The organism is Alcanivorax sp. (assembly GCF_017794965.1).
In the GTDB taxonomy this organism is placed as follows: Bacteria; Pseudomonadota; Gammaproteobacteria; order Pseudomonadales; family Alcanivoracaceae; genus Alcanivorax.
On the sequence record NZ_CP051240.1, the window covers coordinates 2,985,169 to 3,042,839 of the forward strand.

Genomic DNA, 57,671 nt, shown 5'->3' on the forward strand with positions numbered 1-57,671 from the left:
AAGCGACTCTTCCCAGGCGATCGTGTCCGGCAGACAGGCCAACCGGGGCAGGTGAGCACGGTAATCATTTCCTACCGCCACCGCGAGGTCCTTGATCACATTGATGGCCGAAACCCCGGCAAGGCAGGCACTCATAAGGGCTCCCGTGGTTTCACCACTGGGCAAGAACACACCGTAACCGGCGACATGAACCGGCCGGGTCATGCCGCCACCGGCCAGGCTGAGCAAGCCTGCAACAGCAACCAGGCGGGCAAGCCACCGGTAACACTGGGACAAACAGCGGCGCGGGCAATCAGGGACAGGGTCTGTTGATCGGTGTCGATCTTCAGCGTGTCACAGCTCAACGCAATGCGTTCGGGGCGATGACCACGGCGCACCAGTAACACCTGAGGACACCAGGCCGGCAAGGTCATCCGGACCGGATGGTCTGCAGCGGCGAAGAAGCCCTGCAACTGCAGTTGCTCGCCACCGGTGAGCGAATCCGTCAGCCACTGATCTTCCGGAGCGCAATGATGCAGCGCCGGGTGGGCGCCCTTGCCCCAGGGGCAGCCGTGATTGTCGAGAGGCTGGCGGGACAATTCGCCATAGCGGCCCTGACGGGGCGCCCAGAATGAGGGCAAGGGCGCAAAGCCCGCCACAGCCGTATTCCGGGAGGGCGACAATTGTGCCTGGCCCAGATATTCGATCTGCGGCGCGCGGGCATCCTGCAGGCTCCAACCAGACGGATTAAAACCCCGCCCCACCGGATTGCGCTTTTCCCGTTGGCCCTTTTCAGGGTGAGCCCCGCCAAAGGCCATTTCATAACGCAGCGGCAAACGGGAAAAAAGTTGCGGGGCAGACCGGCGGTGCCCCATCAGCCCCTTCTGCCAGTAATGTTCGCCCAGTACCGCCAACTGTTTTGTGCGAGCCAGCCCATTCTGCTCCAGGCTGACCACCACCTGATGGCTGGTCTGCTCTCCGCCCGGTGCGCAGGCATGGCCCTGCAGATAATACTCGGCACCCTGCTTGAAAGAGGCGGCTTCCGACGCGTGCTTGAGACTGGTGGCCACCGGATCACCGTAGTGCTCGTCGGTCAGCACCACCTCTTCCTGTCCCGTCATCGACAGCCGCCCCTGCAGATCAAATTGCAGGGTCAGCTTGGCCACCACTACTTGCCGGGCCTTGCCATCCAGTGTCCAGCCGGGCACCAGCGCCGCCGCCGCATCAGTTTCGTTCACCAGCTCAAACATGAACGCAACCTCCATGCAGGGAGTGGTGCTGCCATCCCTGATCTGGCGCGATACCCCGGCCAGATTCAACACTCCGGTGAGCATCTATCAACGCACTCACCTGGCCGCACCATTGCTCCGAAAGCCGAGACAGCGAGGAAGCGGTTGTTGGCATACCAAAGAAGACGCTGTGCGCAGATTGGCCGGCTCGTGCCTTGATCGTCTGCCACTGCTGTCGCGCCGCGTCCGCATCCGGCATGGTCTCACTGGAAGAAGCGGCTTCACCCACTGCCTGCAGGCGCGGCTTGAGCGGCACAGGCTCGCCGGTCAGCCAGAACCAGGCCTGTGCGGCCAACCCTGCTGTTTCCACCTGCTCCATCATTGCCAGCAACGATTCCGCCGCCTCGACAGTGCCTGTCAGCGCCATTGCCAATGGTCCGTTGCCGGCCTCACCCTGCCGGGCCAGCAGCAACACCAGCACAGGATCCTCCGGGAAGTCCCTGGCCACCGGGAACGCAGCCGCATCGCCGCGAATCAGACCGCCAATCAGTGCCTGGCGCTGAGCCTTTGGCTTGTCCAGGTCATGATAAAAGGGACGAAACGCCTCTACGGAATCGCCGTCCGCATCCCGCCACTGCAGCACTGCCGCAACCCGCTCATCGGCACCGTCAGCCTCCTCCTGCCATTGGGCCACTGCCGCATGCCCGCCCATTGCCACCTGCAGGGCGGGTTGTGCCAAAGCGGTATTACAACCTTTTTTCGCAAGCCGGACCGCCGCCAGCACGGCCTGCTGCTGTGCGTCATCCAGTGCCGGGTACAGGGCGTCCAGTTGTGCAGTAACCTCTTCAATATTGCCTTCATGAAGCAGGCACCAGCACTCGACAAACAACGCGGCGGGTCGCATGCCATCATCCACAGTGCCAGCACAATGACTCATGGCCCCTTGCAGGTTTCCCATCAACCGCCAGTCCAGCTGCCTCAAGGATTCCCGCGGTGACGCAGGAGCATTGAGCAATTGCTGCCGGCGACGGAACAGGCTTTGGGCTTCCCGATAGTGGGTGGCAGCCAGCGGAAGAAAGGCCATCAGTTGATCTGCACCGTGGCACCGAGAATGCGCTGCAGGCCGCTGGCCAGGGTATGCACCTCCCTGCCATCCACCGTAATGCAACCGTCTACCGAGATATCGATACAGGCATCCCCCACCTGCAGACGAATCCCCTTCTCGCAATTCAGTAGCAGCCGCCCGTCGGCATCCTTTGTCATTGCTGGCGTGGAGCCGCCTCCGAGCAGGCTGGTCACCACCCAACCTTGCAGCGTGGATTGCACCAGTACGCGATCCTGAACCGAGAGCGGCGCCGGCAGCAGGGCAACCTCGGCGGCGACCACCTGCTCACCGGTCTCTTCGCAGCGAAGTCGCACCTGGGGAGCGACAGCCTGAACCTGCATAACCCGCGCCACTGACACGGGGGCCGCTGGCGATATGGTTGCCAGTTTTTCCATTGGCTCTGCCTTCCTGTCCATGAAGTATTGAAAGTGCGAAATGGTGGCGACTGGGGTCAGGACTGTCTGTGAGGGGAAGCGGAAATGGTTGTGCGAGAAAGCTTACATTGCCGTTTTTGTGAAGCGGGGACACCGATCTGGCGACCTATTGTAGGCATCTGCTTGCAGACGAATGTTGGTGCGGAAAGGCCTATTCGCTTGCAAGCAAGCTCCCACACGAGAAAGCGCTTCCTCTTCAGGACCTTCATGAAACTGTGGGACAGCAGCGGGAGCGTCGCAGACATTGGCTTCCAGGCAAGCCCCCATAGGAGCGGTGGTTCCACCGCGATGGGGTCTTCCCGGCATCGCCGGGAATGGTGGTCGCACCCGGAGAGCACAGCAAAAACCCACATCTACAGAAGGCTTCTGGATGCTGCGGGAACGGAGCGTAGCGAAGTTACGCACGGCGTGCCGCCAGAAGGGTGAGCGAAGCGAATAACCTGCCTGCAGACGAAGAGGAATCAGTAAACGCATTCGCTTGCAAGCAAGCTCCCACAATGCCCCCTTCCACAGGAACGGCGCCAACCCTGAATCACAAAGGATCGCCAGCAGGCTGGCTCCTACGGGGGGACGGGAAACGGTTTTTGTGGGAGATTCAGCTTGCTGAACGAATAGCGCCCGGGCGCCTGCTGCAAGCTGCCTTCGGCCAACGATTAGAGACACCGACGGGCGAGAACGGTTGGGAAGCAATGAAACGCACTGGCATTCGTTCAGCAAGCTGAATCTCCCACAGCCATCGCTCTTGCTGCGGGGGGCGCGCATAAAAAAACGGAGCAGGAATACCTGCTCCGTTTTTTGTTCCCGTCAGAGTCCGGCTTACTTGGTATCAAAGAAGCGTTTAACGCCTTCGAACCAGCTGGTCTTTTTCGGGTTGTGGCGGTCGCCGCCGTTTTCCAGTGAATCCTGGAATTTGCGCAGCAAATCTTTCTGCTCGCTGGACAGCTTCACCGGGGTTTCCACCACCACCTTGCAAAGTAGGTCGCCAGTGGCGCCGCCGCGCACGGACTTCACGCCCTTGCCACGCAGACGGAACAGCTTGCCAGTCTGGGTTTCCGCCGGCACCTTCAATTTCACCTTGCCGCTGAGGGTGGGCACATCCAGTTCGCCGCCCAGGGTGGCATCCACAAAACTGATCGGCACTTCGCAGTACAGGTTGGTACCGTCGCGCTGGAAGATGTCGTGCTCTCGCACCGCCACCTGCACGTACAGGTCACCGGACGGCGCCCCGTGCATGCCGGCTTCACCTTCGCCCGCCAGACGAATGCGATCACCGGTATCGACACCCGCCGGGATCTTCACCGACAGGGTCTTGGTGTTCTGCACCCGGCCCTGGCCGCCACAGCTGCCACAGGGGTCTTCGATGATCTGGCCTTCGCCCTTACAGGTAGGACAGGCCTGCTGCACGGTGAAGAAACCCTGCTGCATGCGTACCTGACCGGCACCACCACAGGTGGAACAGGTCACCGGCTGGGAGCCTTCTTTGGCGCCTGAACCATGACAGGTCTCGCAACTTTCCCAGGTGGGAACACGGATCTTTTCTTCGCAACCGCGCACCGCCTGTTCCAGGGTCAGCTCCAGGGTGTAACGCAGGTCCGCGCCGCGGGCCGGGCCACGACGGCCACCGCCACCACCACCGAAGATGTCGCCGAAAATATCGCCGAAGATGTCACCAAAACCGCCTGCGCCAGCACCGCCGCCGAAGCCGCCCTGCCCCTGACCATTCACACCGGCATGACCGAACTGATCATAAGCCGCGCGCTTCTGCTCATCGGAAAGCACTTCGTAGGCTTCCTTGGCTTCCTTGAATTTGGCCAGTGCCTCTTCGTCATCCGGATTACGGTCCGGATGGTATTTCATCGCCAGACGGCGATAGGCCTTTTTCAGGTCTTGCTGGCTGGCGTCTTTTGCCGCCCCCAGCACGTCATAATAATCACGTTTGGACATAATCAAGCCTTTGGCTTAACCAGACGCTGAACGCCGGAGGCCAGCCGCAAAACCCGCAGGGGTTTCACGTCCAGCATCCGGCGTCAGGCGTCAGGCTTACTTACTTCTTCTTGTCGTCGTCGACTTCTTCGAACTCGGCATCAACAACGTCGTCACCTGCGGCCTGCTCGCCACCTTCGGCACCGGCAGCACCTTCAGCCTGCTGGGCCTGTTCGGCGTAGAGCTTCTGGGCCAGCGGCGCAGACACTTCAGACAGCGCCTTGATCTTGGCTTCGATGTCGTCCTTGTCGCTACCCTTGGCCGCTTCTTCCAGCTCTTCTACGGCCTTGGTGATCGCCTCTTTCTCTTCGTCGGTGGCCTTGTCGCCAGCTTCGTCGAGGGTCTTGCGAGTCGCGTGCACCAGGTGATCGGCCTGGTTGCGGGTCTGCACCAGCTCTTCGAACTTCTTGTCTTCGTCCGCGTGCGCTTCGGCATCCGCTACCATTTGATCGATCTCTTCATCGGACAGACCGGAAGAGGCCTTGATCTGGATGGACTGCTCTTTGCCAGTGGCCTTGTCCTTCGCGCTTACGTGCAGGATACCGTTGGCATCGATGTCGAAGGTCACTTCGATCTGCGGCATGCCACGGGGTGCCGGCGGAATGTCTTCCAGGTTGAACTGACCCAGAGACTTGTTCTGACCGGCCTGCTTACGCTCACCCTGCAGTACGTGCACGGTAACGGCAGTCTGGTTGTCATCCGCGGTGGAGAACACCTGGGACGCATTGGTCGGGATGGTGGTGTTCTTCTCGATCAGCGGCGTCATCACGCCACCCATGGTTTCGATACCCAGGGTCAGCGGAGTCACGTCCAGCAGCAGTACGTCTTTCACGTCACCGCTCAGTACCGCACCCTGAATGGCCGCACCCATGGCAACCGCTTCGTCCGGGTTCACGTCCTTGCGCGGCTCTTTGCCGAAGAACTCGGATACCTTGGTCTGCACCATCGGCATACGGGTCTGACCACCCACCAGGATCACGTCGGTGATGTCAGAAGCACTCACGCCGGCATCTTTCAGTGCCGTCTTGCAGGGCTCCAGGGAACGAGTGACCAGATCACCCACCAGGGACTCGAGCTTGGCACGGGTCACTTTCACCACCAGGTGCTTGGGACCGGAGGCATCGGCGGTGATGTACGGCAGGTTCACTTCGGTCTGCTCGGCAGAGGACAGCTCGATCTTGGCTTTCTCGGCCGCTTCTTTCAGACGCTGCATGGCCAGCGGGTCGCCGCCCAGGTCGATACCGGAATCGGCCTTGAACTGATCCGCCAGGAAGTTGATCAGGGCCAGGTCGAAATCCTCACCACCCAGGAAGGTGTCACCGTTGGTGGCCAGCACTTCAAACTGGTGCTCGCCGTCCACTTCGGCAATCTCGATGATAGAGATATCGAAGGTACCACCACCCAGGTCGTAAACCGCGATGGTGCGGTCGCCGCCCTTCTTGTCCATGCCATAGGCCAGGGCCGCAGCAGTGGGCTCGTTGATGATACGCTTCACGTCCAGACCGGCGATGCGACCGGCATCCTTGGTGGCCTGACGCTGGGAATCGTTGAAGTAAGCCGGCACGGTGATAACGGCCTCGGTGACGGTTTCACCCAGGTAATCTTCCGCGGTCTTCTTCATCTTCTTCAGCACCTGCGCAGAGATCTGCGGCGGCGCCATCTTTTCGCCCTTCACTTCTACCCAGGCATCACCGTTGTCGGCCTTGGTAATCTTGTAGGGCACCATCTTGATGTCTTTCTGAACCACATCGTCTTCAAAACGACGACCGATCAGACGCTTCACCGCGTACAGGGTGTTCTCCGGGTTGGTCACGGCCTGACGCTTGGCAGCCTGACCCACCAGGGTTTCCTTGTCGTCGGTGTATGCAATGATGGAAGGCGTAGTACGGGCGCCTTCGCTGTTCTCAATAACCTTGGCTTTGTCACCTTCCAGTACAGCCACACAGCTGTTGGTTGTACCCAGGTCGATACCGATGATCTTACCCATATCTCTCTTTCTCCTTCACACCAGCCGGCACCCAATCGGCATACCGGACAGTTGAACTTGTTAACTCGTCTGGCTCCTATATGGCGGTGCTTTCTGCCAATTCAAGGGAGCGTGAAGATTTTGTTTGTTGCCAGTTTCAGCGGGTTAGACGCCTAAAGTCAGAGGTCAGACGTCAAAACCCGAAAACCGGCCGAGGGGCGTCTGACCTCAGACGCCAGACGTCCGACAGCGCTTACGGCGCCTTGCTGACCACCACCCGAGCCGGGCGGATCAGACGGCCATTGAGCTGGTAACCCTTCTCGAGCACCTCAATCACGGTGTTCGGATCCACGTTGGGCACCGGCACCATGGTCATGGCTTCATGCAGCTCAGGGTTGAAGGGTTCATCACTGGGACTGATCTGCTCCAGGTTGTACTTGCCGAACACATCCAGCAGGGACTTGAGCGTCAGCTCGATCCCTTCGCGGGCCCCTTTCAGTGCCTCGTCGTCGGCATCCAGCGCGCCCAGACCACGCTCCAGATTGTCCGCCACGCTCAGCAAATCGCCGGCGAACTTCTCCAGGGCAAACTTGTGGGCGTGCTGCACATCGCGCTCGGCACGGCGGCGCACATTCTGGATTTCGGCCTGGGCACGGATATCCGCTTCGCCCAGTGCCTTCTTCACGGTCGCCAATTCGGCTTCCAGCTCCGCCAGCTTCTCTTCGGCGGTAGGTTCCGCCTGCTCGCCTTCCGCCTCTGCGGCAGCCGCAGCCGCTTCTTGCTCTTCCACAGTCTCTACCTGCGGCTCGGCGTTGTTCTGGTCTTTTTCCTGCTCACTCATTCTTTGACTCCACATCCCAATCCGGGCTTTTTCAGGAAAGCGGGCAAAGATATGGGAACTGATAGTGAGGATTCAAGGGGGGGCTTGGAGGCAGTTAACAGTTAATAGTGAATAGTTAACAGCGGCGCGGGTGGGGTTTGTGGGGGCTGTGACGGCGCTGGCCGCGTTCAGACGGCTGTCTGCGCATCCTGTGGGAGCTTGCCTGCAAGCGATTACCCTCCGGAACCCCGCTTCCGCCAGATCGAGCAGTAGGAGCGGTGGTTCCACCGCGATCTCTGTCTTTCGGGGGGATCGCGGTCGAACGACCGCTTGTATGTTTGAATGCCTCTCCTGCAATGATGCAGGACTTGCCGGGGTGGAGGGACCAACGACGCATCTGACCTCAGGGTACAGACGGTAGGAGACTTGGCCCCACCCCGCACCTATTCATACGCCGATAAAGAATCCATCGGCTGAGTTGCACCTCAGACCGACGATACCAGCAAGCCAGCGTTTAGGTGCGCCCCGACAAGCATGTGTAACCTAGCTCAAGGGGCAGTTCAGTGGCAATGCAAGTAGCAAGATCTATCGTCGGCATCGACGTCGCCAAGGCCGAGTTGGTCATTCATTTCCAGGGCCAGACGTTCACCATCGAGAACACCCCCAAAGCCATTAAACACTGGCTCAAGAGCCTGCCATGCTCCTGTGAGATCGCCATTGAGGCCACAGGGACTTACCACATGGCAGTCATCGAGTTGGCCCATGCCAAAGGGCACCACATTTACGTCATTGATGCTTCACGTCTCAGCAGCTACCGCAAGGGAACAGGCGGCCGAGCTAAAACAGACGCCTCTGACGCCCAGCTGCTTGCCCGCCATCTGCAGAGAGAGAAGGAGGATCTGCGCCGTTGGAGCCCGCCGCCCAAGGCGTATCGAACACTGCAGACACTGCTACGCCGCCGCGCGGCGCTGATCAAGGCGCGAACCATGATCCAACAGAGCCTGGGTGGCGAAAAGATTCTCAAGGCGAGCCTGACAAGGCTGATCTCACAGATCAACAGTCTGGATACACTAATCCAGAAGCATCTTCGCAACACCGTAAGAGAGGCAGGGCTCTGCGATCAGGTACAACGCTGCAAATCTCTGGAAGGTGTGGGCGATCTGACGGCTTACGCCTTGGTCATGGCCTTCCTGCGAGGAGACTTCCGCAACAGCGACGCCTTCGTCGCCTTCCTGGGGATGGATGTCCATGTAAAGGACTCCGGCACCAGAACGGGAAAACGCAAGCTGACCAAAAAAGGCGACTCAGAGACCCGCAGACTGCTTTACTGTGCGGCCATGGCCGCTCGTAAAAGCGCCCGCTGGGCGGGTGTCTACCAAGGTTATCTCGACCGTGGCCTGGCGAAAACGCAGGCCCTGGTCATCCTCGCACGTAAGCTGGTCCGTATCGCCTTCGCGCTGATGAAGAGCCGTACTGACTACGTATCTATGCCTGCCTCATAAAAGGGGTGGACAACATAGAATCTCCTACAACGCCCCTGCCGTAGGAGCCAGCCTGCTGGCGATTGCCCTCCAGAAACCTGCCTGCGCCAGATCATGCTGTAGGAGCGCCACTGGAGGCGCGAACAAACCCTGAAAACGAATAACTCGTTAAAGTCACGCAAACCAACGCGATGATCCAACAGAGGGTTTTGCCTTTCGAAACTCGCTTCTCGCAACTCGAAACGGCATTTTCGCGCCTCCAGTGGCGCTCCTACAGCGAGGTATAGCTGGGTCAGTCATGCCTCCCCTGTGGGAGCTTGCCTGCAAGCGATTGCCCGCCTTCGCGGTGGATTCGGCTCCCACAATTGCCGCAGGAGCCAGCCTGCTGGCGAAAATCGCTTGCAGGCAAGCTCCCACAGAGCCTTCGGCTGCAGGTAGCTAGGCTGTCCACTATCAACTGTCAACTGAATTACAGCTGGGTGAGGGCCGCTGAGAGGATCTTGGCGGTGATATCCACGGTAGGGATCACCTTTTCATAGTCCATCCGCGTCGGGCCGACCACGGCGAGCACCCCCACAGGGCCGTTATCCGCCCGGTAGGGCGCCGAGATCAGGGAATAATCCTCGAACGGGCGGAAGCCGGATTCGCGACCGATGAAGATCTGTACGCCATCCGCCTTCATGGAGCGTTCCAGCAGGTGCAGGATATCGCGCTTGTGATTAAAGGCATCGAACAGGTCGCGCAGCTGGTTCAGGTTATCTGCTTCTGCGGTCTGGATCAGGTTGGATTCGCCTGACACCACGTAGTCGGAATCGGATTCCTCCGTGCGCAGGGCCTTGTCTGCCACCGCCACCGCCGTCTGCATCAAGGCATCCATGTGCTGCCGGTCGGCGTTCATGGTGTTGAGCAGGCCATCACAGATGCTGTTCAGGTCGCAGCCGGCATAGGTGTGATTAATGTAGTTGGCCGCCTGGCGCAGCTCGGCTTCTTCATAATCCCGGTCGGTGTGGATGATGCGGTTCTGCACCTCGGAGCGGTTCACCACCAGCACCACCAGCACCCGCTTGCCGGACAGGGGCAAGAATTCCACCTGCCGTAACGTGGTCACTTCCCGGCGCGGCACCGCCACCAGCCCCGCCATGCGCGTCAGCTCGGCCAGGGTCCTGGAGGCCTGGGAAATCAATTCCTGGGGAGACTGCTCCGGCGCCAGCAGTTGATTGAGCTCGCGCTTGAGATCCCTGTGATCCGGGCGCTCCATCACACTGGAGGCAAGCAGGGAATCCACATACATGCGATAACCCAGCTCGGTGGGGATGCGCCCCGCCGAGGTATGCGGGCTGGCCAGAATCCCCAGATCCTCCAGCTCCGCCATGATATTGCGAATGGTGGCCGGGCTTACCTGCAGGCCACTGCCGGTGGCCAGGGTCTTGGACCCCACCGGCTGACCATCGCGGATATGCCGCTCCACCAGCGTCATCAACAGGCGTTGTTTTCGTTCGTTGAGATCCAGCTTGCTCATAGGAGATATATGTACCAGAAAATCAGCCTCAGCATTATATAAAATTCCCGGGGGCTTACACTGACGCCCCGAATCCCCTACCATTGCCTTAACTGACCATACGAACAGTAAACAAGGATGTTTCAATGAAAGACTACACCAACCCGTATCAAACGCCCGACGCCCAGCCCTCCACCGGGGCCGACAGCACCGCCCCTCTGGCCGGTCGTGGCCAGCGACTGGCGGGCGCCCTCATCGATGGCCTGATCGGCATGGCACTGATCGGCCCGCTGTTTTATTTCAGCGGCACCTGGGAGGCCCTCATGCAGGGGCAGGTCATGGATCTGAGCACCACGCTCACTTGGTTCATCGTGGGCGAAGTGGCGTTCCTGGCCGTGCAGGGCTATCTGCTGTTCAACCGCCAGCAGACCATCGGCAAGTGGTTGCTGAACATGAAAATTGTGGGCATGGAACAGGATGCCGTTCCCGCAGGAAAACTCTACGGGGTTCGCTATCTGCTGATGCACGTCATTGCGCAGATTCCCGTGCTTAACCTGGTGATGATCATCGACCCGCTGCTGATCTTCCGCAAGGACAAGCGCTGCCTGCACGACCTGCTGGCTGGCACCCAGGTTATTGAGGCGCCCAAAGGCTAACACCAGATCGCCCGTTCCGGAGACAACACTATGCTGACACATCTGAGCGTTCGTCATTTTGCCACCGTGGACCAGCTGGAGCTGGAACCGGAGAACGGACTCACCTGCATCAGCGGGGAAACCGGGGCGGGCAAATCCGTGATCATCGATGCCCTAGGCCTGACCCTGGGCGACAGAGCGGATTCCAGTGTGGTCCGTCACGGCCATGACCGTGCCGAAGTGCTGGCCACCTTCGATGTGAGCGATAACCCCGCCGCCCAGCAATGGCTGGCCGAGCGGGAGCTGGACGATGACAATCAATGCCTGCTTCGCCGCACCGTGCGAGCCGATGGCCGCTCGCGGGCCTACATCAACGGCACCCCCACGCCGCTGGCTGAAGTCCGCGATCTGGGTGAGCGGCTGATCAGCATCCACAGCCAGCACGAGCATCAGGCCCTGCTCAAGAAAGAGGCCCACCGCCAGCTGCTGGACAACTATGCCGACGCCCGCGAACTGGCTGCCACCGTGCGCGAGCACTGGCGCGCCTGGCAAAAGGCGCGTCGGGCCCATGACGACGCACTGAATCAGGCCCGCGAACAGAATGAACGGGAAGAGCTGCTGCGCTTTCAGCTGGAAGAACTGGACGCTCTCTCCCTGCAGGAAGGGGAACTGGCCGAACTGGAACAGGAACAACAGCGGCTGGCCAACGCCGACAGCCTGATCCGCATTTGCCAGCAGTCACTGACCGCCCTTTACGAAGGCGACGACGGCACCTGCAACGATCACCTCAGCCAAGTAAGCCACTGGCTGGACGACGCCCGCCGTCAGGATGATGCTCTTGGCACCGTGGCCGATGCGGTGGAATCCGCCCGCCTGCAAGTCGAGGCCGCCGCCGACGACCTGCGCCACTATCTGGAGCGACTGGATCTGGATCCTGAGCGTCTCAGCCATGTGGAAGAGCGCCTCAGCCAGTGCTACACCCTGGCGCGCAAATACCGTATTCGCCCGGAGGAACTGGTGGAGCACCACCGGAACCTGCTCAATGAATCCGAAGCCCTGGGCAATGTGGATGCCCACCTCCACGCCCTCGCCGAGGCGGAAAGCGCCGCCGAAAAGCAATATATGGACAGCGCCCTGAAACTCGGCAAGGCCCGCCGCAAAGCCGGCAAGACACTCACCCAGCAGGTACAGAAGCAGCTCACCGCACTGGGCATGAAGGCCGCCGTCATGGAAGCCCAGCTCTCTGACTGCTCCCCCGGCGCCGATGGTCTGGAAGAGGTGGAATTCCTGTTCACCGCCAACCCCGGCCAGCCGCTCAAGGCGCTGGGCAAGGTCGCCTCCGGGGGCGAACTGTCCCGGGTCAGCCTGGCCATTCAGGTGATCTGCGCCCGCAATCTCACCGTACCCAGCCTGGTGTTCGATGAGGTGGACGTGGGTGTGGGCGGCGGCGTGGCCGAAATCGTTGGCCGACTACTACGGGAACTAGGCAGCCATGCCCAGGTGCTCTGCATCACCCACCAGCCCCAAGTCGCCAGCCAGGGCCACCAGCACTGGCAGGTCCACAAGATCCAGGGTGACGATACCACCCACACCCGCATCCACGGCCTGGACGAAGCCGCCCGTATCGAGGAACTGGCACGCATGCTCGGTGGCGTGGAAATCACCGAGTCCACCCGCAACCATGCGCGGGAAATGCTCAGCAAGGCGCAAGCAGCGTAAAGAGCAGTTAATAGTTAACAGTGAATAGTTAATAGCTGCGCGGGTGAGGTTGGAGCGAGCATAGATGCCGTGCCCGCGCCCGGATTGCCAGAGGGAGCCCCTCCCGTAGGAGCGGTGGTTCCACCGCGATGCTTGCCCGGCAACGCCGGGATCGTGGTCGCACCCGGAGGGCATAGCAAACGACCACTCCTGCAATGCAGCGGGGGAGGTTTTGTAGGAGATTCAGCTTGCTGAACGAATCCACGCCCGCAACATGCCACCCCCATCGGCCATCACACTGGCTCTCCTACAGAGGAAGAACTGCCTGGCCGGGGCGGACGTCAGCCTGCAGACGCAAGGCGTGATTTGGAAGGTATCGCTTGCAGGCATAGCCTGGGGGAGCAGTAAGCCACCACTGAAGGACGACCTCACCGCCACACGACACCCGGGAGGCCCCGCGTGTTGCGTGCAGCATGCTGCGTGAAGCGTAATTACTTCTTCGGCTTCACGTACAGGACCAGGGAGTGGTCCACGATTTCGTAGCCGTGTTCTTCGGCAATGGCGTGCTGGCGTTTTTCGATCACGTCGTCCATGAACTCGACCACCTGGCCAGTTTCCATGCATACCATGTGGTCGTGATGATCTTCATCCGCCAGTTCAAAGACCGCAGATCCACCCTCGAAGTTGTGGCGCAGCACCATGCCGGCCTGCTCGAACTGGGTCAGCACGCGATAAACTGTGGCCAGCCCCACGTCCTCACCGGCTTCCATCAGGGATTTGTAGATGTCCTCGGCACTCAGATGGCGCTCTTCAGACTTCTCCAGCTGTTGCAGGATTTTCACCCGCGGCAGGGTCACTTTGAGGCCCGCTTTTCTGAGATCCTGGTTATCCAATGCGTATGCTCCGTAAGCCTTGTCTATGGCAAATAAACAGTCCCTGGGCCCGAATTCCCCCTCAAGGAAACGCGAACTCTCCACCCAATGGACTGTCCATGAAAATGGTTACTCTGTCAGTCGGGAATTTGTCATCCGTTCCCAAGCCTGTATTATCGCCCGAACATTCATCGAAGTCGAAAATCATGCCTAGAATTACCACACTGCTGCTTCTCTCTACCCTGTTGGTGCTGGGCGGTTGCAGCAGCCTGCGCTTTCCCGGGGTCTATCGCATCGATATTCCCCAGGGCAACTTTGTCACCGAGGACATGCTGTCCCAGCTCCAGCCGGGCATGACACCGGAGCAGGTGCGGTTCGCGCTGGGCGCACCCACCCTGATTGACCCGTTCACGGCCAATGTCTGGTTCTACCCCATGACCTACCGCCCCGGTAAGGGCGAAAAGGTCAGCCAGAAGATCGCCGTGTACTTCGAAGGCGGCACCTACAGCCGCTACGAAGGCAAGGTCATCGACGACTTCAAGGCCAAGACCTCAGGCCGCAACGACCGCGAACTGCAGCAAAAAGCCGAACAGCGCCAGGAAGAAGGCAGCTAACCCTCATCCCCGCCGCCAGCCTGCTCAGGACTTGGCGGCCTTCTCCTGAGCCCGCTTCTTGCGGTTCAGCTTGGGATCGGCCTTGAGCGGGCGATAAATCTCTACCCGCTCACCAGCCTTGAGCACCTGCCCCGCCGGGTTGGCCACTACCTTGCCGAACAACCCCATGGGCGAAGACTCCAGCGCCAGCCCCTCGAACTGCTCTGCAATGCCGGACAGCCGTGCGGCTTCCAGCATGGTGGTTCCTTCCGGGACATCCAGGCCAATCAAACGCTGCTTTTCCGGCAGCGCGAAGGCCACTTCCACATGAATCATTGCGTCTGCTGCCATTATTGCCCCTCCGGCACCACAGGCACATCACTGTCGGTCACTGCCGGCACCTCTGAGCCATTGGCTTGTTCTGCCGGCTCACGGGCTTCCTCCTCGGCAGGCATGGGCTCCGCTGGGGCCGCCGTCTGCTCCTGAGCCACGGGTTCGGGGGCCGGCGCGGGCTCTTCCGGTGACAACACGCCCCACAGGGTATAGGCAAACAGGGCAATCACCGCGGCCGGAGAGAAAATCCGTACCAACGCACGCCAGCCCAGGTAGAGCGGGAAGCTCTTCATGGCCAGTTCTTTGCGGGCATGGGTTTCCTTCATGATCCAGCCGGCAAAGATAGCGATCAGCACACCGCCCAGCGGCAGCATCACGGTGGTGGAGAGGAATTCCACATTGTCGAAGAAGGTACCGGCCAGGAACGTCTTGTCCTGCCAGACATTGAACGACAGCACCGAACCGATACCCAGCAACCAGGCACCCAGCCCCACCGCCACGGCCGCCATGGCACGGGTCATGCCTCGCTCTACCAGCCAGGCCACCACCGGCTCACCCAGACTGATAGAGGAGCTCCATGCGGCGGACACCACCAGCACAAAGAACAATGAACCGAAAATCACCCCACCCGGCATCTGACCGAACGCCAGCGGCAGAGTGACAAACATCATGCCCGGCCCCTGCCCCACTTCCAGGCCACTGGAGAAAATCAGCGGGAACATGGCCACACCGGAGCCCAGCGCCACCAGGGTATCCAGTAGAGCAATGATGATCACGGTAGACACGATGGACACCGGCTTGGGTTTAGCCCCCTGCTTGCCCGCCGTTTCACGGGGCATGTAAGCGCCGTAGGCCATGATCGCGCCCATCCCCAGGCTCAGGGTAAAGAAGGCCTGGCCGACCGCCGTAATCACCGAGGCGCCATTGAGCTTGGAGAAATCGAAGGCAAACAGGAACGCAATGCCCTCCTTGAACCCGGGCGTGGTCGCCGCGTAGCCCACCAGCACCAGCAACAATACAAACAGCAGCGGCATGAGAATCTCCACCGCCTTCTCAAGCCCGCCTTTCACCCCGCGACCCACCACAAACATGGTGAGCACCATGAACAGGGTGTGGCAGCCCATCATCAGCCAGGGGTTGGCCAGCAGATTGGTAAAACGGGCCTCCGACTGGGCCGCCGTGATGCCCTGGAAACCGCCTATGACGGCTTCCCAGACGTAGTAAAGCGCCCAACTGGCGACCACAGAATAAAAAGAGAGAATCAGAAACGCCGACAGCACCCCCATATGACCAATACCGGCCCAGCGCTGGGACACCTTGCTGTCCGCCGCCAGCTTGCGCATGGAATTGATCGGGCTCATTCCGCCCTTGCGGCCCATCATGACCTCAGCGACCATGATTGGAATCCCCACCACCGCGATACACAGCAAGTACAACAGCACGAAGGCCCCGCCGCCGTTCTCACCGGTGATGTAGGGGAATCGCCAGATGTTGCCCAACCCCACTGCCGACCCGGTCGCCGCCAGAATGAACACCCAACGGTTGGCCCACATACCATGAACCGGCTTGTTTTCTTGCTTCATAGAACCCATACCTTCTTTAGCGTGGCGGTATTGTCTTATTATTTGCCGTCCCGGCTCAAGGGCGCCCGCGTAACCCGCCAGCCTCAACCAAAGGCCCCTGACCGAAGCAACCACTTACTTACCGGATAAAACCAGACGCAAAGCGCTATCCGGTCAACTGACCTTGCTCTATAATCGCCGCCCTATGGGAAAAGCCAAGAAAAAAGCCAAAGCACCGTCCGCCACCATTGCGCAGAATCGCAAGGCGCGTCACGAATATCATCTGGAAGAGCACTTTGAAGCCGGCCTGGTACTGGAAGGCTGGGAAGTGAAAGCCATGCGTGCCGGCAAAGCCAACCTCAGTGAGGCCTACATCCTGCTCAAGGATGGCGAGGCCTTTCTGTTTGGCGCCCGCATTGAGCCCCTGAACACGGCCAGCACCCATATCGTTCCGGACCCCACACGCACACGCAAGCTACTGCTTCACCGTCGTGAGCTGGGTCAGGTGTTTGGCGGGGTACAGAAAGACGGTTTCACCTGTGTACCGGTGAGCCTGTACTGGAAGAAAGGGTTCGCCAAGTGCGATATCGCCCTGGCCAAGGGTAAGCAGAAGTTTGACAAGCGCGCCACCGAGAAAGAGCGCGACTGGAACCGTCAGAAACAACGTCTGATGCGGCAGGGTTAAGGCCGAAACGGCTTACCCTGCACGCAACCCACGATATTTCATCCGTCTTTATGCCATGTGGCGCTTGGGCTTGTCGGCCCGTACGTCACCGCGCAGCTGCCAGTACAGCTGCAACCAGGCACGCAGTACCGCTGGCATGAAGTACACCGCGAACAGAATCACCGGAATACGCGCCTGCGGCGTCGCCAGGTCCACCAGGTAAATACCGGCGGCATAGGCGGCCAGGGCAAACACCAGCTGCAGCGCACGGAAGAGCACCGGTTGAGCCTTGAGGGGTGCCAGCGCCTTGTCAGATACCTGTGCGACAGATCGAATAATCGCGTTCATCGTCCTTCTCCTTTGAATGAACGACAATGCCTTGCTTGGCGTCCTGCAGGCCTTTTGCCCGCCTGACGCAGTAAAGTCATTGCGAGATACACAATTTGCAGACCCGCTCAGCGCAGTGGCTTGTGGCTACCCGCGGCCGGGTCCGCACCATCAGCCGACATTTCGACATCGCCCGCTGACAACTTCATAATGCGCCTTAATTATGACAAATGAAGCGCTTTCAGTAAGATTGTCAGACAGTCGATGTGTATTCAGGTAACACTTTTACACTCTGGTAACGCTTTTTGGGTGTTTTTTGATCGAAACCAAATCTCTTCGTCGGACACACTTGTTAAGTGACTTGGCGACCCCCACCTACTACAATACGGAGTTCACAGGGGCCGACCTGGATTCGACGCCGGTATTGAACTCTGTGGTGCATGTCGAGAAGGTCACGAGTCTCGTAAATCATTTGTGGCACATTAAAGTAATCGCAAACGACGATTCTTACGCACTAGCAGCTTAAACCCTGCTTATCGCCAATCGACCCTGCCTGTGGGGAAGAGCGGCGAGCATCGCAACACAGGCTCGCAGCAACGTCCGCCCCGGATCGCGCTGTTAAAACTCTTAGGGGCTCGGCTCTCACGTCCTGCCAATCGGGTTGTGTGGGCTTAAATCAATAGATCTGGCTAAGCATGTAGACCTGCAGATGGATTGCTGACGGACGCGGGTTCGATTCCCGCCGGCTCCACCAAACAGCACCAACAAAAAGGGCCACCCCGATGGGGCGGCCCTTTTTTGTGCCGTGCTGGGGCTGCAACACGCTTCACCCAACATGCGGCACGCAAAGATCAAACGCGGATTTACCACAGAGAGCACAGAGTTCACCGAGGGTGGATCTTGCTGTAGGAGCCCCACTGGAGGGGCGAACAAAACCCAAAATCAAAACCCCCTTCGTTCAGCAAGCTGAATCTCCCACCTGGCATCGATTTCACGCAGGGCGGAGTAAAGTGCCGGACTCGCGCATTCTCGCAAACCCACGATGAATCTTGTTTGTGCCGCGCGGCTTAAGCCTGAAACCAATGACATTATCGTAGGGCGGAAATCGGCGGCAGCCGATCTCCGCCATCAACCTCCCCCACTTCAAACCCCACGAAAGAGCACTCATCTACCCGAACCCGCTGTGGGGGCCGGCGAAGGCAGCCTCAGCCTACAAACATTGACAAATCCTGTACCCAAACCTAGCATTTTTTAAGCAAAGCCAGCCTTTGGAGGGCACCATGCATATATCACTGACCCCGGAACTCGAATCCCGCATTAAAGCCAAGGTGGAGAGCGGGCTTTACAACAATGCCAGCGAGGTGATCCGTGAAGCGCTGCGCTTTATGGACACCCACGAAGACTGGATTCACGAAATCAAACTGGCTCGCCTGCGGGAACAACTGAAAGTGGGGACAGACCAGCTGGATCAGGGCCAAGGCATCCTCATTGAGTCCAAATCTGCCCTCGACACCCTGTTCGACGATATCAAGGCCTGACCGACGTGCCAGCTCTCCAGCTAATCATTGCGCCGGCCGCGAAAACAGACCTCAAGGAAATTTATCAATACGGCCTGCGCCAGTGGGGCCAAGCCAGGTCAGACAGCTATCTCGAAACCCTGAAGAGCAAATTCTGGTCACTGACTGAACAGCCCCTGATGGCCACGGAAAGACCCGAATTGCTCGCCGGCATTCGCAGCCTGACAATCGAAAGTCATGTTCTGTTCTACCGAACCACCGCCAGCAGCGTTGAAATCATTCGCATTCTGCACAGCCGTCAAGATCCCGCCCGCCACCTGAAATGACCCGACATCCAGACATGGAAACGGACACAATCAGCTATTTTCAGGAAAGCCTGTAGCGAAGGGCTGCACGCTGACCTGGAGGGTCCTCGCCATTCCAACGCACGGGGCAAGACCTGACCCCGAAACTCTCCGAAACTACTTTTTTGTGCCGCTTCGCGGGGGCAGCACGCTTCACGCAACATGCGGCACGCAAAGATCAAAAGCGGATTTACCACAGCGGGCACAGGTTCACTGAGGGTGGATCTTGCTGTAGGTGCCCCACTGGAGGGGCGAAAAAGCCCAGGACCAAAAGCCCCTTTGTTCAGCAAGCTGAATCTCCCACCTGGCATCGATTTCTCTCAGGGAAGAACCTTGATCCAATATTGGACGCAAGGGGAAAGACTTGAGCCTCGCCGCCTCGCGCCGAAGTCGCTAGCAAGTCATACTCCTACCTGGTAAATTTTTCGAATGAAAAAGGGGCTCTACGAAAAAATCATTGATAAGGCGACTAGTGACGAACTCAGCAAGCTCGCAATATCTAGTCGTACGGAGAAACTTGACGCCGCTGACAGTCACAGCGTCCTGGCTCAGCACCTCAGCGATATTATTGCATCAACCCTTCACAGGCTACCCTCTGATAATCGCTTAGGTCATCAGCGAAATCTGATCAACAAGATCATATCCGTTCTTTCGGAAGCGGATGACTCACTAGAAGACCAAGCAACTCTGCCAGAAACGCTAGAACGACTACTAGAAGTTTCTGACCAAAATAACGCTTTAATCAGACCAGACACTCCGGCCTCAGAGAGCAGCCTGCTTACAGGCACACGCATAGACCCAAGCTTGCTCTCTCAACTAAAGCAAGAAATTGCCAGTGCAGACCGTATCTATATTCTGTGCTCTTTCATTAAATGGAGCGGTATCGCACTACTAAGAGATGCACTTGAAGATTTCACCAGCAGGGACGGCACTCGTCTTCGCGTTATTACTACCAGCTACATGGGCGCCACAGATTTGGCCGCTGTAAAAACATTAGCCAAACTTCCCAACACAGAAGTACGGGTGTCCTATGACACTCACCGCACAAGACTCCATGCTAAAGCGTATTTATTTGAAAGAGATACGGGATTCAGCACAGCTTATATCGGCTCAGCCAATCTATCTAGACCTGCCCTAACCGAAGGGCTTGAGTGGACAGTCAAGGCTACCCAATACGCCGACAAACCCATTTGGGAAAAGGTTCTTGCCACCTTTGACACCTATTGGCAAGATCCCGAATTCGAGAAATTCAACGAAAATTCACTTCGTAAAGCGCTACAAAAAGAGAACACAAAAAACTCTCCTAACAACCATCTAGCACTATTTAACCTCAATCCATATCAATTTCAGCAAGAGGTACTGGATTCTCTTGAGAATGACCGAAAGCTACGCACCGCCCCACACAGGCAGCTTGTTGTCGCCGCCACAGGGACAGGAAAGACGATGATTGCCGCTTTTGATTATCGCAACCAAATCAAAAGAAATAACGGCAAAGCCCCAAGCCTACTTTTTATTGCTCATAGAAAAGAAATACTTGAGCAAGCAATATCCACCTTCAGAGCTGTTCTTAAAGATCAGAACTTTGGAGATCTACTCGATGGAACCAACACGCCGGATCAAGATCATCATCTGTTTGCCACCGTACAAACAATCAGGAAACGCGAGCTCACCAAGACCTGGAGTGCCAGCAAGTTCGACTACGTTTTGATCGACGAGACTCACCGATCCTCCGCCAGCAGCTATCAAGGGGTCGTATCTGATTTAAAACCCAAAATCCTCCTGGGACTAACAGCTACTCCGGAACGTGCGGACGGCAACGACATCACCACCATATTCGACGACCGAATTGTCTGTGAGATTAGGCTTCCTGATGCTATAAACCGAAGACTGGTAGCCCCTTTTCACTACTACGGAGTATCCGACATTGATGAAATTGATTACTCCAAACTCACATGGGAGCGAGGAGGATTTAGGACTTCCGAACTAGACAACCTTGTAACAGGAAACGACATGCGAGCTCAAAACATTGTTGATCAATGTCGGCGACGCATACCCAACCTAAACAACACCCGAGGGATCGGATTTTGCGTCAGCATAGCGCACGCCAATTTCATGGCAAGCTTTTTCAATAAAAGTGGAATACCATCACTTTCACTAACGTCAGAATCAACAAAAGAAGAAAGAAAATCCGCCAGAAAGAACCTAAAAGAAAGAAATATAAATTTCATATTTTCAGTAGATTTATTCAATGAAGGAATCGATATTCCTGAGATAGACACCGTGCTCTTTCTCCGCCCCACAGAAAGCCTCACAATCTTCCTTCAGCAGCTCGGCAGAGGTCTTCGTCTATCGGATGAAAAAGACTACCTCACCGTACTAGACTTTATTGGGAACATGCACAAAAATTTTCGCTTTGAAAATCGACTCCGAGCTTTGTCATCAAATCCATCCAGTGATATCAATGAAGAAATAAACCACGAATTTCCCCACTTACCTGCAGGGTGCGCAATTCAATTAGAGAGAATCGCAAAGCAGAGAATTCTTCAAAACATAAAAGACGCATCTTTAGACAGGGCGCCTCAATTAATCCGAAGCATATCCGATTTCTCTTCATCATCCGGTCGCGATGTCAAACTTTCTGACTTTTTAAACCACTTCAAAATAATGCCAGAAAATATTTATCGAATCGACACATGGGATAGCCTATGCATCAGATCGGGAATAATTAACGCCTCCCCTGAACCTGACAACAGATTACTTCAAACTTGGCTGCGCCGAATTTGTCATGCAAACGACATACCCAGACTCAATCGCTGGAAACAATGGCTCAATGATGGAAAGGGCAACGACCCTCTTGTACACGCCTTCCTCAACCCTCTCATCACCAATCGAACCCAGTCAAACTGTGTAAAATCCGCATGGGAACTCATCAATAATAACCCACGCATTTTATCTGAAGCCAAACAGCTTATCGACTGGCTGCTACAACATCCGAGCACCTTAGCATCCCCCCCCATGACAGAAACACTCCCACTTACACCCCACGCCAGCTACACTAGAGACGAAATTTTGATATTGACTGGGGAATGGAACTGGGAAAAACAACCTCCATTTCGAGAGGGAGTACGTCACGTACCCAAGCAAAAAATTGATCTATTTTTGGCCACCATCCAGAAAAGCGAAAAGCACTATAGTCCGTCCACACTTTATGCAGACTACGCAATAAGCAACACCTTATTTCATTGGCAAAGTCAAAGTACAACTAGCGACAAGTCCAAGACAGGAAATCGTTACATCAACCACAAATCCCTTGGCTACACCCCTTTGCTATTCGTCCGCGAGCAAGCCAAAGTTAAAAACTATGCACAGCCCTATCATTTCCTTGGACCTGTCTCGTACCAATATCATGAAGGCAGCCGCCCAATGAGTATCACTTGGAAACTTGATATTCCCATGCCTGCTCGTCATTTGCGCGCATTCAAAACTCTTTCAATTGCGGGCTAAGATATAGAAACAATTCTGCCGTCTCTGGTTTATCCGTTTCAGCGATATCTTCTATCTCATGCAGAGCTAGATCACCCCCGCCACAATCGAGCCCCTCAAAGTAGGCCGTAGGCCAACCAAGGTCTTCAGGGCGAAAATGCAAAATATCGGGCCAGACCTGCAGGTCCGCAAACCGATCACGTAGCATGTGTTCGACTTCTTCAGCACTTTCGGGACCTAGCAACTCCACCACGACAGATTCATATTGCTTATAGTTGCTGGCATCGCGGTAAAGATAGCTAATTTCAAATTTCATACAGTCAGCCTCCCTCCCCTCTTGTAACGACCCTTTATCGGCCCAGCAATCCGCCTAAATGCCTGGAAGGGCCTACCCCCTTTGACCCTGATCACCCCCACCCCTAAGCTGAAACCACACCACCACGGACGGATAACAACAATGAAGCTTTCCACGCTCACCCCACCCCTGGAAGACCTGAAAGCCTCCTCGGATGACATCCTGCTGGTCGCGCTGATCAGCAATGACGGGTTGCCGGTGGTGCACTTTGGCGAGGGGCTGGATTATGACGAGCAGAACGCCCTGTTCTTTGAGATGAAGAAAGCCTGCGACCGGGTGCTGATTGGCCTGAAACTGGGTTTGAGTGAAGAGGTGTTTATTCGTTGCCGCCTGGGCTGCATCAGTATCTGGCCGGTGAACGATATGGTGTTTGCTTGCCTGGCGAAGCCAACGATCAATTCCCAACGCATGCAGATGCTGGTGTGGAAGACCCTTTCAAAGCTGGAAAAGCTGTTCTAAACGCCCTTTTCCCCTTTCATTTCGCGATTTCGGCGCAATTACGCTCAAGTCGGGGGTTTTGGCCACTCCTGACGCCATCTTCACGACGAGTTCTCATTTTTGCCTAGCCCGCATTTTATAAGGCTTTGCGGCCGTTAAGCGCTTTTTTGGACAACAAAAACACTACACCCTGCCCATGGAGAGATACACAGCGTTTCCCTAGGTTTTATTCCAACTGTATTGGAGGGAACGCAATGCCACGATCTACTTTCAAGGCCGCGGTGCTGGCCGCCATTCTGGGCGGCAGTGTCATGTCGCCTGTCTGGGCTAACGAGAACGAATCAGAAACGCCGGTTGCCGGTGAGATCATCCAGAATCAGTACATTGTGCAGGTAGCTCCCAATCTGCTCGAGCAGCTGGGGCTGCACAGCCTTACCACTGCACTGCAAACCTTGCTGGCGGGCGTGGGTGGCGGTGAGGTGATCTACACCTATGAGAATGCCCTGCTGGGTATGACGGTACGCCTGACCGACCTGCAGGCTTCCTTGCTGGGTATTCTGCCAGGAGTGATCTCGGTGGAACCGGACCGCACGGTGACCACGGTGGCACTGCAGACCAATGCCACCTGGGGCCTGGACCGTGTGGATCAGGCGGGCCTGCCGCTGGATGGCCGCTACCAGTATCCGGACAACGGTGGCCGGGATGTGAATGTGTATGTGCTGGATACCGGCTTGCGCACCACCCACCAGGAATTCACTGGCCGGGTACTGCCAGGACGCAATTTTGTCAGCTCAGGCGGCTTCCTGTTTGGTGGCGGCAGCGTTGACCCCAATAATGTAGAAGACTGTAACGGCCATGGTACTCATGTGTCAGGCACTGCCGTCGGTAGCACCTATGGTGTGGCCAAGCAGGCCAATATTGCGCCCGTGCGGGTGCTTGGATGCAATGGTAGTGGCTCCACCTCCGGTGTGATCGCCGGGGTCGACTGGGTAGCCGGTAATCATCAAAAACCGGCGGTGGCCAACCTGTCGCTGGGCGGCCTTAACTCCAGTGCGCTGGATACGGCGGTGGTGAATGCGGTCAATGCCGGTGTGACGATGGTAGTGGCTGCGGGCAACGACAACACCAATGCCTGTAACGGCTCCCCCAACCGGGTACCGGAAGCGCTGACCGTGGGTGCCACCACTCGCCAGGATCAACGCTCTTCCTTCTCCAACTTCGGTGCCTGTGTGGATCTGTTCGCCCCTGGCAGCGACATTACCTCTGCCTGGTATCAGTCTGACAACCAAACCGCGAGCCTGAACGGTACGTCCATGGCAGCGCCTCACGCAGCCGGTGCCGCGGCGCTCTATCTGGCGGCCAACCCCAGCGCCACCCCTGCGGCGGTGAACCTTGCTCTGGTGAACGATGCAACCACCGGGGCAATCAGCAACGCGGGTAACCAGTCCCCCAATCGTCTGCTGCAAATTACTCAGCAAGACGGCTCCGGCATTGACCGCCTGCCCACGGCGGCGTTTACCGCAGACTGCCAGGGCACGGTGTGCGCACTGGATGCCAGTGGCTCCAGTGATGATGTTGCGGTAGCCGCATGGGATTGGGATCTGGGCGATGGCAACGTGGCCAGCGGCGAGCAGATCACCCACGACTATGGTGTGGACGGGGAATTCACCGTCACCCTGACCGTGACCGATACCGCCAACCAGACCGGCACCACTGACCAGACCGTGACGGTGGGCACCGAAACGTCACCCTGCCCGGACTGTACCCGCTACGAAGGCCAGCTGAACAACGGTGGCTCGGTGATCCTGCCGTCCAACGGCTTCAACTTCTCCGGTGGCGCGATTGATGCCTGGTTGTACAGCCCGGCGGGTAGCAGCTTCACGGTTACTCTGCAGAGCCAGAGCTGCTTCCTGTTCTTCTGTAGCTGGAACAACGTGGCGTCCGCTGCCCCGCAGAACGGTGTGGCCGAAATTCATGCCAATGTGAACCGCGGTTTCTACCGCTGGCAGGTCCGGGCGCAAAGTGGTTCCGGGGCTTATACCCTGCTCACCAACCCCTGAGGACCTGATCGGTTTTGTGATTGAATCTGCCTGTAGATTGCCGGCGCTACTCTCCTGGAGCGCCGGTTTTTTTTTGGCCGCTCTGCGGCTGCTTCATGCATCAGGCAACACGCGCGGACAGCCGGCTTGGGCACGGGGTTTAGTGTGGGAGCTTGCCTGCAAGCGATGGTGCAATGGCGGTGATGGGCATTCGCCCATTACCGCCCTAAGGGCCTGACCCTGGATGAGGCGTCCTCCGTGGGAGTGGTCGTTTGCTATGCCCTCCGGGTGCGACCACGATGTCCTGTGAAGATGAAAGATCGCGGTGGAACCACCGCTCCCACGGGGGCGAGGCGTGATGCGTGCCGCGTCTCCTGTGGCGTCTCCTGTCAGAACAAACGCAGCTGGTCGTCGTTGGCCGCTTTGCGGGTGCGGGCACGGCGCCGGCGGCTGCCGTGTTTCTGGTTCACGGTGCGGCTCTGTTCGCGGAACCCGGCCTGGTGCCGGGCCTCCGCCAGGCGCGCTCTGGCCTGGCGCACGGCCACATCAAACGCCACCAGTGGTGCCGGGTAATCCGTTTCGATGCGCGCACCACTTTCCTGTTGCTGGCGTGTCCCCATGTGCCAGGGTTGATGAATCCAGGTGGAGGATACCCCTCGCAATTCCGGTACCCAACGACGAATGAAGTGCCCTTCCGGGTCCAGCTTCTGAGCCTGCAGGGTGGGGTTATACATGCGCAATGCATTGATGCCGGTAACCCCCGCCTGCATCTGGATCTGCGGGTAATGAATGCCGGGTTCGTAGTCCACGAACAGCCGGGCAAGATGCAACGCAGGCTGTTGCCAATGCAGCCATAATGGATAACAGGCCATGGACACCAACATGGCGCGCATGCGGAAATTGATCCAGCCGTGGTGATGAAGATAACGCATGGCGGCATCCACCAGTGGCCAGCCTGTCTGCCCATGTTGCCAGGCGTGGAGCCACTCGGGGTTGCCAGGATCATCGCGCAAATCCCGTAGCGCCGGGTGAACGCTCTGGTTCTCCATGTCCACCTGGTCTTCCAGCTTCTGGATAAAATGGCAATGCCACCACAACCGCGATTCAAACGCCGCCAGCCCATTGGCCAACGGTCCCGACGGAGCCTGTTGCTGCGCCTGCCAGAGCTGTTGAACCACTTGCCGTAGCGACAGACAGCCCCAGGCCAGATAAGGGCTGATGCGCGAGCCGCTGTGTTCTGCCTTTTGCGGTGCGCTGATCCCGCCGCGATAGCCGCGGGCTCGCTGTTCAAGAAAGCTCTGCCATACGACCTCGCCGGTTTCCGAGCCGCCGCGCTGACGCCCCGGGCAGGGCTCTCTTCCCATGCCTCGGGGCAGGCTCAGGTCTGGCCAGGCCGGGGGCGCGGCAGCCGGTTCACAGGCTGCGGGCAACGTGGCCTGTGGGGACACCATGAAGTCGTGCCAGTGCTCCGCCCAGTCATCACGATCCACGCAGGGACGCATCACGCCGAACGGTGCGGTTTCCTTCCACGTCACCTGATGTGCTTCACACCAGCCCTTGATGGCGATATCACGCTGGTAGGTCCAGTTACCGCCGTACTCTTCATGGCTTCGCAAGGTAAACCCGCCCAACTGATGGTGCAGCTTTGCGAAAACCTCCTCCGCATTTCCTTCCACCACCCACAGGGACAACCCGTGCCGGGCAAGCTGACGACGCAAGTCGCGCAGACTTTCCGCAATAAAGGCCCACTGTCGTGCACTGCTGTCAGGCTGCTGCCAATAGCCTGGTTCGATGATGTAGAGCGGCAACACCGCCCCCTTGCGGCAGGCCTCTGCCAGCGGCCAGTGATCACGGGTGCGCAGGTCACGCTTGAACCAGACTACCTGGGTCATCACGAGACCTCCCGATCGCTCTCGGGCAGGGAAACGATCGGCACGGGGTAGCCTTGCCAGACAGGCACATCGCCACCGGCGAAATGCAGATCCAGGATCTGCTGGCGGGATAGGCCATTCATCACCGGCAACCAGTACCGTACAAAGTTGGCATCCGGATCATGCCGCCACCATTGCCGGGTGGGACTGAAGCGCCGCCCACCCTGGGCGTCATGACCCACGCCGGCAATGTAGGCCCAGTTGCCCCAGTTGGAAGCCACATCATGGTCCACCAGATGATGCTCAAACCAGCGCGCACCGCAGCGCCAGTCCAGCCCCAGATCATGAACCAGAAAGCTGGCCAGGTTTTGCCGCCCCCGGTTGGAGAGGTAACCGGTGGCCAGCAGTTCTTTCAGGTTGGCATCAATAAAGGGCAACCCGGTTTCTGCTGTGCACCAGGCTTGCCAGTAGCGCACTGCGTCAGCATTCCTGCGGTGTCCGGGTAAGGGGATGCTGTCGAAAAGTTGCAAGCCGGTATCACGAAAAATGGCCACACCATATTCCCGCTGTGACCAGTGAAAAAATTCCCGCCACAACAATTCAAACCGCAACCAGTAACTGTTCTGGTCACCACCGAATAGCTGCTCGTATTCGAAGATGGCATGCCAGACATGACGCACCGACAAACACCCCCAGGCCAGGGCGGCGCTCAAGCGACTGGAGTAGCCCATGCCGATCAGCTGGTTGCGTGTTGCCTTGTAATGGCGAATGTGGCGGTCGGTAAACAGATAGTGATGCAGCCACTGGCGAGCGGCCTGCTCACCACCGGACAATGAGAAATAATCTTCCGGGTCCCGTTGCCATTCCGCCCGTCGCGTCCCCAGCGCCGCCACCACCGAGCCCGCCCACTCTGGCAGAGCCAACGGCGTCGCCGCCGACAGTAACGGCGGATCACCTTCTGTAGTATCCACCTGGGGCCCACCATGACGTTCCACTCTTTTGCGAAAGCGACTGAAGGTGGCCGGGAAGCTGTCTTCCCAGGGCAGTGCCGAGGACGATAACAACGTCCGTGTCTCCACTTCGTACACCGTAATACCCGCTGCCCGAAGTGAGTCGATGTCCTGCTGCTCTTCCGGTGCATCGGCCTGGGCGGTGACCACTTGCAGAGACGTGCCCTGATGCCAGTGACCCAGCAATGCTGCCGGAGACGCCACCGCCGTGGTCAGTATCAGTCCGAGGGAATCCAGTGAGGCGGAGAGATCCGCCAGGCATTCCTGAAGGAAAACCGATTTGGCAGAACCCAGCCGGTCGATGCCTTCCGGACCAGGCTGGGTCCAGTGTTTGGGCAACACATAGAGCGGCAATACCGGCTTATCCAGTGCCGCCGCCCGGTGTAACAGGGGCTGATCCTGCACACGCAGGTCATGACGAAACCACACCACGGTAATCATTACGATGGCTTCTCCCGTCGGCACCGTTCACTGCAATAGATCACGTTATCCCAGTCCCGGGCCCACTTCTTTCGCCAGCTAAAGGCTCGCCGGCACACGGGGCAGGTTTTCTCCGGCAGCGACGACTTGTTGCCTTTCCATATCCGAGTCATAGCGCATCCGGGTCCGCCAGCAACGTCTCCGCCCGCTGGAGCATGGCTTCCACCTTGGCGCTGTCCATTCGCTCCAGATTCCGGTAGATCATCTTCATGCGGTGATTGCCGGCGAATTGCTGGCGATGGCGGTGAATGAAATGCCAGTAGAGACTGTTGAATGGGCAGCTATCCGCTTCGCTGGCGGTTTTCACGTTGTAATGGCAGTGCTTGCAGTAATCCGACATGCGATTGATGTAACTGCCGGAGGCGGCGTAGGGTTTGCTGCCCAGGTAGCCGCCATCCGCATGCATGACCATGCCCAGGGTGTTGGGCAGCTCCACCCAGTCGAAGGCATCGGCATAGACTTCCAGATACCACTGACAGATGGCCTCCGGCAGTACCCCCAGCAGCAAGGCAAAATTGCCGGTGACCATCAGGCGCTGAATATGATGGGCGTAAGCATGGTCAATGGTGTTGCGAAAACACTCGGCCATGCAGTGCATTTTGGTCTCGCCGGTCCAGTAGTACGCCGGCAGCGGGCGGTCATCTCCAAGCCGGTTTTCCTTTGCATAATCCGGCATCAGTAGCCAATAGATACCGCGCACGTATTCCCGCCAGCCGATGATCTGCCGAATAAAGCCTTCCACTGCATTGAGCGGCGCCTCACCGGAAAAATACGCCTGCTCGGCGGCCTGGCACACCGTCATGGGGTCGAGCAGGCCAAGGTTGATATAGGGCGACAACAGACTGTGAAACAGTGTGTCTTCGCCAGTCACCATCGCATCCTGATAGTCCCCAAAGTGCGGCAAGCGATGCTTGATAAAATGATCTAGCGCCTGTTGCGCCTGCGCAGAGGTGGTGCCCCACTGGAATCGATCCAGAGTGCCAATATGATCAGCAAACTGTTCTGCCACCAGCACCAGCACTTGTTCATCGATGTCATCGCGCTTGAAACGCAGTTCAGGGGGTAGCGGTGTCTTGCCCTTGTAGGGCTGGCGGTTATTGCTGTCGTAATTCCACTGTCCGCCCACCGGTTCGTCGCCTTCCATCAACAGCCCGGTGTGACGACGCATTTCCCGATAAAAAAACTCCATGCGCAACTGTTTCTTGCCGGATGCCCACTGCTGAAAGAAACCGGGGGAACACAAAAAACGCCGGTCATCAAGACAGGTCACCAGAATACCGCAGGCCGGCTCCCAGTGTTGTTCGATGGTTTGCTGCAGACGATATTCACCACAATGCGTCACGACAATTTCTTCGGCGTCGCGATAGCGCCCGGCAATCAGCGACGCAAAGTCACTAAAGTCATGCTCACCATAGTGGTAGTAATCCACTTGCCAGCCGGCCTGTTCCAGATCCCGGGCGAAATGCCGCATGGCACTGAAGATCAGGGCAATCTTCTGCTTGTGGTGCTTCACATAGGTGGCTTCGGCATGCAGCTCAGCCATTACCAGCCGATCATGGTTTGGATCCAACGCTGCCAGCGTGGGCAGCGAATAACTGAGTTGATCACCGAGGATAATCCCGACCTTCACGCCGTACACCTTTCCATCTTGATGCCATAAAGCGTGCGCCAGAGGCCGTACAGGGAAAGTGAAGACCTCACAGAATGGCGGATGGGGCCGTATAAAGCGGAGCGCCATCCAGCCAACACGCTGGCTTTATTTGCTGTGCCACCTCCGGGCCGTAGTACGTGCTTACTCCACTGCCCTACTTGCCTACACAGAGGTACTGCATACTTCAGTCAATAGGCGAGGCCCAGGGCTCACCGGCTGGTGAACGGCTTTTCTCAGTGCACTCTGTTCTCTCTGGTAAAACCGCTTTTGATGTTTTCGGGCTCTGCATGATGCGTGCTGCTTGCCCCAAACCAAAAAACCACCGCAAAGGCGGTGGCTTTCTGGTGTTACGGCTGGTGAGCGCCAGCGGGTCAGGCGACGGCAGATTCCTTCTGCTCGTCCTTGCCATTTTCATACAGGGCTTCAAGACGATCGCCCTGGGTCATCAGGTACTCGAAGGCGGCCAGGGAGGCCTTGGAGCCTTCGCCCATGCTGATGACAATCTGCTTGTAGGGCACCGTGGTCACATCGCCGGCGGCATAGATGCCTTCCTCGGACGTCTGGCACTTCTCGTTGATCTCGATCTCGCCAAAGCGGGTACGGGCTACCACGTCGCCCAGGAACTCGCTGTTAGGCACCAGACCGATCTGAACGAACACCCCGGCCAGCGGGATTTCCTTCACTTCTTCCGTGTCACGGTCCGCGTATTCAATGGCGGTGACCTTGCCGTTTTCGGCCTTGATCTCACGGGTTGCCACGTTACGCAGAATCGTCACGTTGGCTTTTTCTTCTGCCTTGTCCACCAGCACCTTGTCCGCTTTCAGTTCAGGCATGAACTCGAACACGGTGACGGATTTGACGATGCCCGCCAGGTCCAGCGCGGCTTCGATGCCGGAATTACCGCCACCAATCACGGCCACATCCTTGCCCTTGAAGAAAGGCCCATCGCAGTGCGGGCAGTAGGCCACACCGTTACCGATGTTTTCCTTCTCGCCGGGGACACCCAATTCGCGCCACTTGGCACCGGTCGCCACGATCACGGTCTTGGTGTCGATCTCTTCACCGGAGGACAACACCACGGTCTTGATTTCGCCTTTTTCAACACGGGCGACTTTCAGGTGCTCTTTCACCGTCACGTCGTATTCGTTCATGTGCGCCTGCAGCGCACCGGACAATTCCGGGCCGGTAGTCTTCTTCACGGAGATCAGGTTTTCGATATCCATGGTGTCTTTTACCTGGCCACCGATACGGTCGGCGATCAGGGTCACCTTCAGACCTTTACGGGCACTGTAGATGGCGGCGGAGACGCCGGCGGGGCCACCACCGATCACGGTGACGTCCTGCAGGGGGAGTTTCTCGCCGGCACCAGCCTGTGCGATGCTGGGGTCATGTTCCAGCAGCTTGTCGATAAGCTCGGCGGCGGTGACCTTGCCGTTGGCAAACAACTCGCCGTTCAGGTACACACTGGGTACGCCCTGAATGTCGCGCTCGTTGACCACGTCCTGGAACAGGCCGCCATCAATCATTTCCACGTTGATGTTGGGGTTCAGCAACGCGAACTGATTGAGCGCCTGGACCACGTCCGGGCAGTTGTGACAGCTCAGGCTGATGAAGACTTCAAAGTTCAATTCACCCTGGGCCCCTGCCACCATGCGCTGAAGGCTGTCATCCAGTTTGATATCCGTACCTGATGCATGCAGGAACGCCAGCACCAGGGAATTGAATTCGTGACCTGCAGGAATACCGGAGAAACGGATACCCGTATCCTCGCCGTCGGCTTCCAGCAGAAAACTGATCGGGCTGCGCAAGGTGCCGCCCGTATCGCGTTCCTCGAACGCCAGGTTGTCACTGACACCGGCAATGTCGGAGAGGAACGTTACCAGTTCGTCGCGCTTGCTGTGGGAGCCGCTTTGCAGCACGAAAGTGACTTTCTTCTGCATGTTGGCGGCGTAGCCCTTGAGAGCCTGCAAAATTTCATTCGTGAGCATGAGTCTTCCCTTGTTCCAGATTCAGTCGTCAGTGACAGAGTCAATTCGGGTTTTGGAGCTAAAGAATAAAGCGGTCGAACGTCGGGGGTCTGACGTCGGACGCCAACCCGGCAAGGTTTAGCGCCAGACTTCCGACGTCAGACTTGCGACCGACTATTTAGATCTTGCCGACCAGATCCAGGGAAGGAGCCAGCGTTGCTTCGCCTTCTTTCCACTTGGCCGGGCAGACTTCGCCGGGGTTGTTGCGCACGTACTGAGCGGCTTTCACCTTGCGCAGCAGGTCGTCAGCGTCACGGCCGATACCTTCAGCGGTGATTTCCATGGCCTGGATCACGCCATCCGGATCGACCAGGAAAGTAGCGCGGTCTGCCAGGCCCTGACCTTCACGCATCACACCGAAGTTGTTGGTGATGGTGCCGGTCTGGTCGCCGACCATGTAGTAGTTGATCTTGCCGATGGTGTCAGACGTGTCGTGCCATGCCTTGTGGGTGAAGTGGGTGTCGGTGGACACGGAGAACACTTCAACGCCCATTTGCTGCAGCTCTTCATACTTGTCGGCCACGTCGCCCAGCTCGGTGGGGCAAACGAAAGTGAAGTCGGCCGGATAGAAGAAGAAGATGGCCCACTTGCCTTTCACATCCGCGTCAGAGATTTCAACAAACTCGCCCTGCTTGAATGCAGTGGCGTTGAACGGTTTGATCTCGGTATTGATCTGTGCCATGTCGTTAAGACTCCCTAGGTTGGCTTGTTTGTGCGAGACCTAGGATGCGAAAAAGCCTCCCATTGGTAAATTTGAAAGTCTTTATTGCGGCAATAGGGAAAACCTAATAGCGATAAGCTACAAGCTTCAAGCTGCAAGCGACAACACGGAGCCAGGCATGGAGAGTGCGGCAGGCGTTGCGGGCCCGTGTCGAGAGGGCAAAGGCCTTGCAGGGGGGCGTTTGCTATGCCCTGTGGGTGCCCTTCGCGGTGGAACCACCGCTCCTACAACAGGCATCGGTGCGACAGACGGGCCGCGCTGTGGCTCATCCAGCTGTAGGAGCACCGCTCGAAGTGCGAACCTCGCGTAGCGAGACGACCGAAGGGAGGGGATTCTTTTGAGCTCTGTCGAGGCCGGAGAGAGCTGATCAAAATGCGTTTCTGGAATCCTTGCCTCGCCTGGGCTCGGATCGCTTGCAGGCAAGCTCCCACAGGGGAGTGGAGCATTTTCATGTCTCCGGTCTCACGGGCTGCGGAGGCCTGATCGCCCTGCGGGCGATTCCGTGCTTCGCACGGTTCGCGCCTCAAGATGCGTTATTCGCTGCGCTCACCCTGCGGGCCTCACTCCGTGCGTTACTCCGCTACGCTACGTTTCTGGCTGTTCGAATTGCGCCTCTGGGATCCTTACCTCGCTTAGGCTCGGATCGCGAGCAGGCTCGCTCCTACAGCGGCTTCGTAGAAATGAAGAAACACGGGAACTTTTCGGCCCTTCTTAATCCAATCGAGCGTAGCTCGTAGCTCAATGCAATGGCGGGTGGGCGCCGAGGGCAGCGCCGAGGTGACGCTTGAAAAGGGTGTCCAGCGGCTCGGGGCGGCCGATGGCATAGCCCTGCACGTAATCCACCCCGGTGTCTTTGAGCAGCGGGATCAAGGACATGTCTTCCACGAATTCTGCCACGGTCTTGATGTTCAGACGGTGGGCCACTTCGTTGATGGATTCCACAATGGTGTGATCCACACTGGAACGCATCAGGTTGCGCACGAAACTGCCATCGATCTTCAGGTAGTCCACCTTGAAGTGCTTGAGGTAATTGAAGGAACTGAAACCGCTACCGAAGTCATCCAGAGCCACCTTGCAGCCCTGCTCCCGTAGCCAGATCAGCACCTCGCTCACTGAGCCCATCTGGTTGACCACCGTGGTTTCGGTGATCTCAAAGGTGAGCCGCTCGGCGGCCAGCGGGGTTTCTTGCAGCAACCCGGCCAGGTAGTCCGGAAAGCCGGGATCATCCAGTGTGGTGGCTGACAGGTTAATGGCCAGATTCAGGCCGGTGAGGGCCGCCAGCTCCTCGCCGCGCACCTGTAGCAACTGACGCAACACCCAACGGTCGATGTGCGGCATCATTTGATAGCGTTCGGCAGCGGGAATGAAGGCCGCCGGGCTGATCACATCCCCATCGCGGCCTCGCAACCGCAGCAGGACCTCAAAGTGGCCCGCATCGCCTTCCGCAAGGGCCCGGATTTCCTGTACATACAGTTCGAACCGGTCCGCTTCCAGGGATTCACGCAGGCTGGCGGCCATCTGCAATTCCATGTGGCGACGGGAGGTATCGCTGTCTTCGGCGCTGTACACCACCACCAGCCCCCGCCCCTGCTGCTTGGCGGTATAACAAGCCACATCCGCCCGGCTCATGGCATCTTCCAGAGAGGTCAGCCCGTCACCCAGTTCCACCAACCCAACACTGGCACCAATGCTGTATACCGCTTCTTCCCAGTTAAAGCGGATTGCATCCAGGGCGTCAATCAACCGCTCGGCAATGTATCGTGCCCGCTCCACCGGACAATGGCGGAGCAACAAACCAAATTCATCCCCGCCCAGCCGTGCCAGCACATCATCATCACGAATCTGGTGGCCGATGACGCCGGCACACTCGCGCAGCAGGGCATCCCCGGCCACGTGGCCGGCGGTGTCGTTGACCACTTTGAAACGGTCCAGATTGATAAAACACAGGATGCTGCCCTCACGGCCTTCTTCACTGAGAGACTGCTGCAATGCGATTTCGAAACCATGGCGGTTGGTAAGCCCGGTGAGCGCATCATGGGTCGCCTGAAAATCCAGCGCCTCCTGCATGGCACGGTTGCTGGTAATATCCCGGAACACCACCACGGCGCCCATCAGCCGGCCGTCGTCTGCACGCAGTGGCGAGGCAGAATCCTGGATTTCATAAAGGGTGCCATCCCGGCTGCGCAACCGGTTGCCATCGCGCAGGAAACACACCTGCAGCCCTTGCAGGGCGGCACTCACCGGGCTGACCTGCGTCTCACCGGAGCTATCATCGACCAGCTTGAAGACCTCCTCCACCGGGCGACCTACCGCGTCCTGCTCTTTCCAGCCGGTAAGGGATTCCGCCACGGGATTCATGAAAGTGATCCGCCCCGCTTCATCGGTGGCCAGTACCGCATCGGCGATGGCATCCAGCGTCACCCGCAACTGCTCTGACTCACAGGCCAGATGGTCCTGCTTCTGCAACAGGTCGGCTTCCACGTCATGGCTTCTCTGGGTGGACGCCATCTCCATCAACAGGCAGCCCTTTCCACCTTCGATCCCGGTGAGGCTGAGCCTCACCCAGTGCCAGCCGCCATCACGGCGAAGACGCACTTCACGGGAAAAGGATTGGCCTTCCTGCGGCAGGGAAAACAACGCGGCGTCCTCGGCATGAAACAGGTCGGTAAAGGTATGCTGATAGAGGCGTTCAGGGGGCATGCCACACAGGCGGCTCATGGCCGGGTTGCACTCCTGCCATTGGCCATCCGCAGTCAGCATGGCCATGCCAACCCCGGTGTGATTCATGGCCAATCGATAACAGTCATCATCACAGATCGGCTGCTGCGAGGCGTTTCGTGCATGCCGATACCTCAAAAACAGCAACAATGCGCCCGCAGCAATCGCTGCGGCCAGCCAAATCCCCATGATGACCATCCAGTGGTTGTTAGAATCGTTGTTACGGCATTCTTCAGATACTCTACACCCAACGGCCAGCCTGAACTGACAAGAACGGAACTTTCGCCGACAATTGGGGCCTCTTATTCCACTATGGCATGGAGATCTTCGGCCTGATTCCGAACCCGCGATGACGCTTCGACGACGACTGCTCAAACTGCTGGTGCTGCTAGCCCTGTTGGCAGCCCTCTACCCGCTCTGGCATCTGGGGCTGGCGCTGCGGCTGCAGACCCACAATCCGGAGCACAGTGCCTATATGTCCCGTGCCGAGGCACAGGGCAAGGTGCGCCATGAGTGGCGGGATTACGAGCAGATCAGCGACTACCTGAAACGGGCCGTACTGATCTCGGAGGATGCCCAGTTCACCCGTCATGGGGGCTTCGACTGGGCCGGAATCCGCTACGCACTGAAGCGGAATCTCGAAGCGGGTGAGCCGGTGGCCGGCGGCTCCACCATCACCCAGCAGCTGGCCAAGAATCTGTACCTCTCTGGTGATCGCTCCTACCTGCGCAAGGGCAAGGAAGCGATCATCGCCCTCATGCTGGAGACCGGGCTGAGCAAACGTCGCATCCTCGAGCTCTACCTGAACCTGGCCCAGTGGGGCCACCAGATTTACGGTGCCGAAGCCGCCGCGCAGCACTACTTCAGTGTCAGCGCGGCGGAACTGAGCCCACAGCAAGCCGCCCAGCTGGCCGCCATGCTACCGCGTCCCAACCAGTACGATTTCCGCGGCCCCACGGACTATGTGTCCGAACGGGCCGACTGGATTGTTGGGCAGATGCGGCTGGTAGCCATTCCCGACCCCACTGAGGTACCGTTACCGCCGCTATCGATTCCACCCGGAAAAGAAAGCCAGAGCACGGCCACCACCGAAGGCGACGAACCAGCAACCACAGCGCCGGACGGCGCGCCGGCCACCGCGACTGAACCCGCAACGGCACCCGACAACACCCCCGATATCGAGCAGGCCGAGCCTGAACAAGGAACTCCGCAATGAAGCAGTACGCCCTGATCCTTCTCTCCGCCGCCCTGGCCCTTGCCGGCTGTGGCGACAATGCCCCCGGCAACACCGCCCCGGCGCCCGCCACAGAGGCAGGCAGCGATAATCCACTGAGCGGCGTCTGGGTTCAGGACGACCAGGTACTGGTACTGGAGGACAACGGCGACTTCTATCTACCCAATGATGCGCTCCGTCAGGGGTTGAGCTGGGAGCAGCAGGACAACCGGTTCACCTTTCGCTATCTGGACAGCAATGCACTCAGCGTGGAGCAGATCACGGCAAACGGCCAACTTCAGGATCGCATCCTGACCCTGAGCCCCCTGTCGGACACGCCTTCTGCCGCCAGCAGCGAGACGGCCGAAACAGACAATGAGGCTCCGCCGATGTTCGTCGGCACCTTTGAGAAAGACAGCAGCGTGGTGGGTTTCCTGAGTGGGCACGTGGTGCTGCCGGACAACGCAGAGCTGCCGGCGCAGCCGGTGCTGACTGTGGCGCTGCTGGCGGACAACAACATCACATTACGACGGGTGATTCGTCTCAACGGCGCAGACAACCGTTACCCATTCCGCATTTACTATCCCGCCAGCGAGGTGGAGAACCCGCAGAGCTGGCAGGTGCGCAGCCAGATCCTGGCGGGTGGTGGTATCTACTACCAATCCGACATCACTGACCTGACCCCAGCCGCACAGGGGTTTGCCGATATCACCCTGCCACTGGACCCGGTCATGAGTGACAGTGAAACCCTGCGCGGTGCACTGGTCTGGCAGCAGGCCGGCCCGGTGTTCACCCTGTGCAACAGCGACCAGCGTCTGCAGATCAGTGGCCCCCAGGGGCAGACCATGGTGAATGACATCCGCGACGATGCGGCCTACCCGCTACAACCGCGCATCGCTACCGTCAGCGGGGTGCGCCGCAAGATCCCCGGCCAGCAGGAAGGGACGACCCAGGCAGCCATCGCGGTGGAAAGCTTTTCACTGGCGAGCCGGGACGACTGGAGTGATTGCCAGATCCCGGTAGCCGATCTGGAGAATACCCGCTGGGTACTGAGCCACCTGGGCGAAGAGCCCGTGACTCTGCCGGAAGACAGCGCCCCCTTGCATCTGGTGTTGAATGACGGCGAAGGCCGCGGCAATGGCGGCTGTAATCGCTTCCAGGCCCGCTACCAGCAGGAGGGCGAACAGCTGCGCTTCAAACCGGTGACCAGCACCGAAATGGCCTGCCCCGCGCTGGAAACGGAACAGGCCTTTTATCAGGCACTGGGTAACAGTGATCATTACCGTATCGACGGCGAGCTGCTGACGCTGTTTGATGAAGAGAACAGTCCGGTTGCCAGTTTTCAGGCCGTTTATCTTTAGTTGAAAGTTCAAAGTTTAAAAGCGCGTTGAAGCCCCCCGTACTGGAAAGGCCGTGCCCGCGCACCATTACCGGGAAGCGCGGGCAGGGAATAACAAACATCGACAGCCTGATTCGCGTTTCAACTTTCAACTTTTCACTTTGAACTGTTTTTCACCAGGAAGGGATTTCCATGCGTATTCACTACCTTTCCCATGTCCCCTTCGAACAACTGGGCGCCATGGAGGCGTGGTTCCGGCAGCGGGATATGGAGATTCACCACTCCCTGCTGTTCCAGGGTGACTCGCTCCCTGCACTGGACGACTTTGATGTGCTGGTGGTGATGGGGGGCCCCATGGGGGCCGATGATGATGCCCACTATCCCTGGATGGCTGCCGAGAAAGCGCTGATCAAGGCCTCTATCGGCGCCGGGAAGAAGGTCCTTGGGATCTGTCTGGGCGCCCAACTGATCGCCCGGGTGCTGGGTGCTCAGGTGACCCCCAACGGGCACAAGGAAGTGGGCTGGTTTCCGGTTTACCCCACCACCGCCGGTCAGCAAGACAGCATCGGCAAACTGTTTGTGCCCCAACCTCCCGTGCTGCACTGGCACGGCGACACCTTTGCCATACCCACGGGGGCAGTGCACCTGCTGGAAAGCCAGGGCTGCCGCAACCAGGCCTTCCGCTACGGCGACCATGTGCTGGCGTTGCAGTTTCATCTGGAACTGGAAGCCGACAACGCCGCAGCGTTGTGCGACGCCTGCCCGGAAGATCTTGCAGAAGGGGAATGGGTGGAGGACAAGCTCCGATTACTGGGCAATAGCCAGCGGTTTGACGATGCCAGGAATCTGCTCGGCAGGGTGCTGGCGCAGTTTTTGGGGTAGATCCGAGCAGTGAGTTATCCGCTATGAGCTATGAGTTTCGAGAATCAAAACGCTATGGGAGCTTGCTTGCAAGCAAGCTCCCATAGCAATCAACAGTTCCTGCAAGAACACACCCAGGAAGCCGCGAGGGGTTTCGCTGTTAACTATTCACTGTTAACTATTAATTATTAATTGTTCACTGCCTTTGTCCACCCGCCCCACCGCAGACAAGATCGCTTGCAAGGCGGCACCGGTGGTGTCGTTGGCGGTGGCTACCGCGCTCTGCTCGGTGTCGCCCACCTGCACCCGCACGCAGGCCATGGCGTTGGCTTCGGTGTTGTCACCCAATGAATATTCATCAAAGGACACCACTTTGACCTCACTGCCGATCTGGCGGTTGAGGGCTTCCACCAGGGCCGACATGGCACCATCGCCACGGCCGGACAACAGGGTGACGGTCTGACTGTCATCGCCGATGCTGATCTGCGCCTGTACCAGGTCATTGCTGCGATTCAAGTCATAGGAACGCAGGGTCCAGCCCATGGGGACGTTCAGGTAATCACTGTTGAAACGGCGATGCACCCGCTCGCTGGTGATTTCACCACCGTCTTGCTCGGCATCCTTCTGCACCACCCCGGCCAGCTCCTGCTGCAGCCAGCGCGGCAAATCGATGCCGAAATCCCGCTCCAGAACATGGGCTACACCGCCCTTGCCGGACTGGGAGTTGATACGCACAACCTCTTCGTAGCGGCGCCCCACGTCGGCCGGATCGATGGGTAAATAGGCCACATTCCAAGTGTCGCCTTCCTGATAACGCGCCAGGCACTTGCGAATCGCATCCTGGTGGCTGCCGGAGAACGCACTGAACACCAGATCGCCAGCGTAGGGATGACGCGGGTGGGTCTGGATATCGGTGATGTCCTCCACCAACGCGACGATTTCCTTCATGCGCGAGAAATCAATCTGCGGATCAATCCCCTGGCTGTACAGGTTCATGCCAGCGGTAATCAAATCCATGTTGCCGGTACGCTCGCCATTGCCCAGCAAGGTGCCTTCCACACGGTCTGCCCCGGCCATCACGGCCATCTCGGCGGCGGCCACACCACAACCACGGTCGTCGTGAGTGTGCACGCTGATGATCACATCATCCCGGTACTGGATATTTTCGTGGACCAGCTCCACCTGGTCGGCGAACACATTGGGGGTGCTCACTTCCACGGTGGCCGGCAGGTTGATGATCACCCGCTGGCCCTGATCCGGGCGCCACACAGCGTTCACTGCATCGATCACTTCGATGGCGAAGTCGGTCTCGGTGGCGCTGAAGGTTTCCGGGGAATACTGGAAGCTCCAGTGGGTCTCCGGCTGCTGTGCGGCATAGTCGCGCACCCATTCGGCGGCACGCTCGGCAATGGCTTTGCAGCCGGCCTTGTCCACATTGAACACCTGCTCGCGGAACGTGGGCGAGGTGGCATTGTAGATATGAACGATGGCGTTCTTCGCTCCCTTGAGTGACTCAAAGGTACGCGCAATCAAATCTTCCCGGGCCTGGGTAAGCACCTGGATATGCACGTCATCGGGCACCAGGTCCTCTTCGATCAAGGCACGGCAAAAGTCGAAATCGATCTGGCTGGCAGAGGGAAAGCCTACCTCGATTTCCTTGAAGCCCAACTCCACCAGCATCTGAAAGAAACGGCGCTTCTGCGCCACGGACATGGGTTTGATCAGCGCCTGGTTACCATCACGCAGGTCCACCGCCGCCCACAGGGGGGCTTTCTCGATACGCTGGCTGGGCCAACGACGGTTGGGCTTGTCGATAACAGGAAACGGCTGGTATTTGCGATGATCAAAACTCATGGGGTAATCCTCGATGGGTGCCTGAAGCTGGACGCCTGACGCCAGGGCCGTGCGGATTACGCGAATGGCACAAGGTATCTGGCGTCGGGCGTTCAATGTGATCGTTGGATTTTGATCAGGGCGCCGGTAAGCGCTGGTAGCGACGGGGAGAGGCATCCGGCTTGTGGCTGTCTGCGTCTCCGCCCTACGAGAGATACTTTACGGCGCAGGACGCGCAATGTGCTTGCTTTTTTAACCTGTTTTCGGCTTGATGAGCAATATAATTGCGCAAACAACCCATCCTGCAGAGATTTTCCCCATGAGCAGCTCTGAACTGGCAAAACTGGACCGTACCGACCTTCGCATCCTGGAGGCCCTGCAGGGCAATGGCGGCCTGAGCAACCAGCAACTGGCCGAGGCGGTGGGGCTGTCACCGTCGCCCTGCTCGCGCCGGGTACAGAAGCTGGAAGCCGCCGGCATCATCATCAAACGGGAAACCGTACTGGATGCCCGCAAACTGGGACTGGACCTGACCGTGATGATCCAGATCAGCATGGACCGCCATACCCCGGAGCGCTTCGCCAACTTCGAGGAAAGGGTGGCCAGCTTCCCGGAAGTACAGCAGTGCTATCTGGTCACCGGTCAGGACGCAGACTACCTGCTAAAAGTGGTGGTACCTGACATCGACGCCTACCAACACTTCCTGCTAAATCAGATCACCCGGATAGAGGGGGTCAGCGGGGTGCATTCCAGCTTTGTCATGCGGCGGGTGGTGGATACGGCGGCATTGCCATTGAATTACGTGGAGGCATAAACAGCTTCCCTGTAGGAGAGCCAACTTGTTGGCCGAATCCTGGAGTTGCGAGTGACGAGAAGCGAGTTTCGAAAGGCAGAACCTGATGATTCCTGAGGGTTGGTTTTCGCAACTCGAAACTCGTCTCTCGCTTCTGACACCCCATTCGGCCAACAAGTTGGCTCTCCTACCATTCGAATCACGTCTCTGGAATCCTTACCTCGCTCAGGCTCGGATCGCTTGCAGGCAAGCTCCTACAGCAGCTCGTAGCTGCTATGCTGAGCCCATCGACCGCGTTGAATATTTGAACCATGAAACATCTGCTGATCGTCGCCCATGCCCCCTCCCCCAACACCCTGAAACTGCGTGAGGCCGCGTCTCGGGGGGCCGGGCATGAGGATATCGAGGATGTGTCCGTTACCGTGAAGGCGCCGCTGGAAGCCGGGCCGGAGGATGTGATGGCCTGTGACGGCATCCTGCTGGGCACCACGGAAAACCTGGGCTACATGAGTGGCGCTCTGAAAGACTTCTTTGACCGCACTTATTACGCCGTACTGGAGGAAAAACAGGGCCTGCCCTGCGCGCTCTACATTCGCGCCGGCCACGACGGCACCGGCACCCGCCGCGCCGTGGAAACCATTGTCACCGGCCTGCGCTGGAACTGGGTACAGGATCCGCTGGTATTGCGCGGGGACTGGCAGGAAGCCTTCGAGGGACAGGTTGAGGAGCTGGGGATGTATCTGGCCGCGGGGCTGGATGCGGGGGTGTTTTAGCTGTGAGCTACCAGCTTCGAGCTACGAGGCGCGGGATGGGCAAGTGCGGCCTGAACCGCTTTGCCCCGCGAAATTCGGTGTTTCGCGTCGAGAGAAAATCATCGGTGGAGATGGGCTCACGCCCATTTCCGCCCTACGAGACAAGGCCAAGTACGATGGGTGGTGCGCGGGCAGAGCATATCCGCAGCTACACACCTCATCCGCGCCTCGTAGCTCAAAGCTGATAGCTCACCGCTGCTTTACTTGCTCTTGCTCACCATGGCTGCGATCACGGCTTTGGCTTCGTCGCCTTGCAGCAACTCACCAAACAGCGCCAGATCTTCCTTGACCACTTCATGCAAGGGCTTGTTGATGGCTTCACGCATCAGGCGTTTGCTTTCGCGCAGGGCACGGGGCGGCTTTTTGGCAAGGGTGACAGCCCAATTGCGAGCGGTGGCCTCCAGCTCTTCGCGCTTGACCACCTTGGCGACAAGACCGGCATCCAACGCCTGAGCGGCGGTGAAGGGTTCGCCCAGCAGCAGCATGCGGGCGGCACGCTGGTAACCCATCCAGGCCGGCATCAATTTGGCAGAGCCGGCTTCCGGCACGGCGCCCAGATCAGCAAACGGGGTAATGAACTTGGCATCCTCCGACGCCACCACCAGGTCCATGTGCAGCAGCATGGTTGTGCCCACGCCCACGGCATTGCCCTGGACAGCGCCTACCACGGCCTTGGGGAACACGTGAATGGCATCGATAAAGGCCGCTGCCGCAGGGGCTTCACCCGGCGCCGCATTGAGGAAATCCATCAGGTCGTTGCCGGCACTGAAAGACTTGCCCTCACCGGTAAACAACACCACCCGAATGTCATCGCTTTCTTCCGCAGCCTTGAGCAATTTGACCAGATCCCAGTACATGACGGCGGTCAGCGCGTTCAGTTTGTCAGGGCGGTTCAGGGTAATTTCCATGACTGATTCAGTGTTCTTGACCAGAATCAGCCCGCTTTCCAGTGTCGGCATCGTCACGACAGCTCTCCCGTAATTGAGTTTGGCCCAAGGCTAGCGGCCCACCCGGCTGCTGCCAAGAGGCAAAATTGATTGACCCGGCAGTCAGACCGGATTAAAACAGCGCACCTATTCTGAGATTGCACCTGTGAAGCTGATCACCTTCGATCCTTTTCGCACCTTGGGCACCCCGGGGGTTCGCTATATCAAACCTGAGCATATGCATCAGCACCGCGAGGCTCTGAGCGAGGCAGACTGGTTGCTGTTCCCGGCCTACTGGCAGATCAACAGCCTGCATTACGTGCTCAAGAAACGCATCTTCCCCAGCCTGAGCAGCTATCACCTTGGCCATGACAAGGTGGAGATGACCCGCGCCCTGCAAACCGCCTGCCCCGAGCACGTGCCGGACACCCTGATCACCTCGGCGGACAGCTACGGCATCCAGCAGATCCTGGACCAGTGGCACTTTCCGTTTGTGGCCAAGACAGTGAAATCCAGCCAGGGGATGGGGGTGTTCCTGATTGAAAATCGCCAGCAGCTGGAGACCTATGCAGAACGACAATCCGTGCTGTATGTGCAGAGACTGCTACCCATTGTGCGGGACCTTCGCATCGTTGTGGTGGGTGAGGAGATTGTGGCCAGCTACTGGCGTGAGGGCGCCGGCTTCCTCAACAACGTGAGCCAGGGCGGACGGGTGCGCACCGACATTCCGGTTCCGGACGCCGCGTTATCGCTGGTCTCAGGCCTGGCGCACTATCTGGATATCAACCATGCCGGCTTCGACGTGGCCATGGTGGACGGCCACCCCTATATTCTGGAGTTCAACCGCCTGTTCGGGAACACCGGGGTACCGGACATGCCCAAGGCCATTGCGGCGGCCATGAACCGCTACTTGCTCGGTCCGGAACCGCCATCTTCTGATACCAGCGTTTCGGCCTGAGTACGCAGCAGGGCTTGATAACGGTGTGCCAGCTGTTCAACGGGCTGCAGGCGCACCTTGTGATCGCCCGCCACGGCGACCTGCGCACGCTCAGGCTGATACAGGGCCTTCACGTCCAGCTCGGTGTCGGCCAGATGGGCTTCCGGAACCTGCAGCCGCCCGGGCACCCCTGCCAGGCACAACGACCAGGCTTCGTCCGGGTCCTTGTCGATGGTCATCAACGCCTTGAATTCCAGCGGCACCTTGCCCTGTTGCTTGCGCAGCGGCGCCAGCAGGCGAACGACCCGCAGAAACAACAGCCCCGCACACAGTGCAGCAAAAGCCGCCTGGGACACCGGCAGCTGACAGAACACCACCCCGGCCTGACGGCCGATGGGCTGGCTCACCTGCCCACCATACACCGCCACCGCCTTGTCCAGCAGGCGCTGGTAGTCCACCAGCACCTCTTCCACCGCCTGTTCGGTGTAGCGCTGACGAATCGCTTCGAAATTGACGATGCTGAGGCGCAACTGGGCCTGGATCCGTTCTGGATCAATAGGCGTTTCCGACCGGACCGGCACCACTGATTCCATCTGCGCAGGCGCAGAGACTGTCTCAGGCTCAGGTGCAGGGGGCGCGGCCACCAGAGGCGCTTCTGAGGGGGGCATCAACCGCTCGCGCACAAGGGTGTAAGCCAGTCGCAACAACAGCACACACAACACGGCGAGCACGAAGCCTGCCTCGATATTCTGGCGAGAGGCATCACGGTTCTCGCCCAGCAGGGTCAGGGAACCGGCCAGCTCCCCGTCCGGCAGCGCAACGGGAACACTGACATAGAAATCCCCATCTCTGATCCCCGCCAGTCCCACCTGGACTTCCGCCGGGTTCAGAAAGCGCACCCCGGCCACCGGCGCCAGCGCCACGGTTTCCCGGCCAATCAGGTTAATGCTGATGGAATCTTCACTGGCCAGCGCTTCAGCCGCCCGACGGGCCGTCTGCTCGGCCAGGGCCTTGAGCTGGATCTCTCGCTCCTGCTCCAGGCTGGAGGAGTAGTGCTCGAGGAAATAGATCCCCACCACCAGCATGGCCAGCAGCATCAGGATCAATTCACGCAACAGGGTCTGCTGGCGACCAATCCATGGACGCCATTGTTCCCACAGGGACATAGGGGGTTATCCGTTTGGTTTTGTTCTCTGGCCCGGAGTATAACGCGAGTTGGCCAGGATGCCTTGACTGTAAAGACATGCCTGATGCCTTTTTGCATCGGAACAACACTCGCTATACCCCGCCGTAGGAGCCCAGCTTGCCTGGGCGATCCGAGCCTAAGCGAGGTAAGGATTCCAGAGACGAGTCTCGAGTCTCGAGTCACGAGCCTCGAAAATCAAAAAAGCACACCACGCACGAGGTTTGAGGCTATGGCCTTCGCAGCTCGCTTCTCGTAACTCGAAACTCATTTCCTCGCTTAGGCTCGGATCGCGGTCGGACGACCGCTCCTACGGGGGAGCGAAGCACCCGGCTTTTGTGCCTCTGGCATCCGACAATGCCTCCAGCGTTCTTCAACATCTCAATATCTGCTACTCTTACGCGGTTTTCGGGGAGCTGCGGCTTCCGTTCGTTTGAATTTTGCTCCTGGAGCCCCTGCGTGCGCGAGATCATCCTGATTCAGGTTTCCGGCAATGACCGTCCCGGTCTGACGGCCGCTTTCACCCGGATTCTGGCCCGTTACCGCCTGAACATCCTGGATATCGGCCAGGCGGTGATCCATGACACCCTGTCGCTGGGTATCCTGGTAGAAACCCCGCAGGATGCGGATTCCTCCGCCGTGCTCAAGGATGTGCTGTTCGAAGCCCACAAGCTCAACATCAATGTGCGCTTCCGGCCGATCGATGAAGACCGTTACGAAGAGTGGGTGGCCGGCCAGGGCAAGGACCGGCACATCATTACCCTGCTTGCCCGCAAGATCACCGCAGAGCAGCTGGCCGAGGTGACCGCTACGGTTGCGGATAACGGGCTCAACATTGACAGCATCACCCGCCTGTCGGGCCGGGTGCATCTTGAAGGGGAAGCCGCCGGCAGCGACAACCGGGCCTGCATCGAGATTTCCGTCCGTGGTGAGCCGCGTGACGCGGAATCCATGCGTGCCGCCTTCCTGTCCATTGCCAATGACCGGAACATGGACATCGCCTTCCAGCGCGACAGCGCCTTCCGCCGCAACCGGCGTCTGGTCGTGTTCGATATGGATTCCACCCTGATCCGCTCCGAAGTGATTGACGAGCTGGCCGTGGAGGCCGGCGTTGGCGACCAGGTGGCAGAGATCACTGAGCGTGCCATGCGTGGCGAGCTGGATTTCAATGAAAGCTTTTCTGCCCGGGTGGCCCTGCTGAAGGGGCTGGATGAAGGCGCGCTGGAGCGGGTGCGTGAGCGTATCCAGCTGACCGAAGGCGCCAAACGGCTGGTGGGCACCCTGCGCGCGCTGGGTTACCGCACTGCCATCCTGTCCGGCGGATTCACCTGGTTCGGCCACTGGCTGCAGGATCTGCTGGGCATTGATTACGTCCATGCCAATGAACTGGAAATCGAGGACGGCAAGGTGACTGGCCGGGTAGTGGGCCAGATCGTCAACGGCCAGCGAAAAGCCGAGCTCCTCAAGGAAATCGCCGCCCAGGAAGGGATCAGCCTGGAACAGACCATCGCCGTGGGCGACGGCGCCAACGACCTGCCCATGCTCGGCGAAGCCGGCCTCGGCATCGCCTTCCGCGCCAAACCCCTGGTCAAGCAAAACGCCGAACAAGCCATCTCCACCCTGGGCCTGGACGGTATCCTCTATCTGATCGGGGTGCGGGACAAGGATCAGGCGGAGCTTCTGAAGAGCAATTAATAGTTAATAATGAATAATTAATAGTTGCGCGAGCAAGGTTTAGCTCGCCTTGAAACGCAAGAGGCCGCGCCCAAAGTCAGGGCGCGGCCTCTTGCGTTTCAGAACATGAAAGACAAAACCGCGAGTTATTAATTATTCATTATTAACTATTAATTGCCTTTCACGCTGTTTCAGGAATCTCCAGCACATCCATGGGCGGTTGCAGGTAGTAGCCTTGCAGGTAGTTCACCCCGCCGAGGGTCCACAGGGCCTGCATCTGGGCGGCGGATTCCACGAAACCGATGACCGAGGCGCGGCCGCCTTCGCTGACCTGCTTGACGATGTCTGCCAGGCGGGCCCGACCTTCCGGTTTGGCCAGTTCCTGGGTAAAGGAGCCTTCGAACTTCACCATGCTGGCAGGTATGTGCTCGAACAGTTTGAACGGATCCAGACCACCGCCGAAACGACTGATGGACACCTTGCAGCCCGCAAATTGTACCTTCTGGGCAAACAGGGCGGCCTGTTTCAGGTAGGTGGTGGCATCCGCCTCGGTGAACTGGAAGATCACATTACGGCCTTCCATCTTCGCGGCCTTCATGGCCTTGAGCATCCAGTCCGCCAGACCGGCATCGGCCAGGGAGCTGCCGTTGATGTTGAACAGCATCTTCACCGGCTGGCCCAGGGCGGCGGCGGCACGCATGCCGTTGAGCACCACCCAGCGATCGATCTTGCCAGCGAAGCCTTCCTCCGACGCCACGGGCATGAAGTCCTGAGCCTCCAGCACATCCCCTTCTTTCTGGGGGAGATTCACGAACACCTCAAACAGATGTTCGCTATCGTCTTCCAGATTCATCAGAGGCTGATATTTCAGCTTGAAACTGCTTTTCTCAAGCGCCTGGCGCAGCTGCATGGCAATGGCTTCCGATGAGCCTGCTGCCACATCATCCATGGGATCATGCACCTTCACGCTATTGCCTTTGCCTTCATTGGCACGCTGGGCATGGTTGCAACACTTGAGCGCGGTGGTCAGCGTATTCTGGCTGTTACGGGCATCTTCACGAATGAACGCCACGCCAACGCTGGCGGTGACCTGCACCGTGCGCGCCGACACCTCGGGCATCAGCTGCTCCACCACCTTGCGCATCTTTTCTGCCAGCTCCGTCGCCACATCCGTATCTTCCACGGGCAGCAACAGGGCAAAGTCCTCGCCGTCCACTCTTGCCAGAGAGGCATCACCACTGTTCTCGACCAATGAGTTCGCTACGGCCCGCAGCATCTCGTCTGCGCCTTCGATACCCAGGCTGGACTGATGGTGCTCGAAGTCATCCAGGCGCAGGTACAGCACCGCAGACAACTGGCTCTCACGGGCCGCTGCGGCCACCGCATCGTCCATCTGCTCAATGAACCACTTACGGCTGAACAGGCCTGTGACCTGATCTTTCTCGCTGATCTCGCGAATGCGCTCTTCAATCTCGCTCTGGTTCACGCCGGCGGCCCGGATCACGATCTGGGTGCAGGCTTCACCATCATAGGTACTGGGAGAGAAAGTGAAGGTGGCATCGAACTCTTCGCCGTCCGTATTTACCCCCTTGCATTCCAGCTCCTGGGTCTGGTTTTCGTCCTGGGCACGGCTGCGAAGCAGGTTCTTGAGTTTGTCGTGGTCCGCCGCGGACACCATGTCCATGATCGGCACGCCGGCCAGATCATCGGCATCCTCATAACCGAACATTTCCACATAGTTGTCATTGGCATGGATATGCATGCCATCGAGCACGTAGGCGATAGCATCGCGGCTCTGGTCCATGAGCAGGGAGAGGCGCTTCTCGGCATCGTGCCGCACGATCTCGGAATGCTGGAGCTCCTTTCTCAGGCGCAGGAACTCGGCCAGTCGATCCACCATCAGGGAGATCAACTCGCGATCATTGCAGGGGGCAACAGCCCGGGCGCCGTGGGTCATACCTTCTTTCACGGTTTCCGGAGTAAATTCATCGGCTAGCAGAATGACGGGAATGGCCTTGCCAAGGCGGTTCAGATGGGCCATCGCCTTTTCAAAGGTGCCATCGCCAAAGGACGGACGGCAGAGCATCAATTCCCAGGAACCGCCCTTCAACGCACGCAGCAGATCATCATCGCCCAGTGCCAGCTCGGCCCGGGTTGCCCTGCCTGCATTACGCAGGGCATTCATCAATTGCTCGGCTTCATCCTGGGAGTCATGGGCGATCAGCAGGCGTAAATTGTCCAGGACATAGCTCATTGATTCACTACTCACAATTCAATCATTGTTGGCGTTGTGCCTGACGACCCTGTCATGACAAAAAACAAAAAACCACCCATCCCGATCCTGTGGACGCCATGAACAGGTTAGCTGGCTGTCAGAAAAATTGCCGATTCCTGTGGCAAACCATGTTAACCATTCCGTTTGGCCGCGATGGCGGCAAGATGGGCATGGGCCGCACCCATGCCGAAAATCTCACAGGCTGGACCAGATCGAGTCCAGTTCATCATCGTCGTCTTCCGGCGCAGCCGCTTTTACCGGCTCAGGGGTGGCGAGATCCCGGAAGGGGTACTGACTGAACCCGGACATCCCCTGCACCCGCCGCAACAACTGTACGCGAGAGGCTTCACCGCGCTCAACCAGTTCCACCTTTACACCTTCATTAAAACCGACGGTGGGCAGCAACAAGGTCGCCGGTTGCCCCACAGCAGCCAGCTCAGGTAGCAGGATAGCACGCATGTAATCACTGTCCTGACCCTGCTTGCGCAAAGCACGGGCCGCCACCGGCCGCCCGCCCGGAGCCAGCAATTCCACGCCGAATTTGGCACCGTGGTTAGGCAGCTGGGTAACCCAGCGCACCACCGCCAGCATCCATTGGGCATGCGTCTGGTCGCGCAGGGCCAGCAGCTCGCCGGTGCGCAGCAGACTGGGGGTATTACCCTGCCAGGATAGGCAGTAGCCCCCCGGGCTGGCGTTCACCTTCTGGCAGTGATAACTCTCGGGCAACTTGACCTGAGGCCGTGAAGCGCTGCCCAGATCGTCCATATCAATGGATTCACCTTCTACCAGCTCACTCTGAAAGGCTTTCGCCCAGGGGTCAGCCTCGTCCTGTTTGCTGCGGGTACTGACACGGATGTTATTGATGAAGACGTTATCGGCATCGCCACCCACCGACAGATGTCCGCGCTCCACCATCGCTTCAAACGGGGTTTTGCCGGACAGGAAGTAATGCACACCTACCAGACCAAAGCACAGTTCAATTTCACCGGACTCCTGCACCCGCTTGAAGGCCCGCTCGGTCAGCGCGCCCCATACTTGCTGTAGATGGTCCAGCAAACCGTCATCCATCCCCGACGGGATACTCAGGGTGGTGTTTTCCGGGTCCCGGCGACAGGCTGCCATGCCCTCCACCAGGCGCAGCGAATCGATATACCGCCAGCCTTCGGTGACCTGGGAGGCATGGGTCCGGTAGATGGGCGGGCGGTCTGCCTGCAAATCGAAGACGAAAAGGTCATCACTGCTGCTGGCTTCGCGGATGCTCACCATATTGGCCCAGGCTTCCGCCGCCTTGTACACCAGCGCCAGGTCCTGCTGGCGCAGCTGATTCGGTTTGGCGGTGGACAGCAACAGACAACGGGCATAGGCGGACTGTACCGTGACCGTGCGTTGGTCTTCTTCCGGGATGGTTTGTGAGGCCAGGCCGTTCACTTCTGCCAGCAGGTAGAGCTGATGCAGCTCCAGCCACAAATGACGGGGACAGGTGAAATACAACTGGTAGCAGCGCAACAGGGTGTCACCCAGGGCACTGATGGCGCGCTGGATAGACGCCGTCACCGCACGGCGAACATTCTTGTCCTTCACCTTGCGCATCCCTCGCACCGCCACCAGTTTGTAGCCATTGGCCAGATGCCCTTGCAGGGCCTGGGCCAGACTGGCCACCCGGCGTGCCTTCTCGGGCAGCACCAGCGCCTGGTTGAGGTAATGCTTCTGCAGGGAGTCGCACACATGCAGGATGGACGGGCGGATAATCTCCAGCAACTGGAAACGCTGCCGTGAATCCAGCTGCAGGCGGTTCAGCTCCTGAATAAACTCATACAGCTGTCGTGCCGTCTCCCCCATATTCATCACGGGAAGAGCGTCCACCCACTGCTGCAGTTTCTTGGGCTGATCCGCGCCAATTGTAAGATGCGGCAAATCCTGTTCTGGCAATTTCAGCCGCACCGACTGGGCTGCTTGCTCCATGAAGATAGTCCTTATCTCGGCGGCATCCAGGCGACCTGGTTATCTGCGCTTCTGATTTTTTTTGTGTTCTATGTCACAAGACTTTACGACACCGTTACAGGTGTGTAAATGTCGGCAACACTCAGGCAGATCAACAAGTTAGCCCGCCAGAACGGTTTTGGCCGGCTCTCCGGGCTCTTCCCGCGACAGGCGGGGCACCAGAAAGCCGGGTAATGCGGCGCGCAGCGCCCCATGCAGGGCCCGGGCATCCGTGTCCGGGACAGCGAAATGCGCCGCCCCTGCCACCTTGTCCAGCTGGTGCAGGTAGTAAGGCAGAATGCCCGCCTCATGCAGGCTGTCGGAGAGCGCCACCAACGTCTCCAGCTGATCATTGACCCCCGCCAGCAGGACGCTCTGATTAAGGAGGGTCACGCCAGCCCGCTGCCACTGCCGCCCCCGAACAACCAGGGATTCACTGATTTCCCGGGGGTGATTGGCATGCAGCACCAGCACCGTACGCCAGCGCGGGTTGCTCACCAGCGCCAGCAACGTCTCATCCAGACGATCGGGAATCACCACCGGGGTGCGGCTATGGATCCGCAACCGGCGCAGGTGCGGGATCTCAGCCAGCGCCTCCAGCAACTGTCCGATACGTCGGTTGGTCAGGGTAAGCGGGTCCCCACCGCTGAGGATCACCTCGTTGATATCCGGCCTGTCGGCCAGCCAGGCCAGCGCCTGTTCCCAGCGTTTGCCACTCAGGTGGCTCTGGTACGGGAAGTGGCGACGAAAGCAATAACGGCAATGCACCGCACAGGCCCCGGTTACCACCAACAGGGCCCGGCCATGATATTTGTGCAGCAACCCGGGCACCGGGGTGTGATCGCCCTCCTCAAGGGGATCCGCGCCGTAGCCTGGCACCACCTCCAGCTCGGCCGGCACACCCAATACCTGCTTCAACAGGGGATCGTCCGGGTTTCCCTTTTCCATCAGGGCGGCATAGGCTCGCGGTACCCGCAAGGGGAAATCCCGGGCGGCCGCCAACGATTCCGGCGCCAAAGAGGCGTCCAGATCCAGCAGGGCCAACAACTCCGCCGGATCCGTGATCAGGTCCGCCTGCTGACGCTGCCAGTCAGGTAACTCCCAACCGGGCGCGTCCTGCGTTATCATTGCCAGCCTTTCCAATGCCATACATCAACCTTTGGAACATTATTTATGGCCAACTATTCTACCAGTGAATTCAAGTCTGGCTTGAAAGTCATGCTCGATGGCGATCCCTGCGCCATTATCGAGAACGAATTTGTGAAGCCGGGCAAAGGCCAGGCGTTCAACCGTGTGAAGCTGCGTAACCTGAAATCCGGCAAGGTCTGGGAACGCACCTTCAAGTCTGGTGACTCCCTGGAGGGCGCCGACGTGATGGACGTCTCCATGCAGTACCTGTACGCCGACGGCGAGTTCTGGCACTTCATGGATCAGACCACCTTCGAGCAAAAAGCCGCCGATGAGGCTGCCGTGGGCGACGCCAAGCAGTGGCTGAAGGAAGAGGACGTGTGCGAGATCACCCTGTACAACGGTGAGCCGCTGTCCGTGAACCCGCCCAACTTCGTGGAACTGCAGATCGTGGAAACCGATCCGGGCCTGAAGGGCGACACCGCCGGCACCGGTGGCAAGCCTGCCACCCTGTCCACTGGCGCGGTGGTACGGGTACCGCTGTTTGTTCAGGAAGGCGAGATCGTCAAGGTCGACACCCGCACCGGTGACTACGTGGGCCGCATCAAAAGCTAAACTGCTGATGCCTGACGAGCCAACGCCAGTGCATGACTGGCAGCCCACCGCCTCCATTGAGGCCATGAAAGCGCGCGCTGAGCTAATGAGCACAGTGCGCGCTTTTTTTGCTGGCCATAATGTGCTGGAAGTCGATACCCCGCAGCTGGCCCATTTCGGGGTCAGCGACCTGCATATCCAGTGCATTCCGGTGCCAGGCTACGGTTACCTGCAAAGCTCGCCGGAATACCACATGAAACGGCTGTTGGCCGCTGGCAGCGGGCCGATCTATCAAGTCTGCAAGGCGTTCCGGGATGGCGAGGCCGGAGGCCGGCACAATCCCGAATTCACCATGCTGGAGTGGTACCGGCCGGGCTTTGTGCTCAAGGATCTGGTCGACGAATGCCTGGCCCTGTTCGCAGAGCTGTTTCCCGACGCCACCAGCCAGCACTATCACTTCCGCGCCCTGTTCCACCAGGTTACCGGGTTGGACCCGCTGAAGGCGGACGACAAGGCGCTGGTGAAATATGCCGAGCAACACGGCGCGCCCACGGGACTGGATAAAACCGCCGCCGTGGATTACCTGATGGCCACGCGGGTGGAAACCGCCCTGCCCGCCGACCAGCTTACCGTGGTCAGCGACTTCCCCGGCTGGGCCGCCGCCCTGGCCCAAACCCATGAAGATCAGGATGGGGCTGTGGTCGCCCGGCGCTTCGAGATTTACTACCGCGGGCTGGAACTGGCCAACGGCTATCAGGAACTCACCGAACCGCAAGAGCAATCGCGCCGCTTTCAGCAGGACAGCTCCCTGCGAAAACAGCAGGGACTCCCTCCCATGGCACCAGACACTCACCTGCTGGCGGCCATGAATCACGGCCTCCCGGACTGCAGCGGCGTGGCCATGGGAGTAGAAAGGTTGCTCATGGCACAACAAAAGGCCGGCCGCATCGATCAGGTCATCAGCTTCCCCTGGGATCGAGCCTAAGCTCCCCCCCGTAAAGCACGCCCCCAAAATAAAAAGCTCATCGCGGATTAACGGGAATCGTCCACAGAAAAAAGCCGTCTTTAGCAGTGCCCTTTGTGCCCTCTGAGGTGAAAATGCTTTTGATCCTGGTCTGGGATCGCGCCGCCAGCGACGCTCCTACGGCAAAGGGGGGGGTTAAATCCACTACTGTCCCACATTTGACTTAGCGAAGTCCGAAACCCGCCAGGCTGGCAAGCCGGCGGGTTTCTCTGTTTAGGGGAACAGGATTAAACCGCCGCATTTTGACTCTCGCAGATGCCTGTCTCGTGGGAGCCTGCTTGCAGGCGAATGTTGGTGCAGCAAGGGCTATTCGCTTGCAAGCAAGCTCCCACAAGAGAAAACGCCTCCGCTTCCTCAGGACCTTCAGGAAACTGTGGGACAGCAGTGGGGTTAAATCAGGCTTTCCCGGAAATCCGCGATAAACCAAACAAAAGGCCGCACCCCACTCCCGGACGCGGCCTCTTCGTTATCAGCACCAACAACCCACTCCCGCGAGCTATTCACTATTCACTGTTAACTATTCACTGCCTTTTCAAGCCATCGCAGGCTGCGCCACCGAATTGGCGCGACCTGCCGTCTCGGCGATCAGTTCGCCCATGCGATCCAGCAGGGACGGCGGAAAGTCATGGCCCATGCCGGGAAGGATGGCCAGCCTGGCGCCGCGAATATGACGTGCCGAGGCCTTGCCTCCGGCAGGACGGATCAGCGGGTCGGCCCCACCGTGAATGACCGTGGACGGACACTCAATCTTCTTCAGCCAGGGCGTGAGTGCGCCGGTGGCCACAATGCCCAGGAACTGGTTACGGATACCCAGCGGATTGATGCCCCGTGCCCAGCACTGGCGATAGATGTCCGCCAGCTCCTCGGTGCCCTGGGGCAGGGTGCCGGCCAACTTGGCCATCATGTCCAGACCGAAGGCAACAAACTCGTCTTCGGTCTCCACTTTTGCCCGCGGTGCCACCAGTGCCTTGAGGGCGGCCGGTTTCGGCGGGGGCACCAGGCGGCTGTTGTTGCTGGACATGATGGAGGTGAGTGACAACACCCGTTCAGGATACTTGCCCGCCATCAGCTGACTGATCATCCCCCCCATGGAAGCACCCACCAGATGAGCTCGGTCGACCTCCAGGGCATCCAGCAGGCCAACCGTGTCATCGACCATATCGTGCAAGGTGTAGGGCGCATCCACCGACAACCCGACATACCCACGCATAATAGCGGTCAGCGGCCCATGCTTGAGCCGGCGGCGAATCCGGGACGACTTGCCCACATCCCGGTTATCAAAGCGGATTACCCGGTAACCCCGCTCCACCAGGCTATCGAGCAGCGGCTCAGGCCAGAACACCATCTGGGCAGACAGGCCCATGACAAACACGATGGTTTCACCGGTTTCGGGGCCCCGGCTCTCGTAGAAGAGCTCGATCCCATTGCTGGATACGGTTCCTGACTGCATGACGGGCCTCTGTTGTTTTTGACTGCTGTTTTATTCAATGGGGCAACATAGAAAAGCTACTCCGGTACCACAAGGGTGGCAACGCCGATTGGCCTGTTCTGCCTAAAGCTGACCTTGTGTCACCTCAGACTGGCCTCTTCACCCCTGCCAATCCGCAGAGCCGGCCTTTAAGGTAGAGCCAACAATAACAACGCAGCGGAACCTGTTCATGAGCATCCAGGCCACTCTGATCAAGGCAGTTACCCGCCGGACCATCAAACGCTCCGGCCTCAACGAAGCACAGCTGGTGCGCCATCTGCGCAAGGTCTTCAACAATTCCCCCTCGCTGACTCTGATGCCGTTCGGCGTCAAACTCAGCCAGGTCAGCCAGCCCGGCTTCGAGGGGGACCGCCTCAGCGTCAAAGATCCGCAGACAACGGTACTTTATATCCATGGGGGCGCCTATATCGGCGGCGTGACCAAGACCTATCACAATATGGCGGGCCGACTGGCCAAACAGCTTGACGGTGAGGTCTATCTGGCCACCTACCCGTTCGCCCCGGAACACCCTTTCCCGGCGGCGGTGAACCGGGTGCTGGAAGCCTATGAATATCTGTTGGGGCTGGGGAAACGTCCCGAGGACATCGTCATCGCCGGCGACTCGGCCGGCGGCGGCCTGACTCTGGCCACCCTGCTGCATATTCGTGACAAGGGGCTCGCCCAACCCCGCTGTGCAGTCACCCTCTCTCCGGGCAGTAATTGCTTTCCGGATGATGCCATTCTGGACGCGCTGGACCCCAGCGACGCCATGCTCTCCGCGGATATCATCCGCACCGTGATCGATATCTATGTGCCCGACGCGGAACAGCGCAGCCACCCTTATGCGTCACCCTGCCTGGGTGACTACACCGGCATCTGCCCACTGATGATCACCGTGAGTACCGATGAAGTGCTCTACGCTGACGCCAAGCGCGTTCGTCAGGCCGCCGAGCAAAGCGGCGTGGCGGTGGAATGGCTGGAACGGGGCGGACTCTTCCATGTCTGGCCAGTGATGGCTCCCTTCCTGCCAGAGGCTCGCCACGATCTGAAAAAGATCAGCGCCTTTATCCGTCGCCACGGATGACTACTTGAAACCGACAAAAACGGTAAACAACCCGGATGCATTCGGTCATTGCAGGCACTCCGGTAGCGGCGTCTACTGAAACCCGGCATAGCGTGCGGACATGGCACGCTTATCTGCCGTCAGATCCAGATTGTATTGCTGCCGCCGGGCCGGACGGCAGCCACTGACGCCAATGATAAAAGGAGGCAGCGATGACCGAGTGGCCTCGCATCAAGCCCACGGATTACTGCAACGAAGATCTCCCCAGGCTGACCCAGCCCTGGTGGCAAACTCTGCCGCGTCATTTTCATGCCCTGCCTGACCACTTTCTGGCGGATAACGATACCCGCTGGCGCATCGACTACACCGCCACCCTGGATACGGTGGCCCGTACCGGCCTGGCTTGTCTGGCCGGCGCTGCCGCCCTGCCAGCCAGCCTCAATTTCCGCCAGCAAAAAGAGGAACGGGAGCTGGTGCGGTTTTACCAGTCGTTCCTGGACAGCGGCGACCCACAGTCATTCTTCACCGCCCCGCGGCAGCAGCCGCGCATCCAGCCATCACCGGTGGCCAACTACCATTACCAGCCCGAGGACGGACAGGCTCGGACCCTGAGTTTTCAATCACCGTTTGAACCTCACAACCCGGCCCTGCGCGATCGTTACCTTGGCCACCAGCGCAACCGCACCGCCTGGGCACAACACTGGAAACATAACGACGGGCCCCGGCCCACCCTGA

The 57,671-nt window shown here is 58.8% G+C and carries 48 protein-coding genes and 1 other RNA gene (2 of these 49 only partly in view); 22 read left to right on the forward strand and 27 right to left on the reverse strand.

The window, feature by feature from the left end:
• From HF945_RS13205 to grpE, 7 genes are all read right to left on the reverse strand, one after another.
• A protein-coding gene (locus HF945_RS13205) for a hypothetical protein (RefSeq protein ID WP_290523033.1) crosses the window boundary here: on the reverse strand, positions 1-135 show its 5' end (the start). Its footprint begins 837 nt before the window's first position; only the first 135 of its 972 coding nucleotides appear in the window; it begins with the start codon at positions 133-135; its stop codon lies beyond the left edge, outside the window.
• Between the two features lie 65 nt (positions 136-200).
• Entirely contained in the window at positions 201-1,229 is a 1,029-nt protein-coding gene (locus HF945_RS13210; RefSeq protein ID WP_290523034.1) for a DUF2169 domain-containing protein, read from the reverse strand.
• Positions 1,222-2,292, reverse strand: coding sequence for a hypothetical protein (locus tag HF945_RS13215; protein ID WP_290523035.1), 1,071 nt, complete (start codon positions 2,290-2,292; stop codon positions 1,222-1,224). Before HF945_RS13215 ends, HF945_RS13210 begins: the two co-directional genes overlap by 8 nt.
• Positions 2,292-2,708: a hypothetical protein gene (locus HF945_RS13220; RefSeq protein WP_290523036.1), complete on the reverse strand. Its 417-nt coding sequence runs from the start codon at positions 2,706-2,708 to the stop codon at positions 2,292-2,294. The genes HF945_RS13215 and HF945_RS13220 overlap by 1 nt, the downstream gene beginning before the upstream one ends.
• An 855-nt stretch (positions 2,709-3,563) precedes the next feature.
• The gene (gene dnaJ / locus HF945_RS13225; protein ID WP_290523037.1) at positions 3,564-4,691 is read right to left on the reverse strand and encodes a molecular chaperone DnaJ; all 1,128 of its coding nucleotides are present in this window, start codon (positions 4,689-4,691) and stop codon (positions 3,564-3,566) included.
• A gap of 100 nt (positions 4,692-4,791) precedes the next feature.
• A complete protein-coding gene (dnaK, locus tag HF945_RS13230; protein WP_290523038.1) occupies positions 4,792-6,717 on the reverse strand; it encodes a molecular chaperone DnaK in 1,926 nt (641 codons plus the stop codon).
• A 232-nt stretch (positions 6,718-6,949) separates the two neighbouring features.
• Complete coding sequence (grpE, locus tag HF945_RS13235) at positions 6,950-7,537, reverse strand: nucleotide exchange factor GrpE (RefSeq protein ID WP_290523039.1); 588 nt, start codon at positions 7,535-7,537, stop codon at positions 6,950-6,952.
• A gap of 548 nt (positions 7,538-8,085) precedes the next feature.
• On the opposite strand from grpE, the gene HF945_RS13240 reads away from it, so the two are divergent.
• Entirely contained in the window at positions 8,086-9,018 is a 933-nt protein-coding gene (locus HF945_RS13240; protein WP_290525365.1) for an IS110 family transposase, read from the forward strand.
• Between the two features lie 448 nt (positions 9,019-9,466).
• On the opposite strand, the gene hrcA is transcribed toward HF945_RS13240, so the two are convergent.
• Positions 9,467-10,516 (reverse strand): heat-inducible transcriptional repressor HrcA, encoded by a 1,050-nt coding sequence (gene hrcA / locus HF945_RS13245; protein ID WP_290523040.1) that lies wholly within the window; start codon positions 10,514-10,516, stop codon positions 9,467-9,469.
• 125 nt (positions 10,517-10,641) lie between these two features.
• On the opposite strand from hrcA, the gene HF945_RS13250 reads away from it, so the two are divergent.
• Both HF945_RS13250 and recN read left to right on the forward strand, forming a co-directional pair.
• Entirely contained in the window at positions 10,642-11,151 is a 510-nt protein-coding gene (locus HF945_RS13250) for an RDD family protein (RefSeq protein WP_290523041.1), read from the forward strand.
• A 30-nt stretch (positions 11,152-11,181) separates the two neighbouring features.
• Positions 11,182-12,849 (forward strand): DNA repair protein RecN, encoded by a 1,668-nt coding sequence (gene recN / locus HF945_RS13255; protein ID WP_290523042.1) that lies wholly within the window; start codon positions 11,182-11,184, stop codon positions 12,847-12,849.
• A gap of 470 nt (positions 12,850-13,319) precedes the next feature.
• On the opposite strand, the gene fur is transcribed toward recN, so the two are convergent.
• On the reverse strand, positions 13,320-13,721 hold the full coding sequence (gene fur / locus HF945_RS13260; RefSeq protein ID WP_290523043.1) for a ferric iron uptake transcriptional regulator: 402 nt from the start codon (positions 13,719-13,721) through the stop codon (positions 13,320-13,322).
• A gap of 185 nt (positions 13,722-13,906) precedes the next feature.
• On the opposite strand from fur, the gene HF945_RS13265 reads away from it, so the two are divergent.
• The gene (locus tag HF945_RS13265; protein ID WP_290523044.1) at positions 13,907-14,314 is read left to right on the forward strand and encodes an outer membrane protein assembly factor BamE; all 408 of its coding nucleotides are present in this window, start codon (positions 13,907-13,909) and stop codon (positions 14,312-14,314) included.
• A gap of 24 nt (positions 14,315-14,338) precedes the next feature.
• Here the strand turns inward: HF945_RS13265 and HF945_RS13270 are convergent, their stop codons facing one another.
• On the reverse strand, positions 14,339-14,644 hold the full coding sequence (locus HF945_RS13270) for an RnfH family protein (RefSeq protein ID WP_290523045.1): 306 nt from the start codon (positions 14,642-14,644) through the stop codon (positions 14,339-14,341).
• A complete protein-coding gene (locus HF945_RS13275; RefSeq protein WP_290523046.1) occupies positions 14,644-16,209 on the reverse strand; it encodes a sodium-dependent transporter in 1,566 nt (521 codons plus the stop codon). The genes HF945_RS13270 and HF945_RS13275 overlap by 1 nt, the downstream gene beginning before the upstream one ends.
• A 184-nt stretch (positions 16,210-16,393) precedes the next feature.
• Between HF945_RS13275 and smpB the strand changes: the two genes are divergently transcribed.
• The gene (smpB, locus tag HF945_RS13280) at positions 16,394-16,873 is read left to right on the forward strand and encodes an SsrA-binding protein SmpB (protein ID WP_290523047.1); all 480 of its coding nucleotides are present in this window, start codon (positions 16,394-16,396) and stop codon (positions 16,871-16,873) included.
• 48 nt (positions 16,874-16,921) lie between these two features.
• Here the strand turns inward: smpB and HF945_RS13285 are convergent, their stop codons facing one another.
• The gene (locus tag HF945_RS13285; RefSeq protein WP_290523048.1) at positions 16,922-17,200 is read right to left on the reverse strand and encodes a hypothetical protein; all 279 of its coding nucleotides are present in this window, start codon (positions 17,198-17,200) and stop codon (positions 16,922-16,924) included.
• Positions 17,201-17,576: 376 nt separating this feature from the next.
• Between HF945_RS13285 and ssrA the strand changes: the two genes are divergently transcribed.
• From ssrA to HF945_RS13305, 4 genes are all read left to right on the forward strand, one after another.
• Positions 17,577-17,933, forward strand: a transfer-messenger RNA (tmRNA) gene (gene ssrA, locus HF945_RS13290).
• A 526-nt stretch (positions 17,934-18,459) separates the two neighbouring features.
• Entirely contained in the window at positions 18,460-18,717 is a 258-nt protein-coding gene (locus HF945_RS13295) for a type II toxin-antitoxin system ParD family antitoxin (protein ID WP_290523049.1), read from the forward strand.
• 5 nt (positions 18,718-18,722) lie between these two features.
• Positions 18,723-19,022, forward strand: coding sequence for a type II toxin-antitoxin system RelE/ParE family toxin (locus tag HF945_RS13300; protein WP_290523050.1), 300 nt, complete (start codon positions 18,723-18,725; stop codon positions 19,020-19,022).
• 447 nt (positions 19,023-19,469) lie between these two features.
• Complete coding sequence (locus tag HF945_RS13305; RefSeq protein WP_290523051.1) at positions 19,470-22,544, forward strand: DEAD/DEAH box helicase; 3,075 nt, start codon at positions 19,470-19,472, stop codon at positions 22,542-22,544.
• Here HF945_RS13305 and HF945_RS13310 read toward each other — a convergent pair.
• A complete protein-coding gene (locus tag HF945_RS13310; RefSeq protein ID WP_290523052.1) occupies positions 22,519-22,839 on the reverse strand; it encodes a hypothetical protein in 321 nt (106 codons plus the stop codon). The genes HF945_RS13305 and HF945_RS13310 overlap by 26 nt on opposite strands.
• Positions 22,840-22,980: 141 nt before the next feature.
• On the opposite strand from HF945_RS13310, the gene HF945_RS13315 reads away from it, so the two are divergent.
• A complete protein-coding gene (locus tag HF945_RS13315; RefSeq protein ID WP_290523053.1) occupies positions 22,981-23,337 on the forward strand; it encodes a roadblock/LC7 domain-containing protein in 357 nt (118 codons plus the stop codon).
• Between the two features lie 233 nt (positions 23,338-23,570).
• Positions 23,571-25,376, forward strand: coding sequence for a S8 family serine peptidase (locus HF945_RS13320; protein ID WP_290523054.1), 1,806 nt, complete (start codon positions 23,571-23,573; stop codon positions 25,374-25,376).
• A 368-nt stretch (positions 25,377-25,744) separates the two neighbouring features.
• Here HF945_RS13320 and HF945_RS13325 read toward each other — a convergent pair whose 3' ends face one another.
• The 7 genes from HF945_RS13325 to HF945_RS13355 all read right to left on the reverse strand — a co-directional run bounded on the left by HF945_RS13325 (position 25,745) and on the right by HF945_RS13355 (position 36,022).
• Positions 25,745-27,247 (reverse strand): FAD-binding domain-containing protein, encoded by a 1,503-nt coding sequence (locus HF945_RS13325; protein ID WP_290523055.1) that lies wholly within the window; start codon positions 27,245-27,247, stop codon positions 25,745-25,747.
• A complete protein-coding gene (locus HF945_RS13330) occupies positions 27,247-28,677 on the reverse strand; it encodes a DASH family cryptochrome (protein WP_290523056.1) in 1,431 nt (476 codons plus the stop codon). Before HF945_RS13330 ends, HF945_RS13325 begins: the two co-directional genes overlap by 1 nt.
• Positions 28,677-28,829: a DUF2256 domain-containing protein gene (locus HF945_RS13335; RefSeq protein WP_290523057.1), complete on the reverse strand. Its 153-nt coding sequence runs from the start codon at positions 28,827-28,829 to the stop codon at positions 28,677-28,679. Before HF945_RS13335 ends, HF945_RS13330 begins: the two co-directional genes overlap by 1 nt.
• On the reverse strand, positions 28,826-30,346 hold the full coding sequence (locus tag HF945_RS13340; protein WP_290523058.1) for a cryptochrome/photolyase family protein: 1,521 nt from the start codon (positions 30,344-30,346) through the stop codon (positions 28,826-28,828). Before HF945_RS13340 ends, HF945_RS13335 begins: the two co-directional genes overlap by 4 nt.
• 392 nt (positions 30,347-30,738) lie before the next feature.
• Positions 30,739-32,355 carry an alkyl hydroperoxide reductase subunit F gene (ahpF, locus tag HF945_RS13345; RefSeq protein WP_290523059.1) on the reverse strand — a complete coding sequence of 539 codons (1,617 nt, stop codon included), beginning with the start codon at positions 32,353-32,355 and terminating at the stop codon, positions 30,739-30,741.
• Between the two features lie 157 nt (positions 32,356-32,512).
• Positions 32,513-33,076, reverse strand: a complete 564-nt coding sequence (ahpC, locus tag HF945_RS13350; protein WP_290523060.1) for an alkyl hydroperoxide reductase subunit C — start codon at positions 33,074-33,076, stop codon at positions 32,513-32,515.
• Positions 33,077-33,853: 777 nt separating this feature from the next.
• Positions 33,854-36,022, reverse strand: a complete 2,169-nt coding sequence (locus HF945_RS13355; protein ID WP_290523061.1) for an EAL domain-containing protein — start codon at positions 36,020-36,022, stop codon at positions 33,854-33,856.
• 160 nt (positions 36,023-36,182) lie between these two features.
• Here HF945_RS13355 and mtgA point away from each other — a divergent pair, with 160 nt between their 5' ends.
• From mtgA to HF945_RS13370, 3 genes are all read left to right on the forward strand, one after another.
• Complete coding sequence (gene mtgA / locus HF945_RS13360; RefSeq protein WP_290523062.1) at positions 36,183-37,049, forward strand: monofunctional biosynthetic peptidoglycan transglycosylase; 867 nt, start codon at positions 36,183-36,185, stop codon at positions 37,047-37,049.
• Complete coding sequence (locus HF945_RS13365) at positions 37,046-38,407, forward strand: META domain-containing protein (protein WP_290523063.1); 1,362 nt, start codon at positions 37,046-37,048, stop codon at positions 38,405-38,407. The genes mtgA and HF945_RS13365 overlap by 4 nt, the downstream gene beginning before the upstream one ends.
• Positions 38,408-38,577: 170 nt before the next feature.
• Complete coding sequence (locus tag HF945_RS13370) at positions 38,578-39,267, forward strand: amidotransferase (RefSeq protein ID WP_290523064.1); 690 nt, start codon at positions 38,578-38,580, stop codon at positions 39,265-39,267.
• Positions 39,268-39,420: 153 nt separating this feature from the next.
• On the opposite strand, the gene HF945_RS13375 is transcribed toward HF945_RS13370, so the two are convergent.
• Positions 39,421-41,100: a 2-isopropylmalate synthase gene (locus HF945_RS13375; protein WP_290523065.1), complete on the reverse strand. Its 1,680-nt coding sequence runs from the start codon at positions 41,098-41,100 to the stop codon at positions 39,421-39,423.
• A 298-nt stretch (positions 41,101-41,398) separates the two neighbouring features.
• Here HF945_RS13375 and HF945_RS13380 point away from each other — a divergent pair, with 298 nt between their 5' ends.
• The gene (locus HF945_RS13380; RefSeq protein ID WP_290523066.1) at positions 41,399-41,893 is read left to right on the forward strand and encodes an Lrp/AsnC family transcriptional regulator; all 495 of its coding nucleotides are present in this window, start codon (positions 41,399-41,401) and stop codon (positions 41,891-41,893) included.
• Between the two features lie 290 nt (positions 41,894-42,183).
• Positions 42,184-42,645 (forward strand): NAD(P)H-dependent oxidoreductase, encoded by a 462-nt coding sequence (locus HF945_RS13385; RefSeq protein WP_290523067.1) that lies wholly within the window; start codon positions 42,184-42,186, stop codon positions 42,643-42,645.
• 239 nt (positions 42,646-42,884) lie between these two features.
• On the opposite strand, the gene HF945_RS13390 is transcribed toward HF945_RS13385, so the two are convergent.
• A complete protein-coding gene (locus HF945_RS13390) occupies positions 42,885-43,643 on the reverse strand; it encodes an enoyl-CoA hydratase-related protein (protein WP_290525420.1) in 759 nt (252 codons plus the stop codon).
• Between the two features lie 133 nt (positions 43,644-43,776).
• On the opposite strand from HF945_RS13390, the gene HF945_RS13395 reads away from it, so the two are divergent.
• Entirely contained in the window at positions 43,777-44,568 is a 792-nt protein-coding gene (locus HF945_RS13395; RefSeq protein ID WP_290523068.1) for a hypothetical protein, read from the forward strand.
• On the opposite strand, the gene HF945_RS13400 is transcribed toward HF945_RS13395, so the two are convergent.
• Positions 44,517-45,713 (reverse strand): hypothetical protein, encoded by a 1,197-nt coding sequence (locus tag HF945_RS13400; RefSeq protein WP_290523069.1) that lies wholly within the window; start codon positions 45,711-45,713, stop codon positions 44,517-44,519. The genes HF945_RS13395 and HF945_RS13400 overlap by 52 nt on opposite strands.
• A 476-nt stretch (positions 45,714-46,189) precedes the next feature.
• Between HF945_RS13400 and serB the strand changes: the two genes are divergently transcribed.
• Positions 46,190-47,425, forward strand: coding sequence for a phosphoserine phosphatase SerB (serB, locus tag HF945_RS13405; protein WP_290523070.1), 1,236 nt, complete (start codon positions 46,190-46,192; stop codon positions 47,423-47,425).
• 160 nt (positions 47,426-47,585) lie between these two features.
• Here serB and HF945_RS13410 read toward each other — a convergent pair whose 3' ends face one another.
• The 3 genes from HF945_RS13410 to epmB all read right to left on the reverse strand — a co-directional run bounded on the left by HF945_RS13410 (position 47,586) and on the right by epmB (position 52,787).
• Positions 47,586-49,658 (reverse strand): EAL domain-containing protein, encoded by a 2,073-nt coding sequence (locus HF945_RS13410; protein ID WP_290523071.1) that lies wholly within the window; start codon positions 49,656-49,658, stop codon positions 47,586-47,588.
• Between the two features lie 216 nt (positions 49,659-49,874).
• Positions 49,875-51,641, reverse strand: coding sequence for a hypothetical protein (locus tag HF945_RS13415; RefSeq protein WP_290523072.1), 1,767 nt, complete (start codon positions 51,639-51,641; stop codon positions 49,875-49,877).
• Between the two features lie 138 nt (positions 51,642-51,779).
• Entirely contained in the window at positions 51,780-52,787 is a 1,008-nt protein-coding gene (gene epmB, locus HF945_RS13420; RefSeq protein ID WP_290523073.1) for an EF-P beta-lysylation protein EpmB, read from the reverse strand.
• 45 nt (positions 52,788-52,832) lie between these two features.
• Between epmB and efp the strand changes: the two genes are divergently transcribed.
• Positions 52,833-53,402, forward strand: coding sequence for an elongation factor P (gene efp / locus HF945_RS13425; RefSeq protein ID WP_290523074.1), 570 nt, complete (start codon positions 52,833-52,835; stop codon positions 53,400-53,402).
• Between the two features lie 7 nt (positions 53,403-53,409).
• On the forward strand, positions 53,410-54,366 hold the full coding sequence (gene epmA, locus HF945_RS13430) for an EF-P lysine aminoacylase EpmA (RefSeq protein WP_290523075.1): 957 nt from the start codon (positions 53,410-53,412) through the stop codon (positions 54,364-54,366).
• A 571-nt stretch (positions 54,367-54,937) separates the two neighbouring features.
• Here epmA and HF945_RS13435 read toward each other — a convergent pair.
• On the reverse strand, positions 54,938-55,855 hold the full coding sequence (locus HF945_RS13435) for an alpha/beta hydrolase (protein ID WP_290523076.1): 918 nt from the start codon (positions 55,853-55,855) through the stop codon (positions 54,938-54,940).
• Positions 55,856-56,063: 208 nt separating this feature from the next.
• Here HF945_RS13435 and HF945_RS13440 point away from each other — a divergent pair, with 208 nt between their 5' ends.
• Both HF945_RS13440 and HF945_RS13445 read left to right on the forward strand, forming a co-directional pair.
• Positions 56,064-56,957, forward strand: a complete 894-nt coding sequence (locus HF945_RS13440) for an alpha/beta hydrolase (RefSeq protein WP_290523077.1) — start codon at positions 56,064-56,066, stop codon at positions 56,955-56,957.
• A 191-nt stretch (positions 56,958-57,148) separates the two neighbouring features.
• Positions 57,149-57,671, forward strand: partial view of an alpha/beta hydrolase family protein gene (locus HF945_RS13445; protein ID WP_290523078.1) — the 5' end (the start) only. 707 nt of this gene lie beyond the right edge of the window; 523 of the gene's 1,230 nt are visible here — the first part of the coding sequence; the start codon lies at positions 57,149-57,151; its stop codon lies off the right edge, out of view.

Excerpts from the sequence above, each read along its gene's own strand:
- HF945_RS13265 (WP_290523044.1), top strand. The coding sequence starts at position 13,907 with ATGCCTAGAATTACCACACTGCTGCTTCTCTCTACCCTGTTGGTGCTG.
- hrcA (WP_290523040.1), bottom strand. The coding sequence starts at position 10,516 with ATGAGCAAGCTGGATCTCAACGAACGAAAACAACGCCTGTTGATGACG.
- grpE (WP_290523039.1), bottom strand. The coding sequence starts at position 7,537 with ATGAGTGAGCAGGAAAAAGACCAGAACAACGCCGAGCCGCAGGTAGAG.
- HF945_RS13215 (WP_290523035.1), bottom strand. The coding sequence starts at position 2,292 with ATGGCCTTTCTTCCGCTGGCTGCCACCCACTATCGGGAAGCCCAAAGC.
- HF945_RS13400 (WP_290523069.1), bottom strand. The coding sequence starts at position 45,713 with ATGTCCCTGTGGGAACAATGGCGTCCATGGATTGGTCGCCAGCAGACC.
- mtgA (WP_290523062.1), top strand. The coding sequence starts at position 36,183 with ATGACGCTTCGACGACGACTGCTCAAACTGCTGGTGCTGCTAGCCCTG.
- epmA (WP_290523075.1), top strand. The coding sequence starts at position 53,410 with ATGCCTGACGAGCCAACGCCAGTGCATGACTGGCAGCCCACCGCCTCC.
- HF945_RS13330 (WP_290523056.1), bottom strand. The coding sequence starts at position 28,677 with ATGATTACCGTGGTGTGGTTTCGTCATGACCTGCGTGTGCAGGATCAG.
- HF945_RS13435 (WP_290523076.1), bottom strand. The coding sequence starts at position 55,855 with ATGCAGTCAGGAACCGTATCCAGCAATGGGATCGAGCTCTTCTACGAG.
- HF945_RS13440 (WP_290523077.1), top strand. The coding sequence starts at position 56,064 with ATGAGCATCCAGGCCACTCTGATCAAGGCAGTTACCCGCCGGACCATC.
- HF945_RS13310 (WP_290523052.1), bottom strand. The coding sequence starts at position 22,839 with ATGAAATTTGAAATTAGCTATCTTTACCGCGATGCCAGCAACTATAAG.
- HF945_RS13380 (WP_290523066.1), top strand. The coding sequence starts at position 41,399 with ATGAGCAGCTCTGAACTGGCAAAACTGGACCGTACCGACCTTCGCATC.
- HF945_RS13210 (WP_290523034.1), bottom strand. The coding sequence starts at position 1,229 with ATGTTTGAGCTGGTGAACGAAACTGATGCGGCGGCGGCGCTGGTGCCC.
- HF945_RS13390 (WP_290525420.1), bottom strand. The coding sequence starts at position 43,643 with ATGCCGACACTGGAAAGCGGGCTGATTCTGGTCAAGAACACTGAATCA.
- HF945_RS13320 (WP_290523054.1), top strand. The coding sequence starts at position 23,571 with ATGCCACGATCTACTTTCAAGGCCGCGGTGCTGGCCGCCATTCTGGGC.
- dnaJ (WP_290523037.1), bottom strand. The coding sequence starts at position 4,691 with ATGTCCAAACGTGATTATTATGACGTGCTGGGGGCGGCAAAAGACGCC.
- HF945_RS13335 (WP_290523057.1), bottom strand. The coding sequence starts at position 28,829 with ATGACTCGGATATGGAAAGGCAACAAGTCGTCGCTGCCGGAGAAAACC.
- smpB (WP_290523047.1), top strand. The coding sequence starts at position 16,394 with ATGGGAAAAGCCAAGAAAAAAGCCAAAGCACCGTCCGCCACCATTGCG.
- recN (WP_290523042.1), top strand. The coding sequence starts at position 11,182 with ATGCTGACACATCTGAGCGTTCGTCATTTTGCCACCGTGGACCAGCTG.
- HF945_RS13410 (WP_290523071.1), bottom strand. The coding sequence starts at position 49,658 with ATGAGCTATGTCCTGGACAATTTACGCCTGCTGATCGCCCATGACTCC.
- HF945_RS13365 (WP_290523063.1), top strand. The coding sequence starts at position 37,046 with ATGAAGCAGTACGCCCTGATCCTTCTCTCCGCCGCCCTGGCCCTTGCC.
- HF945_RS13240 (WP_290525365.1), top strand. The coding sequence starts at position 8,086 with ATGCAAGTAGCAAGATCTATCGTCGGCATCGACGTCGCCAAGGCCGAG.
- HF945_RS13220 (WP_290523036.1), bottom strand. The coding sequence starts at position 2,708 with ATGGAAAAACTGGCAACCATATCGCCAGCGGCCCCCGTGTCAGTGGCG.
- dnaK (WP_290523038.1), bottom strand. The coding sequence starts at position 6,717 with ATGGGTAAGATCATCGGTATCGACCTGGGTACAACCAACAGCTGTGTG.
- HF945_RS13375 (WP_290523065.1), bottom strand. The coding sequence starts at position 41,100 with ATGAGTTTTGATCATCGCAAATACCAGCCGTTTCCTGTTATCGACAAG.
- HF945_RS13270 (WP_290523045.1), bottom strand. The coding sequence starts at position 14,644 with ATGGCAGCAGACGCAATGATTCATGTGGAAGTGGCCTTCGCGCTGCCG.
- ahpC (WP_290523060.1), bottom strand. The coding sequence starts at position 33,076 with ATGGCACAGATCAATACCGAGATCAAACCGTTCAACGCCACTGCATTC.
- HF945_RS13305 (WP_290523051.1), top strand. The coding sequence starts at position 19,470 with ATGAAAAAGGGGCTCTACGAAAAAATCATTGATAAGGCGACTAGTGAC.
- HF945_RS13415 (WP_290523072.1), bottom strand. The coding sequence starts at position 51,641 with ATGGAGCAAGCAGCCCAGTCGGTGCGGCTGAAATTGCCAGAACAGGAT.
- HF945_RS13325 (WP_290523055.1), bottom strand. The coding sequence starts at position 27,247 with ATGACCCAGGTAGTCTGGTTCAAGCGTGACCTGCGCACCCGTGATCAC.
- HF945_RS13370 (WP_290523064.1), top strand. The coding sequence starts at position 38,578 with ATGCGTATTCACTACCTTTCCCATGTCCCCTTCGAACAACTGGGCGCC.
- HF945_RS13355 (WP_290523061.1), bottom strand. The coding sequence starts at position 36,022 with ATGGGGATTTGGCTGGCCGCAGCGATTGCTGCGGGCGCATTGTTGCTG.
- HF945_RS13250 (WP_290523041.1), top strand. The coding sequence starts at position 10,642 with ATGAAAGACTACACCAACCCGTATCAAACGCCCGACGCCCAGCCCTCC.
- ahpF (WP_290523059.1), bottom strand. The coding sequence starts at position 32,355 with ATGCTCACGAATGAAATTTTGCAGGCTCTCAAGGGCTACGCCGCCAAC.
- HF945_RS13295 (WP_290523049.1), top strand. The coding sequence starts at position 18,460 with ATGCATATATCACTGACCCCGGAACTCGAATCCCGCATTAAAGCCAAG.
- HF945_RS13385 (WP_290523067.1), top strand. The coding sequence starts at position 42,184 with ATGAAACATCTGCTGATCGTCGCCCATGCCCCCTCCCCCAACACCCTG.
- HF945_RS13285 (WP_290523048.1), bottom strand. The coding sequence starts at position 17,200 with ATGAACGCGATTATTCGATCTGTCGCACAGGTATCTGACAAGGCGCTG.
- HF945_RS13315 (WP_290523053.1), top strand. The coding sequence starts at position 22,981 with ATGAAGCTTTCCACGCTCACCCCACCCCTGGAAGACCTGAAAGCCTCC.
- efp (WP_290523074.1), top strand. The coding sequence starts at position 52,833 with ATGGCCAACTATTCTACCAGTGAATTCAAGTCTGGCTTGAAAGTCATG.
- epmB (WP_290523073.1), bottom strand. The coding sequence starts at position 52,787 with ATGATAACGCAGGACGCGCCCGGTTGGGAGTTACCTGACTGGCAGCGT.
- HF945_RS13275 (WP_290523046.1), bottom strand. The coding sequence starts at position 16,209 with ATGAAGCAAGAAAACAAGCCGGTTCATGGTATGTGGGCCAACCGTTGG.